We start from the raw sequence: 57,671 nt of genomic DNA, 5'->3' as shown, positions 1-57,671 counted from the left end.
AAATATTTATATAAATCGCCTTCTTTTGGTATCGAGGTAAAAATTTCCCAGACCTCACTTGATTCCTCTTTTTTCATAGGCAAAGATTGATCCCAGCCATTAAAATCTCCTACTAGCCAAATTTCTTGTGCATTAGGCGCCCACACTCTAAAAACAAACCCATTTTGATTTTCCCGAACAATTGGGTGAGAGCCAAAATATTGTTGACTATAAAAATTTTCACCTTTTTTGAACTGTTCTAACTTATTTTTTTCATTAGACATCTGTTTGCTCCTCTCTTTGGTCATCCATTTAAAATAGATAAAAAAGTTTCAGAAAGCAGCTTTTTCTTTCCTAATTTTCAAAAGAAAGCACAATAAAGTTTCTGAAACTAACGCTAAATTTAGGATTTTACATTTAAAAAAAGAGCTATTCTTCTAACTATTACACATTAAAAGGGAGTGAGTAATGATACATTAAATCTAACAACAATCTGAAAAAAAAGAAAGAAATATCCCTCTGATAAACAAGAATATAGAAACCCTCCTTCTTTATTTCAATGCGAATAGGCAGAGGAAGAAAGCCGTTCTTAACTTTTTAGATACTATTTTCAATTTTTATAGTATTCGATCGTAGTTTTTTACATTCGTTCCTTTTAGTGATATATTCATATCAATAAGATACAATAATAAAAAAGGAGGATTAACTATGAATATTTCGTTTGAAGGTAAAGTCGTTATCGTAACTGGATCAACATCAGGAATCGGTGCAGCAACGGCCGAAGCATTTGCTAAAGCTGGCGCAGACGTTATCGTTTGTGGCCGTAGAGAAGATAAAGGAACAGTAGTAGTAGAAAAAATCAAAGAAAATGGTGGAAAAGCAGTCTTTATTCAAACAGATGTAAGTGATGATTCTAGTATGGATCATTTAGTTGAGGAAGTTGTCAAAAAATATGGAAAAATTGATGTGCTTGTTAATAATGCTGGTGTTTATAAATCTTTTGCTTTTGAGCAGATCGACATGGAAAAAGAATATGAAGAAGTATTTACAATAAATGTAAGAAGTTATATTTATTTATCCAAATTAGTCTTAAAATACATGTTGAAGCAAAAATCAGGGAATATAATCAATATCTCTTCGGTTGGAGCGTTAAATGGCGGTCCAGGTATTGCTACCTATTGTGCATCAAAAGGAGCAATTTTGCAATTGACCCGTTCAATGGCCAAAGAATTCGGTAGCCGTGGCATTCGGGTAAATAGTATTTTACCTGGTTTGATTCATACAGAGATGATGCCAGAAGGTGGGCCGATGGATCAAATCATTGACAATATGATTCCATTAAAACGAGCTGGTGAAAGTCAAGAAATTGCTCATCCGATCCTTTTTATTTGCAGTCAATATGCTTCTTTTATCAACGGTGCATCGATTGTGATTGATGGCGGTCAGAGTGCTTAATATGTAAATAAAGAGAAGAACAATACCACGGAGGACTTGTTCTTCTCTTTTTCAATTTTATAATTAGTTGGCTAACCAGTTCCCTACTTCATTCAACGCATCAAGGATGCCCGCTGGATTTTTACCGCCAGCTTGCGCCATATCTGGACGACCGCCACCACCACCGCCAACTTTCGGTGCGATTGTTTTGATTAAGTCACCGGCTTTTAGACCTTTTTCGTTTGCTGCCTTAGACATCGCTGCTAACAAGCTGACTTTGTCCTCTTGCGCTGTTGCTAAAACTAAGACATCTGACAATTCTTTTTGCTTCCATTGATCTGCTAATTGACGTAATTGATTCATATCTTTTACGTTAACTTGTGCTGCAATGTATGTTGTGCCATTGACTTCTTTAATGTCTTTGAAAATGTCTCCTGCTTGTTGGTTTGCTAATTTTCCAGCAAGTTGTTCATTTTCTTTCTGTAGATCACGTAATTGTTGTTGTAATTGTTCTGTTTTTGACACAACTTCTTTCAATTGAGGAGATTTAACAATTCCTGCAATTGCTTTTAATTGTTTTTCCTCTTCATTCATAAGCTCATACGCTTCTTTACTTGTAACAGCTTCGATCCGGCGTACCCCCGCACCGATTCCTGATTCAGAAACGATTTTGAAAATACCGATATCTTCTGTATTTGTTACATGGGTTCCACCACAAAGTTCAATCGAGTAACCGCCGATATTGACAACACGGACTTCTTTACCGTATTTTTCACCAAATAGAGCCATAGCACCCATATTTTTTGCTGTATTGATATCTGTTTCAACTGTTTCAACTGGAATAGCTTCCCAGATTTTTTCATTGACGATTGCTTCCATTTGAACTAACTCTTCTGGTGTAACTTGACCAAAATGAGTGAAGTCAAAACGTAAGTGTCCTGGAGCAACTAACGAACCTGCTTGATTCGCATGATCCCCTAAAATATCTTTCAATGCACGATGTAATAAATGAGTTGCTGTATGATTTTTCAAGATACGATTGCGCATTTTTTCATCGACATGTAGTTCGTATGTTGCACCTTCAACAAGTTTTCCTGTCACTTGAACCGTGTGTAAAAATTGGCCATTTGGTGCTTTTAAGACATTTTCTACATGGGCTACGATTGTCCCATTTTGATCTTTGATCGTTCCCTGATCGGCAACTTGTCCACCCATTTCTGCATAAAAAGGAGTTTCAGCAAAAATCAATTGTGCTGTACCTTCTGAAAGTTCACTAAGGATTTCTTCGTCTTTTAAAATGATTAGAAGCTTGCTTGTAGCTTCTAAGTTACTATAACCGACAAATGTACTTTCAACTTTAATATCTGTCAAAACAGCTGATTGAACACCCATAGATGTGGCTTTACTTCGAGCTGAACGAGCACGTTCTCTTTGGGCTTCCATTTCTTTTTCAAAACCTGCATGATCGACTTTTAAGCCTGAATCTTCTGCGACTTCTTCTGTTAATTCAACAGGGAAACCATACGTATCATATAATTTGAAGATCTCTTTCCCATCCAAAATAGCTTCATTGGCCGCTTTTACTTTCGCGATCAATTCATTTAAAATATCTAGGCCTTCATTGATTGTTTCATGGAAACGTTCTTCTTCCGTACGGACTACTTTTTCGATAAATTCTTTTTGTTGTAGGACTTCTGGATAATAACTAACCATCACTTCTCCAACAACTGGAACTAGTTTGTATAAGAAAGCTTCGTTGATTCCTAATTTTTTCCCATGCATAACCGCACGACGTAATAAACGACGCAACACATAACCACGGCCTTCATTTGAAGGTAACGCGCCATCACCGATTGCAAATGATAATGCACGAATATGGTCTGCAATGACTTTAAATGAAATATCTGTTTGCGCTGATTGGCCATATGTTACTTGTCCACTTAATTTTTCTACTGCATGAATGATTGGCATAAATAAATCTGTTTCAAAGTTGGTCGGTGCATTTTGAACGATGGAAACCATACGCTCTAAGCCCATGCCCGTATCAATATTTTTATGTGGTAGTGGCTCGTAGGTATCATCGGCTTGGTGGTTAAACTCAGAAAATACTAAGTTCCAAATTTCTAAATAACGTTCATTTTCGCCACCAGGATAATTTTCTGGATCATCTTCTGCAACATCGTTAAATGACTCACCACGATCATAGAAAATTTCTGAATCTGGACCACAAGGACCCGCACCAATATCCCAGAAGTTGTCTTCGATATCAATAATATGATCCATTGATAAACCAACTTCTTCGTGCCAGATGCGTTTTGCTTCCGTATCTTTTGGGTAAACTGTTACATATAATTTTTCAGGGTCAAAGGCCATCCATTCAGGAGACGTTAAAAACTCCCACGCCCAGTGGATCGCTTCATTTTTAAAGTAATCACCAATCGAAAAGTTTCCTAACATTTCAAACATCGTATGGTGACGAGCTGTTTTCCCAACGTTTTCAATATCATTGGTACGGATTGATTTTTGAGCATTTGTGATTCTTGGATTTTCCGGCACTACTGAACCGTCAAAATATTTTTTTAATGTGGCAACACCTGAGTTGATCCACAATAAGGTTGGGTCATTCACAGGAACTAAAGAAGCACTTGGCTCCACAGAATGTCCTTTTGATTTAAAAAAGTCTAAATACATTTGACGAACTTGACTACTTGAGAGTTGTTTCATTGTTCGATTCCTACTTTCTAAAATAATTTATTGATCGATGATTTTGTGCAACAAAAAAAGCGGCATTCATTGCACACAAGGACGACAAATCGCGGTACCACCTTGTTTGCAATGAAGTCGCTTGACATACATTCATTACCTCTTAAACTCTATAACGCAGAGTCGCGTTGATATTTCTATCAAAAATTAAATTAAAGGGAGCAATTACGTTTTTGCGTTATTCTTCTTTCAGCAATAAAGAACTTTCTGTAAACACTCTAAAACGAATCATATCCTTTAGTTTCCCTACAAATTATAAGGAAAGATCGAAAAAAAGTCAATGCTTTCAGTTAACTTTCAATTTTAATGACTTTTCTATAGAGATACTCTTTGGGGCTTAATTTTTTATCTGCTGATATCATATGATTTGAACGGAAGTAGGTTGATAGTGGCAACATCTTTTCAATTACTGTCTCTTTTTCTGCTAATTGATTGATCAACTTGCTTTTCGTCGAATCATTAGTCAATTCAAAATGATTTTGTTGTGTATCAATCACTAGCCCAAACATATTCGCGCCGTCCATTTTGCTTTTAATTTGACGTCCCGATTGATTATCTTGAATCAACAATTCATTTCCCCAGCGAAATAAACGCCGAGTTCCCCCGCCTACAGCAAACTCCCACTGATCTTCAGACAACAAATCAAATCCTTGCCTTTTAACTGCATGTTTTAATTCTTCATGCGTAAAATGATTATGGCTATATACAAAATAGTAATCTGATTCAGGTAAAAATTCTAAATAACATTCATTTTCCACTAATAACGATTTTGGAAAAGTCCACGCAAAACTTTGTTCAGCGGATAATTTAGGAAAGAGCTGTTCACAGATGATCTCTTCATATTGGGAAAATTGTTCTACTTCTCCTTCGAATGTCCCAGTTATCGTATCGAATATTCCTAAAAACTCAGTTCCTGCAGGTAATGCATATTTTTGAACGAACATTGCAGGAATTGCTACTTTTCTTAAATCCGTCGTATGGTCGTTTATGTATCCAGAAATTCCTTCTAATGAAGTTAAATCATATTGACTCTCTTCTTCTAGCCATTTAGATACAGGTAAAATGGTTTCATTTGTTAAGGTTGTTTTGAATGTATTCTTCTCCAAATCTGCTACATCAAATCCTAATAGTTCATGTGAACGTAATCCTTCTGTCCCTAAATCCCAACCCAAGATTGCTTCGCTATTTCCTGGAATAAACACAAATAATTCGCCATCAAACTCCAATTCAAACGTACGACACTTGATTCCATAAAGTTCAAAATTCACTAAGTGAATCGTACCGACTTCAACAGTCGGCGGAACAAAATACATCAGCAATTGATGCACAAGCTCTTCCTTTTCTGGATCTTTCAACTTCTTCCAATTTGCCCATTCAACTTGTTCAAATAGGTCCACAACATAGCCTCCTCGTGTGTTTCAAACATATCTGTTATCATTAAGTATACCATTGAATGATTCATTCATTAAGAAAATTATCTGGAGGTTCAAAATGCACATACATTTTGGAAATGAACGTTGGAATCAAGCTGCAGCATTTGCTTTACGTTATGATGTTTTTGTTATAGAACAAGGTATTTCATTGCAAGACGAATTTGATGAATTGGATACTTTAACTCGCGATTACTTTGTAGTGTATGAAGGAACACTTGCTGTTGCAACTATTCGCTATCAAAAGAAAGATCATATTACGATTCAACCCGATCGCTTCTGTGTTCGAAAGAATTATCGTGGTAAAGGTATCGGGAAAAACTTACTTTTACACTTAGAAGATAAAGCATTGAAAGATGGGTATAAATTTAGTCTTTTATCCGCAGAAAAAACGGCTCTATCTTTTTACAAATCCTTAAAATACTCTATAAATTCTGAAGAATACTTAGAAGATGGCATTATTTGCGTAGAAATGATCAAAAAATTAAGCAGCTAAGATGAATTTTTTCATCTTGCTGCTTCATTTTATTTATAACTATTCTTTTTAGACTTCTTAGCTGTTCGAGTTTGTTGACGACGTTCAACTTTACGTTTTTGCTTGTTACTAGCTGAAATTGCCCACTCGATTTTTTTCTTATAACCTGGCTTGATTTTTTTCTTTTTCTTTTTCACCAAACCAATCAATGTCGGATCTTCCAACGCATCTTTTGTTTTTTCACGTTTAGTCCGACGATTACGATCGTAAGTATCGATCAACTCACCGTTTTTGATTTCTTTTGGTTGAAACTTAATACCTAGCTGTTCAACTTCAGAAATTGCTTCTTCATCAGCTGGCGAATACAACGTGATCGCTGTTCCATCTAGACCATTTCTTCCAGTTCTTCCCACACGATGAATGAAGAAATCCAAATCACTTGGCACTTCTGCATTGATAACATGAGAAACACCTTCAATGTCGATTCCTCGTGCAGCTAAGTCCGTTGCAACCACATATTGAAATTCAAGATCTTGCACTTGGCGCATCACACGTTTGCGTTCTCTAGGAGAAATATCCCCATGGATTTTGGCGACTTTCAATCCTTGGTCTTTTAAATAATCAGTAATTTCATCCACACGTTGTTTTGTATTGGCAAAAACAATCACTAGATAAGGATGACCAATTGTCAACAATTGGTAAATCAGACGATTTTTATCTTTTCCCTTAGTAGAAATCAACCAATTATCAATCGTTTCTGAAATAATATTTTTTGGTTGGATATGCTCAATAATTGGATTTTCCATATATTTCTTCAGGAAAGGTTTTAATTTTTCTGGAATCGTTGCTGAGAAAACTAACATTTGTAGTTTATCAGGCAACCGTCCAGCAATCTGATCTACCTCTTCTAAGAATCCCATGTCCAATGTCATATCCGCTTCATCGACTACAAATGCAAAAGCGGTATGTGCTTTTAATGCTTGTTCATTCATCAAATCTAAAATTCGACCTGGTGTTCCAATAACCACATGAGGTTGTTGATGTTTTAATTTTGCGATTTGACGTTGTTTGTCCGTACCACCAACGAAATTCGTTACACGAATTTCAGGTTGACTGAATTTTGCGATCTGAATCGCTTCTTGATAAATTTGATTCGCTAATTCACGACTAGGTGCCGTAATCAAGATTTGTACCTCATCTAATTGAGGGTTAACTTTATTCATCAATGGTAATAAAAATGTATGGGTCTTGCCGCTTCCTGTTTGGGATTGACCGATGACACTTTTGCCTTTTTTAATCACTGGGATCAATTTTTCTTGTACTTCTGTTGGTTGTTCAAACCCTTTATCTGCTAGTGCTTCCATGATAAAATCGTTGAACTGAAATTGTTTAAATGAACTCATTTACCTCACCTCTTTCAAACTTGTTGTGTAAGTCCTCATGCATTATACCACAAAAACTGCAAATCCTTATTGATTTTCTGTATTTTTCTCTCTTTTTATCGTACTGATCGTATAGGTATGGCTTGCTTTTTCGTAAAATAATCGACGTTTTTTCCTAATCAACACATAGAAAACATTGATGAAAAACAGTAATAATAAAAATGAACACAATAGAAATAGCATAAAACTCACAAGTTGCAACATACGATTATTAGAATTTATCAAATCAGCAGAGCTAGTCATATACAAACTAATCAAACCATAAACAAAATACAAATAACCATAGCGAATGAACAACGCTCTAAATCGAATTTTTTCATGCCCTTTTTCCACAACTTGAATACGCACAATTTTCTTGCCAATTGTTTCACCATTCGTCATTTTTGGCAGCAACATAAACACTAAGAATACCATAATAAAGAACCATAGACGTTCTTCCAGCACTGGATATCCTGCAAACCATTGTTTATACTCTGGAATTAAATTTAGAAGAAACATCACAATTGTTTGAACGATCGAAATCACAAACCAATCGATCAAAAAAGCAACGAACCGCCTAAACAAACTAACCGACTGTCCTTTTTCATAAGCAGCTTCATCCAACTCGTCTCTTGTTGGAAATAAAAAGGTCAACATCGGTGTAATCGCATAACCGACAATTCCACCAAACGTATTATTGATCAAATCATTTACATCTGCTAAACGATAAGGCCTAGGATAAATAAAATACAAGCCGCTCAACTGTGTCAGCTCAAAAAATAATGACAATAAAAAACTAGCTAGAACAACTTTTTTAAATGAAAGCTTATAATAATAGCGTAAATACACCCCAAATGGCACTAGCAATAGAATATTGAATACGGGTTCCAGAACAACTCCCTGTCTAAGAGCTGGAACAAAGGTACTTGGATCATGAATATTCAATACTGTATCCTGTAAAAAACGACTGATAAAATAAAAGGGCCGCAATTCTAAATATTGACTGGTATATTGCGCTACCTCAGCGCGTGGAGGTAATGGTAAAATAACCAAAAAATAAGCACAGAGTAAATAGAAAACAAATGAATATAAAATAAGCGCCCGTCTAAATAAAAAAGTACCGTATTTCCGATATTCACGAATAACAAGAATAAATGAAATGGCAAAAGCTAAAAATGGAAATACAATCAAGGCTGTTTTGATTGGTGCAGCGTATACTGACATAAAACAATCCCCCTTCTACTTTAGTTTAGTAAAAAATAGGCACTTTGTCATTTAAGATAGTCACTCCTTTAGCAAAAAATATATTTTGCAAATCAGAAAAATTGCAGTATGATTGAATTGTAGAGCTTCAACAACAGATTTCTTAATGATTAGACAGCAACTTTTAAATACGGAGGTTTTATTATGTTAAATCCATACTTTGCTTTTGGTGTTCCCATTTTTCTACTCTTTTTATATATCGTATTTGCGCTTATTCGAAGAAAAAGCAGTCTTCATTATATTGGTTTCGTCCTTTTATTGATTGCTACATTTATGATGACCTTTAGTTTCCAAGTATTACAAGGTTTATGGACTTTGGAAGAGAGTCATGCTACTGAACAACTAGAAAAATTGGGCTATTCACCAGAAATACTGTGGATTCCACTTATTTTAGGTACAGTGTTGGCAATTCTTAATCTTTGGAGAGGTGTAAAGAGAGTGAAGTCTTTTCGGGATGAATCCAATTAAAGAACAAATGGAGAACATTGGATAAAAGCGTTTATTCGATTTTTGAGTGCAAGTCAAAAGTAGTTTTTACTTTTGACTTGCACTCATTTTTTATTATAACCCTTCATTGCCTTTTACAGTAGCCACTTGCTATAATTAAGACTATCACTAGGTAACGGAGGTAATTTTATGGATATCTGGGAAACCTTGTATGAAAAAGCGAAAAAAAACTATTATCCCACAGAAGTCACGCCATTTATTTATGCGCACCATGTAGTTAGTGCTTTAGAAAGTGAAAACGGCGAAATTTACACTGGTTTTTGTATTGAAAGTTGCAGTGGCGTGATGGATTTATGTGCTGAACGATCAGCTGCTTTAAATATGTATATGAATAGTGGTCAAACCGTTATAAAACGTATCATCACCTTTCGCAGTGAAGCACCTGAAGGTCTGGGCGGAATGCCCTGTGGCGCTTGTAGAGAACTATTGCTACAGTTTTCACCTAAAAATAAAGATACAGAAATCATGGTTGATTATCAGAAACGAGAAACGATTACCCTTGAAGAGCTAGTTCCGAATTGGTGGGGTTGGTCGAGGTATGAAAATCAATAGGTTCTAACATTTGCTAAAAATGGGTAAAAAAACGAGAAATGACACGCTCTCACTTTCTCCTATTAATTACGCACTATTTAGGTTTTTTCATGAAAATAAAGTTTAAAAAATTTCTTCTGTTCCCGTTGAGCCGACGTATTCAATTCGGTATACTTAAGTTGTAGAATAGAAATGAAACGAAGGTAACTTTTCCTAGTTTAAACGATAATTAAATAATCATTGGCACTTTTTCAATGGACCGCCAATCCAATGAAAAAGAACATTGTAATGACAGCCCAAACTGCCGGAACAACTTGCCAATATTGCGAGAAACAAACTCTCTTGTTTTGTTGTATCTGACTTTTTTTTGATGCAAAAAACAGGTTTATTTGTTGGACTATTGTCAACGGTATTGGTGGAAACTGATATCGTTTTTTTCTATTCTGCTACTTTTACATGGGAGGTGAATAGTTTACACGTTGTACAAGCATAAAACAGAAAAAAATAGGCACTTTATCAATTGGCGCCAACCGATTGATAAAGCCCTGCATAGACAGCCCAAACTATCTATACAAGTTGCCCATTGCTAGTTCCGAAGTTCTAGCTTCTTTATTGTACCGAACTTTTGTCTGAATTTCTAGACATGATTGTTATTTTTCGGTCGTTTAGCTAAACTTCTCTCGCATTGGAAACGATATTGGTAGTTGTGCACTGCTTGTATCGTTTTTTTGTATCGTTTCACACATTATTTTAAACGAAAGAAAGGAAGATTTTTTATGAAAAAACCAGTAAAATGTGTTAAAGCAATTCCTTATCAAGATATTTTAGTTTTAAAAGAGGTCTTAGAAAGAATGCAATCCTGGGAAAAACCGTTGTTATTATTGAATGATTTTTTCAGTGACCAAAATATACCTGTGAACAAAAAGAAAATCATTCGCGAATATTATGCTTGCAGAAAAATTTATCACAGCTATTTTAAAGAAGTGGAAAGCATGCTGCAAATTTTAGATAAGCAGATTTGTGTCCTTACTGAGAAACAGTCGGTTTCAATATAAAAAAATACTGACAAAAAGAATAAAATAAACATATGTTCTTACTATTTATTATGATAGAATAAAAGAACAGAGAAGTTATGACGGTGGCTACTTCTGAAAGGTGATGGTGCTTATGAATGTAAGTACTGAAATTACGGAAGAGGCAACGCTCCTAAAAGTCGCCTTGTACTGTTCAACATCAGTTCATAAAACCATTCACTGTGTTTCTCAGCAAAAGGAGAATGCCTTTTGTCCGCATTGGAAACAATTCAGCTGATTTTAAGCTTCGGTATGTTCACCATCGCTTTGATCAAACTGATGGGGAGTTGCTTAAAGGCAAAAAATAACCGTCAGCTTTAGTCAGGCAACGGTTATTCTTAAAAAGATAATCTAATCTAGTTATCGTCTTAAACGGCTCTGTCGAAGAGGGTATGTTAGTGCATATCCTCTTTAGGAGTTTATTATGAATAGAAATGAATACATTTGTAGTTAGATTATTTCTATTTGTTATTATCCTACAATATCAAGAACAGATAGTGAATTACTCATTATTTGCTATTTGATACCATTCTTTTTTTACATTAAACATTTTTACCGTTAGTCCATTTTTTATAAATTTATATGCAATATAATTTTTCTTATCTTCTTCATGTGTCGACAAAAAGATTTGTTTATCAGAAAATTCTTTTCTAAGTACATCTATAAAAGAAGATAGGTTAATGTCGTCCATTGTTTGAACTGGATCATCTATAAATATAAATTTGGGTGCTACTGAACTATCGACATATATTTTATTCATGACAAGAAGAAATGTTAAAACAAATGCTGATAGTTGGCCTGAACTAAACCTATTTATAATATCTTGTTGTCCTTTACTAGAAACAAATCTTAAAGCATTCTCATCACAATACACACCCAGTCCGCCTTGATAATTTTGTAATAATTTTGCCGTATATACTAAAAGCGGAATCTTTATATTTGAAATGATTGATTTTTTCAAACGCGTTTCCTTCTCTTTAATTACCTTCCTGATAGATAAAATAGACTCAATAATTTTTTCTTGTTGCTTTTTAGTTTTTAACAGCACCTTCAACTTCTTAACTAGTTCATTATACTTTTCATCTTTAAATTGTCCATATTGGTAGTTTATATACTCTATTTTTTTAGATATTTGTGATGTAGATAGATTTTCTGATTTTTCTAATACTCCTTCCAAATCATTACAATTAAAGAATCTAAAAAATGAGTCTTCTATACTTTCAAAAGCTGGTTCCGATATAAATTCAGAAGAGTAGTCTGTAATTCTAACTTCTAATTGCCGAGTTATTTGCTCTGAATTTAGTTCTGTAAATTTTATATCTTCTTCTCTAATGTAATTAGCTAAATTCAAAATTTGATTATTTAGAATTTGATCTTGTTTTATCTTTATATATAGTCCTTTTTGCTTCAAAACATTCTTATCTGGGATATTTAATTCCGTTAGTAAATTATCTATTTTAACTATCAAATCAGAAATAGTGATTCTTTTTTCTTCTATTTCCTTTTCAATTGAGGAACTAAGAGAATCAATAATTTTATCTAACTGACTAATTTGATTTTGTAACATCTCTAAATCTTCGTACTCCTTATTACAAAGAGGACAATGTACAGAAGTTTTATTAATTATATTAGTAAATGAAGAAATTTGCTCTTTCAGTGCCTTTCGATGTTCTATCAAATCATCTTTGATTTTTTCTTCTTTTGAAAGATTTTTATATAATCTATCTATTTTTTCTATTTCTGATATCAAATTTTCATTAGACTTTATTAGAGAAAACAAGTTATCACTTGAATTAAAATATTTTTCTTTTGAATGTAAAAAATCATTCATTTCTTGAATTTGTTCTTTTAATTCAGTAAACTCATTAACTCTTTTGATAATATCTTTATTTTCAATAATCATTTTGAACTCTGAAAATTTTTCCATTATAGAAATATTTTCTAATCCGCTACTAACAAAAGAGTCAATTTCAGAGCTATTTAATAATTTTTCAGAAGGTAGTTTAGTATAGCTCTGAATTGCTAGCTTGTTATTTATTAATGCAAGTATCCTGTCGTTCTCTCTTTTTTTTATTAAATCAACCTTAAAATAAATGACTTTTCTTAATAACTTAAGGTTTTGTTCTAATTTGTTAATAGCTGTTGATGATGATAAAAATTGTTCTATTTTTTTTTGATCCCATTCAAACTCCTCTTGAGAAAAAAGTTTTTCAAAATCAACTTCATTGACTTTATTCACAATAAAATACTTTTTTATATCTTCTATCGTGTCATCAATCTTTTCTTTCAAAATTTCTTTTTCATTAGCCAGACTAAATTCATTAATTTTACTAAACTTCTTTTCAAACTCCTCTTGCCCGATCAATGGGGACAAAATTTCTTCTCTTGTATTTATCCTTTCTTTCAGTAGATGCGTCGAATTTTCTTGTGATACATAATAACAAATATTAAAATGATTTATAAATGGTTTCTTTATACTTTCAATCTCTCTCTCAATTTCCGAAATAGATTGTTCAATTTCGGAAGGTTTCATCAGAAAATTTCTCACTTCTTGATCATCAATCTTATAGTAACTAATAGAATCTTCAATAGTACCATTAGATTTTCGATTTATCACAGCTTGAATTATTGCAATATAACTACTTACTTGCTTATTATTATCTATTGTTTGAATAATAACTAAGCCTGGCTTATTAGAATCATTCAATAGAAGATGTGTTTCAAATGTTTTATTACCATTTTCTGGAACCTCTAGCCTAGTAATTTCCTGAGAAAAAACTAATTCAATAGCATCAAACACAGTAGTTTTTCCAAACCCATTAGGACCAGAAAGGATATTTAAATGTTTATCAAAATCTTGAATATACAATTTATCCGGTGGAAAACATTTAAAATTGAATAAACCAACACTTTCTATAATAATGTTATTATTCATCTAAAACTCCCTCCTTAACTCTTTCAAGCATATTTTCAGCTTCATAGTTTATTTCATCGTCTGAAATTAGAATATCATTCTGTATATTTAATATATTATCTACAGACCAGTCTCTCTCAACAAAAAGTTTAAATAACTCTTTTTCTAAGTCTGTTCCTTTTTCACTAATTTTAGTTTCTATCTCTTCAATAATTTCATCTAGTTTTTGGTTCGGTTTAAAATTATAACTAGTGACAGGAATTTTAGCATATAATTTCAACACAAAGGAATATAAATCCTCTTCATTTGCTTGTTTAAATGCTGATAAATAAGCTTTTTTATCTTCAATAATCTCCTTCATTCTTAAAACAACTGACGCTTCACTCACCTCATCAATGTTATCACTAAATAATTGAACTTGATTTTTGGTGTATGGAAAGACATATTTTTTTAAATAATACGGGGATTCTTCGATATCATAAATATCATTTTCTTTTGTTCTTAAAAATGCTGGATAATCACTAACTTCAACTAAATAGATAACGGATGAATTTTTCATTACGGCACTTTTATCTTTTAAATTTTTAAATATGTTTCTTTCAACAAATTCACTTTCTATTTGAGCGTTTAATGTAACTAGATTATCATCTTCCGTACAAGAAACAATTAAAAAGTAATCATCTTTATCGGGTTGCGTATTATAAATTTCTATTCTTTCTTGATTTTCTTCAAGTACCGTATAATTACTGTGAAAAAAAATATTTTTTACTATATCAACTATCATGCCCTATCTTCTCCAATCCTTCTTCACTTATAATTTCTATTATTTTTGTTGCATTGATTCTATTTTCTAGGTCTTTTTCAATTTCCTTTTCTAGAAATTTGATATTTTTTATATCTTCTTCTCCAACTTGAGTGAAGTATTCTTTCTTATTCCCGATTTCATTTCCAGATAAATCACTAGAAATATGAAATAAAAAATCACTCTCAAATAATTGGACAATAAATTTAGGATCTTTATCGGAAAATTCTGAAATAGCTTCAGTTAAAGTATTCATATTACGTGCATTATTAATATCTAATAGCACTTCTTTTCCATCACTTTTTGTTAGTAAATAGAAATTCTCTTTATTTACAAAATTAGGGTATTTTTTCATAACATAATATAATCCATCTCTTATATCTATATCTGATGGAAAATTGTTTAATTCATTATGATTCTCAACATAGGTAATCGCCAAACGTGTTAATACTTCAAATAAATCTGTATATTCCATAGAAGTTAAAATTTTAAAATCAATAAGAAATTTACAGGTATCATTTTTATCACAGCTCAGACAGGATTCATTTTGATCGGAACACTCTTCAAATTTTTCATTCTCAAAATAGGCTGGAAGTTTCTTGTTAAATGCTCTATACAACATATCCTTGGTTTGATATATTATCATGTCTTTTGAAATCATCTTTTCATCAAGTGATTTAAAAGTTTCTTGCAAGAAACTCCCAAGTGTTTTTTGGTACGGTTTTATCACATTGGGATTGAACATATCTTCATCAAGATAATTGACTAAAGACCAAAAAATATACTCTTCTTTTTTTTCAAGAAAATGCTCAAATTCTTTTTCTTTTGCTTCTTTGGGTAACTTATCTTTAATACTCTGTATTACCTTTATTGACTCATCGATAATTAGTTTATCTGATGAAAAATCAAAATCCTCGTAGACCGAAACATTTAATGAATCCAAAGAATCATAAATTTCTTTTAAAGGTACTATCAGTTTATTTTTAATAGTTGTAGGGTCTAATTCAGAATCTTTAGTGTAACCATCTTCTTTTAAAACCCTTTTTAACAATGATTTAAATGTAGCTTTCGACTCTTGACCACTTGAAATTAAGTCTCCATAAATTTTAGGATATTTTTCGTCTGGATAGTTTGGATAGTTGATTAAATATTCAAAATGTTTTTTTGCTAATTCAGATATATTTTCATTTTTTTGAAGCTTCTCACTAGAAACTAACTGTACTTTAGGCAACTCATATTTTTTCCCATTATATTTATCCTTATTTTGATAAGCTGCTACAAACATATTAAAACTATCTTTTTTATCTACCTTAGTTGTTTTACCTGCTTTTACTTGATAAATTTCTATATATTTTTTTTCTTTATTGAGAAAGGCTATATCTTCCGTATACTCCAATTCAACAAATAGTGTATTAGCTGCAATGATAAATTCTTCAGCTGTTAGATAACGATTTTTTAAAAGTAATTTTTCCAGTTTTTTTAACACTAAAAAAATAGCTAATTTCCCTTGATATGAATACCCGTGCCATGAAGCACTAGCATCAAAAAAATAATAAAAATCTGACAAATCTATCCCTCCAAGCATCTTAAGATTCTTTTGTGTGACCACTTTCAACATACTTACTCAAAAATCCCCTAATCCTCTCCTCTTCATTACTTTCAATCGTCGACAATCTCAACAAATCAACTCCAGCTTTTTCCAAAATACTGTTCTTTTTCCGATCTCTATCCTTATCTTTCGGTTTAGAATGATACGCATAACCATCCACTTCAATAACAGCAATCGAATCTTTGCCAACTTTATAAGAAAAAACAAAATCACAACTAGAGTTTTTCTGAATAAAGTCTCTTTCTTCTTTTGTATATTCTAAACTTGGCGAAACAACTTCTTTCAATCGCACTTGTTTATGAACTGCCAGTTGCGCAAATTCGTTTTCTGCTAAAATTTCATCAATAATACTTGCAATGATTTGCTCTGTCAGATGCGGTGAATCCTTTTTATTCAATTTTTTTCTTCTTTTTTCAAGAAGTTCATCATATTCTGCGTATAATATATCGAAGGAAGAAATAACATTACTTTCAACTAAATCACGTTCATCACCGTAATAACGAATATAGCGCTCCAATGCTGCAATACTACCATTGTTTTTCTGAAAAACACCTTGTCCAGTAACTAAACTAAATTTATCCTTCGCACGTGAAACTGCTACATTTACAAGATGAGGGTCATCAACAAAATCAATATGAGATTTTGACTGGCATCTAGCTTTTTTATCTAGTACAGTTGAAAAGATAATCTCATCACATTCTCTCCCTTGAAAACTATGAATAGTTGCAGCTTGACAAGAATCAGGAAGTTTCTTTTTTGCCTCCTTGCATTGAGCGTTGTAGGGTGCAATAAATCCAATTGATTCACTATTACCAACACCTTCAGCAATAACTGATTCTATTTCTCTTAAATTAAAATAGTCTCTAAAATGATTGCCTTTTGCTGTTGTAATCAATCGTAACGAACGCTCATCTTCTGCGTCTGTCATTGTAATCAATTTACTGTCATAGAATTGAATATTACAGAAATGAATAATTTTGGGATGACAACGATAATGTTCCTGTAATAGGGTAATTGGTACTTGATTCTTAAATAGTTGAACAAATGAATCTAATAAATTATATTTTTCACAATCATACAATTCTTCTGCTGGTTCTAAATCTGTTTTAGCTGGAATGTGGGGTAATTGTTTTCTATCTCCAACAACTACAACATTTTTAGCACAAGCCAATCCCAGAATCCCAGGAATCACATCTAATTGAGAAGCCTCATCAATAATTAAATAATCAACTAAATTACCACCAATTGCATGAGCTATTGAATGAGCCGTACTTCCGATAATCGGAAACCTTTGGCTAAATTCGTCAAATTTTCTCTTATAGTTTTTTTCACTACAATCATTAGTTGTTTTTATTATTTTAGTTATTTCTTGCTGATAATGTATTAAAGAATCTTCTGATAGCTCTTTTAAAAGTGAATCATAGTTTTTTCTATTTAACTGAAGTTCCAAGTATCTAATTTCTTTTTCTACTCTTTCAATTTCTTCTCTATAATATTGCTCTTGAATAATCGTTATAATTTCTTCTCTTGTATAATTATTTTTTATTGGTTTAGTTTTTAACATCTGAAACTTAAATAATAATGTTAAACGATCAAAAAACGAAAATTTTTCTTGCTCTATATTCTTTAGAAAAGATAGAAAGTCTAGTTTTTTCTTAAAGTTTATTTTTAAGTTAGGAATTTCATTCAGATGTTCGCCAAAAACTTCCCGGTACTTTCTCATCCATTTGATAAAATATTCTTGTTCAATCTTCAACTCTGAAAGTAATGTCTTTTTCGTTGCTAGCTCATTTTTAGCCTGTAAGGATTCTTTTAATTTTTCTAGTACTTCTTGAATTTTTTCTAGCTCAACCGACCTACTACTCTTGATCTTAGGAATAGCTGGTAATTTTTCAAAAAATGCCTCAACTTTTTCTTTACTTCCTAGTTTAGCTATCAAATAATCCATGTTCACTTTTTCCATTTTTTCATAGACATTTGTAACTGCTGAATTATTATTAGATATCACAGCAACCGTCTTATTTTGAAGTAATATATTCGCTATAATATTTAGTATAGTTTGCGTTTTTCCTGTTCCTGGCGGTCCTTCTATAATACTAATCTGCGATTTAAATACATTCTCTACCGCATCTAACTGACTTGGATTTATTCCAAATGGAAAGATTAATGATTTTGCATCTTCTCGTTTGGCTAGCGATTTTTTTAAATATGAATACAAAACTGTTTCTTTTGTGCAAGTGATATTTTTCATTTGAAATTGAATAAATTCACTGATTTTTTTAGCCTTTTCTTTTTCCTGATCATTCTTTCCTTCTGGAAAATCAACTCTGTATTGGATTACTTTATTAAAATAATTGAAGGTATCATTAATTTTTAAATTTTCACCTTCAATCAATTCAATATTCTCAATTAGGTAACAACCTTTTTTGCCAGAACTTTTATATGTAAACAGTAAATATTTATTTCCAAATTCAATAACATTTTCAACTAATATCTCATCCTTCGTCCTGTTATCCAATATTAAAACCACATCTTTTTTGTAGATAATCGGAGTAATTTGACATCTAGATAACGACGCTGTATATTTTTTCTCTGATTTATATGTAACTGTGACTGTGTCTTTTTCAAGCATATAACACCAATCGGTAATCTTGTTTGTAATATCTTTCCCATCAAGTATGATTGAAAACATTTTTTCCCCAACCTTTTAAATAAAGTCATTTACTTCTTATAAAGAAATAAATTATTTACATTTTAGCTTTATTTTACTAAAATCTAATTCAAAAGTACATACCAATTGTATTTAATAACTAACTAAATATAAAATAATACTTAACATACTGTATTACTCTGAAAAGATATAACAATTTTTTTTATTAATATGCAAAAAAACCGAGTATTAGATTTTACATCTAACTACTCGGTAAAAATCAATAACATAAAACAACTCTTTTATCCTTTAATTCTTCTTCACAAACTCAGATTTCAATTTCATCGGACCAAAGCCCTCAACTTTACAATCAATATTATGACCATCTGCGGCATCAACCACTAAACGAATGCCTTTAACTTTCGTTCCTTGTTTGATTGCACCACTTGCCCCTTTGACTTTTAGATCTTTGATAACTGTCACATTATCACCATCAGCTAACTCATTGCCATTTGAATCTTTGATAACAGCCGCTGTGTCTTCTGCTGCATCTGTTGGTGACCATTCATGTGCACATTCAGGACAAATTATCATGCCACGATCCTCGTAAGTGTATGTTGAGCCACATTCAGGGCAACTTGGTAAATTTTCCATTTAACTTAAACTCTCCTTCATTGTATCGTTCTCTTTTAAAGTGTTATACTTCATTCTATCGCACTTCTAAATGAAATAAAAGAACTATTATCTTTACAAATAGTAAATAAAATCGGTTTATTTACTTTCTTTCCCTTTTTCTACATAAGAAAGATCATTTACACTATCGATCGTATACTTACCGTCTTTATATGTTACTTTTGATACACTGGCATTTTTCAATCCACCATCTGGCAAGTCCGCATTTGCATCTAATTCACCTAACAAAGTAATAATACTCATTCCATGAGATACGACTAATACATTGTTTGCACCTTCTTTTTCAGCATCTTTCACAATATCATCTAATCCAGCTGTTAAACGGGCAACAATTGTTTTGCTGTCTTCTGCAGGCCAATTTACGCCTTCTTCAACATTTTTCTTATCTAGCTCAGATAATACATCAGCAAACTCGATGATTCCTTTATAAAAACCGACTTCTTTCATCCATTCATTGTATTCTTCATACGTTTTGCCTTGTTCTTTTGCTACTGCTGTCAGCATTTCTTCATTCATCAAGCCTTCATACGTACCAAAATTATATTCTCTTAAACGTTTATCTTTCGTCATTTCTTTTGTTAATTTTTCTTGCCCATTATTTTTTAAGACTAATTCAGCAGTTTCGATTGCTCGTCCACTGTCACTTGTCACTACTTTATCAAATGTAACATCAGATAGTCCTTTACCTAATTGTTCCGCTACTTCAACGCCTGCTGGAGTTAATGGTGCATCGATCCAACCTTGAGAACGATCGACAGTGTTCAACATCGTTTTACCATGACGAGCCAGATAAATCACGACTTCTGAATTATCTTTTGCTTTCGTGTCAGCTTTTTTTTCTTCTTTGGCATCTCCATTCCCACACCCAACTAAAACCATTGATAATAACGCCATACCAACAAACATTTTTTTTAATTTCATAACATTTTCTCCTCCGTGCTATTCCTTATTTTTTGTTAAACAGTCGCTAGATATTTTTGTTTTTAAAAAAGGAAAAAACCTAATTACACCAAATAAAATTATTTGGTACAATCAGGTTTAGCTTGTCTTAAACAATCACTATCCGCTATTTAACTAGTTTTAGTATAACGGATGTCCTTGCGAATGTAAATGCTTTCAGTTGTTATTTTTTATATTCTTTGCATAACTGCTGAATCTCACTATAAATTTCATTGATTTCTTTTTGATTCTTAGCATTAGCTCCACTAGCTAACGGATGACCACCACCATGATGTTTTTTTGCCAGCTCGTTGATCACTGGTCCTTTTGAGCGCAACCGTACGCGATAATACCCTTCCGGCTGTTCCACAAAAATTCCCCATGCTAAAACTTCATCGATCACACCAGGTAAAGAAACGATTGCAGCCGTCTCTGAATCAACGATCCCGTATTCATTAAGTAACGATTGAGGTAACATAATCTTAGCCGCCCCATGAGCATCTACTTCAATATTTTGATAAACATAGCCAGCTAATTTAGCAACACTCATGGGAATTTGTTCTAATTCACGATTTAGTTCTGCAGCGTTAAAATCATACGTCATTAACTCCGCTGCTACTTCTAGCGTATGAGACGTTGTTGATGGATATAAAAATCGACCTGTATCACCAATGATTCCAGCATAAAGTAAACGAGCGGCATTGTTACTCATGATCAGTTCATCTTGATTAAGATGATAGAAATCAGCAATAATTTCACTACAACTGCTCGCTTTTGGATTGACCCAGACTATGTCGCCATATGGATCATCATTAGGATGATGATCGATTTTGATCAACTCAGCTCCTAAATTGTAATCATCCCCGCTTATTCTAGGAGAATTAGCTGTGTCAGTGACAATCACTAAAGCATTTTGATACGTCTCATCAGACACTTCATCCATCTCTGCTAAAAATTCCAAGCCTTCGACAGAACCGCCTGCCTGAAAAATTTTCTTTTCTGGAAAACTCGCTCTCAAAATTTCTGCTAACCCAACTTGTGAACCGATTGCATCTGGATCTGGTCGCTGATGACGATGAATAATGATTGTTTGATATGCTTTAATTTTTGTTAAAATATCTTTTGCAACATCCATGTTTTTCTTCCTCCTAGGTCCGCTCCATTACTTGACAAACAACGATTGCTTTTGCCACAAGCGCATTCTCTAAATAAACTTCAATATCCAATTTAGCAGAACGTCGCCCGATTTCTAAGATTCTTGGTCGGATATCTAGTTCGCTTTCCAATTGAATCAAACGCAGATAGTGCAAACTCATTTGTTCGATCAGCACATTTCTTCTTTGATTTGTAATCATTGTACGTTGTGTTACATTTGCAATAATCTCGCTTAATACACCAAAAGAGATTGTTCCTACACTGTTGACCATTTGTGGTGCAACCGAAAACTTGAATTGAGGTTCATTCGCCTTACTACTCCCTTCAACAGGCATTACTTCACCAGAAATTTGGTCTGAAATCGTATCAGCAATTTGCGGTTGCCGTTGAACCAACTGCATCGCTTTCATCACATCTTGTCTAGAAACAAAACCAACTAAAGACAAATCATCTTCAACAACTGGCATTACTTCCAAACCATCCCAAATCATTTGGTGACTAACACTGGCCACACTCATCATTTTTTTCACAACAATCGGATCTTTTGTCATGACTTTGTCCATCGTTAACGTTTCCGTTTTACCTAAGACATCTTTCGCTGTGACGATCCCCACTAGACGCAAGCTTTTATTTACTACAGGAAAACGTGAATGATGGGTTTTCTCAGAAAGTTTTTGGTAGTCCGCAATTGTATTTGTTGAAAATAGATAATTTGTTTTTTCTAAAGTCGTGTAAATATCACTGACCAACATAATATCTTTTTTAATCAATTGATCGCTCAATGCTCGATTGATCATCGTTGCAACTGTAAACGTATCATACGTTGTTCTTAATACAGGCATATCTAATTCATCTGCTAACTCAGCGATTTCGACTTCCGTATCAAATCCACCAGTGATCAAAACAGCTGCTCCATTTTCTAAGGCCAATTTCTGAACACCTTGCCGATTCCCTACAATCATCAGCGAACCTGGTGTGATATATCTTGTCATTGCGTTTTCAGTCATCGCACCAATCACAAATTTGTTTAAGACCTTATCTAACCCAGCTGCCCCTCCTAAAACATCGCCTTCGATGATCCGAACTACTTCGCCAAATGTTAGTTTTTCAATATGTTTTTTTAATTTTCGTTCGATCCGAATCGTTCCGACCCGCTGAATCGTTGAAACTAGACCAATATTTTCAGCGTCTTTAATCGCCCGATAAGCTGTCCCTTCACTGACACCCAGATTTTTGGCGATACTTCTAACAGAAATACGATCACCAATCGGCAATCCTTCAATATATTTTAATATTTGATCATGTTTCGTAGCCATAATATCCTCCTTATTTAAAAAGCGTATTGGGTTCATTAAGCTCTGACAGAAAAATAGGTAAAAATGATTGAGGTGTTTTTGCCTTATTTATTTTTTATTTTTCTTACAAAGAGCTATCCCGCGAAGCTGGAATTAGAAATCTATAATATTATTCTATTTTCAGTCAGCATTAATTATTCCTAGTTACTTATAAAAATCAGACCAATTTTTAGTACTCGATCTGTCTCAATTCACTATCATCCGCTATTAGAACAGATATAACTTCTATAAAGATTGACCTTACTTAAAAAGTATAACAAAAAAAATCATATTTTAGTACAGTTATTCATTTTTTATTGTAACAGAAGTTAAAAATAAACGAACAGAATATCATTTCCCATTATGAAAGCTTCCACAAAGTTCTGGAAATTGACTAAACAATTGATCCTTGCAACCAAAAATAAATTCTTTCCCACTAATTTTATTATTATTTTACTGACATTTTTTTTAAAAATGGAGTATCATAGAAAACGAATTGTTTACATATTTTAAGGAGATGGATAGATGGAATCTGTTAATAGTTTTCAAGAAAATACAGAAGTACAAAAAAATCGCTGGTGGATTTTGGTTTCGGTAGCTATGTTTACTTTCATGTCCACATTAGATGCCAGCATCGTTAATATAGCGTTGCCCACAATTTCTAAAGATATGAATGTCCCGATGAACCAATCAGAATGGATCGTTTCGATTTATTTAATGATTGTCTGCGCTTGTTTATTGCTTTTTGGTAAAATAGGGGATAGTTTTGGTAAAATCAAAGTTTATCGAATCGGTACTGTGATCTTTACAATAGGTTCATTGTTATGTGGTTTTAATCAGTCTTTAGCATTTCTTTTATTTGCACGGGTCGTACAAGGTATTGGCTCAAGCATGACAATGGCAACAAACTCTGGAATCATCACTGAAGTGTTTCCGTTTAAAGAGCGAGGTCGAGCATTGGGGTCCATCGGAGCTTTTGTTTCTTTAGGCTCAATTGCGGGACCAGGAATTGGCGGATTGATTCTTTCTCAATTCTCATGGCCTTATATTTTTTGGATCAACGTTCCAGTTGGAATCATCACGATTTTGATTGGTGAGAAATTCTTACCAAAAGATATTATTAAAAGTGGTAAAAAAGTGGATTTGCTCGGCTTTGGTTTATTCGCCTTATTCATTATGACATTCTTTGGCGGTATCTTTATTGGGCAAGAAGTCGGGTTTGATGCTGTCTTATCGTTAGTATTGTTTGCATTAGCATTGCTTTCTTTCATTATTTTTATTAGAGTAGAAAAACGTGTGAGTCAACCATTGATTACTTTTTCGATTTTTAAAAACAAGGTCTTTACGATGAGCTTGATCACAGCAGTCTTAATTTTTTCATCTAACTTTTTTGTGAATGTTGTGATTCCGTTTTATTTGCAGAATGCCCGTGGTTTACCAGCAAGTAAAGCTGGACTTTTAATGATGGTCTTTCCTTTATTGATGGTAGTAGGTTCTCCAATAAGTGGATTTTTAACAGATAAAATCGGTACAAAACTTTTAACCTTATCTGGATTGATTTTGCTTTCGGTCACGTCTTTGATGTATATGTTTTTGAATCAAGGCACTCCTCTTTGGTATTATATTTTAGCGACTGGTATCATGGGATTGGGTAATGCGCTTTTTCAATCCCCCAATAATACAACTGTTATGAGTAGTGTCGCTAAAGAAGATTTAGGTGTAGCTGGAAGTATGAACTCCTTTGCTCGTAATGTAGGGATGGTTCTGGGAATTGCATTAGCTACAACGATTTTATATAACGCAATGAGTGCTGTTTACGGTCAGCGTGTGACGACATTTATAACTGAACGACCTGATATTTTTATTTTTGGGATGAGAATAACTTTCTTAGGCTCGTTTATTTTATGTTTAACAGCTTTAGGTTTAACTCTATTTCGTTCATTCCAATCTAGAGGAAAATAAATACACTAAAAAAATGAAACTGCGGCAGAAAAACCTGCGCTCAGTTTCATTTTTTTAATTAGGCAACATGAATAGCTAGCATTATTCATCTTCTTTTCCATTTTTGATATTCTTGATAAAATTTTCAAATAATTCAGTTCCAATCCCCATCTTTTTATAATTTTCAAGAATTGATTTCAATTCCATTAGTAGATAGCCGACATACAACACATAAATCAGTCCTACCCCTGCTCCACCTGGAATCAATGGTGCTAAGGGAATAAAAAACATTAGCAGCACCATACTTGCTACTTTTCGCAATATCCCATTAATACCTACTTTACTTAAAAAATTAATGTTAGGATTGATTTTTGCGGCTAAGCTGCCACTTAAAAAATCAATGATCATCGCAACGCAAATCAATGTTAAAACGTAAATTGCTTTATGATCTGCATCTACTAAAAAACGATCTAAATACTCAAACATTTTCATAACTACCACCTTTTTTATTTTTTCATTATTTACTTTTCAACTTTGTCCGTCAGTTCAAACTAAATGTCTTTTCTTCTCTTATGTTGAACACTTTTTAACTAACGGCATAACTGTAGTTTACTAGAATTATGGTTGTTTAAACTTGCGAATTCCTCCCATAATTGTGTCACTTTTCTATCAATAGTTTCCCACTCTCATAAGACTCTGCAAATCGAATCATCGCTTTTTCCAGTTCTCTATAAAATTTACTCTCACTCACGTGATATTTCATATAAATTGCGATGTTTGTTGTAAAATTCCGATCCATGTACTTATCGTATAATAGCTGTCTATCATATGTATCCAGCTGATTCATAGCTTCTGTGATTTTTGCTAATTCAACTTCAGCCAAATATTTCCGATCTACTATCTTCTCTGTTTTACGAGAAAATTCGCTATCGTTATTTTTCATTTCAAATATATAAGCAGTCGTTACCTTTGGTGAATGTTTTTCTCCAGCAATTCGTACTAAAGAACGGTATGAGTTTAATACATCATGAACTTTTTTCTTTGTTTTCTTTCGATCGATTTCGGGAAATAATAGCATCTTTTACCCTCTCCTCTACTTATTAGTATAATCCGCATATTTTTCTATATAAATAACTTGACTCTGATAAAATCTTTATAAACGGTAGGATCAAAAGCATTCCCTTCGAAAATAAATACTTCTGTTACAGCCTCGTTTTAGGACTTTATTTTTTTTGCGCACTTACGTATTACTCATCATTTTTGACTCCTTTCTTTTAATTGTTCCTATATTAGTTAATTCACTAATATGGAATAAAATTGTTGACTAAAATTAGCATTTACGCTATCATTTGAGTATAGTTAAATAAGCTTCATTCTAATTCCGCTGCTTTCCTATTTTAGAAATTGACTGCTAGAATGGCTTTGCCTAACTATTTACTGATAAATTAGCTTATAAGAACATTTTAATAGCTTAAAAGCTAATTGTCAACTAAAAATAGCTTAAAAGCTAATGTTTTTTTCATTAAGCTTATGAAAGGTTGAAAAACATGAGTTTAACGTACAGAATTAAAGAACTTGCAGAGAAGAACAAAGTTACTTTTGCCGAAATAGAACGAAGCACAGGTATTTCAAATGGACAAATTCGTCGCTGGGATACATCTTCTCCTAAGATAGAAAATATCCAAAAAGTAGCTGATTATTTTGATGTTTCTACTGACTATTTATTAGGAAGATCAGAAATACCTTCTATTAATGAAACAGATCAAGAAGAAAATCTTTCTTCTCAAATCATGTTTCGAATGAACACAGAAGGCTTATCTGAAAATGAAGTAGATGAACTGAAAGATGAAGTGGATCGTTTTCTTCGCTTCAGGAGAGCTGAAATTGAACGTGAACGAGAATTAAAACAAGACGACAAGGCGTGATTATTGGATGACAGAGCAAATTGATGAATATCTTAGTTTTTCAGACAGAATAAACGATTATATCTCGGCGTTGATGGTCGCAAATAATATCGGTTATGAAAATTACGACTGTTCTTATCTTTGGGATTTCGTAAAATCTAAGGGAGTTTCAATGCGCAGTTTTCCATTTGATGGTGTCGCAAGAGATCGTATTTCAGGTATGATCGTTAAAGACTCTTTAGAGACAACGATTGGCTATAATCAAAATATGAGTGAAAAAAGAAAGAACTTTACAATCAGTCATGAAATCACTCATTATTTATTTCATATGACTGAAAGTGACACAATTTTTACTGATACAGACCGCAGTCTACACTATTCATATAATGAAGTACTTCAGGAATTTCAAGCAAATATTGGGGCTTCTGCGATTCTTGTGCCTGATGTTGTTTTCTTTCGTTTTTTAAAAGAGGGATGGAATTTATCGCAACTATCAAATCATTTTGGCATATCGGAAAGTGCTCTTTATGTTCGTTTGATTCATACGATGCAGGCTAATTTTGGTGTTTCTTATATTGCTGCTAAAACAAATGCGGATGCTATTCGGTATAAATTTAGTGGTAAGGGCCAACATGCGGCCGTTGAGTTGGGTACAAATTTAGAATCACGGTTATTTAGAACGAATCGGTTTATTGAAGCATTGTGATAACAATAAAAGAGCATGAAACTCATCATCGAAAATAATTGATGTGTGTTTCATGCTTTTTTAGCGTAATTATCTGTGTTTTTAAATAAAAAACCACCACGACCGTCGTCTGTGGTGGAAATGAAGGTTGTTATTTACTCTTGGTAGGAGTAAGTATGAAAAACCAATTCGGGATAATTGGCATGAAGACATATTAGCATCTCTATTTAAAATAAAAATGAATCCCTATTTTGTATTTCATAAAAAAACTATGAGGAATTACTCATAGAATAACTTTTTACGTTTTTCTTTCGTTTACATTCTTCCAAACCATATTAGTTCCAACATTTTTATGCCTGTGCTACACTTTTATTAGTACAAAAGAAATGTTACCGATGTATTATTTAGCTTTATGGGTCAGACTCATTCAGCTTTTAATTATATCTAGCTGCACAAATCACTCCTCAGGAAATATGTACACTGTTAATAAAACAAAAAACGGTTCTATACTAATTTTCTAAAGGATTAACTGATTTGTTCCGCTTTAAAATTTAGGAGGAATGTATTATGTTAGATCAAGAAAAAGACAATTTGACTGTTCTATTCTCTGACGAAGTTCAAGGTCCCTTTGTAACATTTATTCTAAATACCCATGTCGCTCACCAAGATGTCGAAAAAGATTCTTTAGCATTTAAAAATTTTGCTAAAGCTGCTAAAGTCCGCTTCGAGAAAAAATATACCGATTTAACTTGGGCACCCTTCCAAGAAAAAATCGATGCTTTACTAGCTGATTCATCCTTTTGGCGTAATGCAACCAAAAGTGTATCGATCATTATTAGTGAGAAAGACATCTTTATCCATCGTTTAAATGTCTCCGTTGACAATCAATATTATGTTGACGATCGACCTTATCTCCTAGGCATCATCAAAAATAATCAATTTAATTATCGCTATTATTTAATGGCATTGAATCGTGACTCTATGCATCTTTATTTAGTAGAAAATGATCGAGTAAAAGCAGTCGAGCTACCTGCCGACGCCCCAACTGATCTTGTTGGCGCTCTAGGTGATGAGCTAACTGGCGGTAGTATGAACTATTCTATCCAAGGTGGAACTGGCTACAATGGCTCTTCAAAAGAAGGTGTTGCCTATCACGGTGTCAATACCAAAGATGAAGAAGTAAAAATCGACTGGACTAACTACTATCAAGCAATCGATAATTACTTAAAAGACACATTTGTAAACTCTGACAACTTACCAATTCGCTTGTACGCTTTACCAGAAAACCAAACATTATTTAAAAAAATTGCGAAAAATCCCTATTTAGTAGCGGATGCTTCTGTTCCACTTTCTCCTGCACAAGTTTCTTTTAAGGATATTGAAAAAGGAGCCCATAAAATCAACCAAGAATTAGAAACAATCGAAACAACGGCTTATAATCAATTGCTAGACAAAAAATTTGTCGATCAACTTGTTGATATCGTTCCTGCATCTAATGAAGGAAAAGTCTCTCATTTCTTTATTTCTACAGCTAATTTTGTTAATGAAACAACTGACATGTCGACAGAAGAATTTGATCGACGTAAAGTTTTAAATAAAGTAACAGATAATGTGCTTAGAACTGGTGGGAAAGTTTTTGTTTTAGATCAAAAAGCTGCACCTGATGAAAAAACATTATTAGCTGTGCTACGTTATTAAACGCTGAAATGGACAAGAGCCACTCAACAGAAATGTTGAGTGGCTCTTTAATTAAGTTGATTAAATATTTTTTTAGCTATAAAACCATGTAAAAACTATCTATTAGTAAGGATAACCTTATTCTCATCTAAACAATCTGAACCCTTCCTACTTTCAAATCTATGCAGCTCCAAGGCTGCGCCTTCGGAATAGATTTCTACGATATAACTCTATCATTACTTTCATATTTAACGCTCAATACTCCTATACTATAACAGAAATAAGTTTTTTTTGACAATTAATCTTCATTTCTTAACAAATTTTTATTTTTCAAAGAGATATCACTAGCCAAATGGTCCTAAATATGCTATATTAAGAGTGTAGTTTTTGTTCGGTAATATATGTGTAGCTGTTTCAAATAAACATCTTCCACATTTTCACCTTTCAAGTAATTGCAAAATATGTGTATATCACAAGGAGGATTTTTATTATGGAAACAGGTACAGTAAAATGGTTTAACTCAGACAAAGGTTTTGGATTTATCACTGCAGAAAACGGTAACGATGTATTCGTACATTTCTCAGCTATCCAAGGCGACGGATTCAAAACTTTAGAAGAAGGTCAAGCAGTGACTTTCGACGTTGAAGAAGGCCAACGTGGTCCTCAAGCTACTAACGTTAACAAAGCATAATTAACTTAACATTAGTAAATCCAAACCCTGACGATTAGTCGTCAGGGTTTTTTATAACAAAAAATCGAGTTCAGAATAAACTTATTCTGAACTCGATTTTTATTTACTTCCAATAAGCTTAACTAACTCTTCTCCAAATCCCGAACAACTCAATAAAGTGGCGCCTTCCATTTGATCTGCGAAATCTTTTGTCACAGTTTTATTTCCTAAAGCTTCTTCAATGCTTTGCGTAATCAATTGGCTAACTTCATCCCAACCTAAATAATCAAACATTAATACACCAGACAATAGTAATGATGATGGGTTCAATTGATTCAAGCCAGCAAATTCAGGTGCCGTTCCATGAGTTGCCTCGAAAATCCCATGCCCTGTTTCCAAGTTTAAGTTTGCGCCTGGGGCAATTCCAATGCCACCAACTTGGGCAGCTAAGGCATCAGATATATAATCCCCATTTAAATTCAAGGTGGCAATCACATCATAATTTTCTGGATGCAGTAAAATTTCTTGTAAAAAAATGTCTGCAATCCGATCTTTTATAATCAATTTACCCGCTGTTTTGGCTTCCGCTAACCGTTGATCAGCAACCGCTCTTCCGGACTTTTCTTTAATTTCTAAATATGTTTTCCAAGTGAATACTTTGTCTCCGAATTCACTTTCAGCCAAAGCATAGCCCCAGTTTTTGAAACCACCTTCTGTAAATTTCATGATATTTCCTTTATGAACTAACGTAACTGATTTTCGCTTATTTTTTAATGCGTTTTCAATTGCCCCTCGAACTAAACGCTCTGTCCCTTCTTTAGAAACAGGCTTGATCCCGATCGCCGATGATTCCGGGAAACGAATCTTATTGACACCAAACTCTGTTTTTAAATACGTAATCAGTTTTTCTGCTTCAGGACTTTTCGCTGGAAATTCGATTCCTGCATAAATATCTTCTGTATTTTCTCTAAAAATCATCATATCTGTTTTTTCCGGATGCTTTAATGGTGAAGGAACGCCTGGAAAATAACGAACGGGTCGATAACAAACATATAAATCTAATTCTTGCCGCAATGCCACATTCAATGAACGAAAGCCTCCGCCAATTGGGGTGGTCAACGGACCTTTTATCGCTACAAGATGGGTTTTGATCAACTCCAATGTTTTATCTGGTAACCAGCTTCCTGTTTCATTAAACGCTTTCTCTCCAGCTAAAACTTCTTGCCAAATCACTTTTCGTGTTCCTTTATAAGCTTTGTTTACAGCTGCATCAAATACATTCTTAGCTGTCTGCCAAATTTCTGGTCCTATACCGTCACCTTCAATATAAGGAATAATTGGGTAGTCAGGAACAACTAATTTTCCATTATCCAACACAACTTTCTTCCCATCTTTCATGCTTCCATGCCTCCCGAATGTAATGTAGTGTTCAAGTTACTATATTTTAATTGCTTAGGACCAATATAATGTGAGCGAGGTCGAATTAGACAATCTTCTTTCTTTTGTTCGTCAATATGACCTAACCAACCAGAAACCCGACTCATTGCAAAGATCAACGTAAATAAATCACTGTCAATATCCAAACAATGGTACACCGTAGCAGAATAAAAGTCGACGTTTGGGATCAATCCTTTTGTCTCTTTTAAATATCGCTCAACTTGGCAAGATAAAAAATACCATTGTTCTTTTTGAGTGATTGCCGTTAGCTCTTTTGCTAATTTTTTTAGATGTTTTTTTCTCGGATCTTCAGTCTTATATACACGATGACCAAAGCCCATGACTTTTTCTTTACGATCTAATTTTTGATTTAAATAGTCTGCTACATTTAGATGTTCAGAATCTATTTCTTTTAACATATCAAAGACTTTTTCGTTAGCACCGCCATGAAGCGGCCCTTTTAAAGAACCAATTGCAGCAGTAATACATGAATACACGTCTGACAATGTAGAAGCGCAGACTCGAGCCGTAAAAGTGCTTGCATTTAAATCATGATCTGCATGTAAAACTAACGCTTGATTCATTGCCGCTACTTGCACTTGATCCGCTTCAACTCCAGTCAACATATAGAGAAAATTTGCCGCTATTGATAAATCATTTCGCGGAGGAATTGGATCCAGTCCTTTTCTCAAACGTGCATATGCTGCAATGATCGTCGGCATTTTTGCTTGCAAAGAAATACTCTGCTGATAGGCTGATCGTTCATCTGTCGCTTCTGCATTTGGATCAAAAACACCTAATAATGAAATCGTTGACCGCAACACACTCATCGGATGAAGATTTTGGCGTGTTTGTATTTTTAAACATGTAATGATCGTATCAGATATCGGCATTTGTGCAGATAATTCTTGTTTGAATTTTATTAACTGTTGTTTCGTCGGTATCTTTAAATACCATAATAGATAAATCACTTCTTCAAATTGAACATTTTCAGCAACTAAATCATCAATATTAAAGCCTGCAAAAAGCAGTTGATTTTCTACGATCGAACTGATTTTTGTTTCAGAAACGACTACGCCTTCTAAACCTTTGTGAATCTCCATCCAAGTTCCTCCTTAATTTAAAAGCGTAGCGGGCTCATTTAGCCTTGACTGAAAAGTAGGAAATTAGATTTTTGAGACTTTTCATTACAAGCCTATTTTATCTTTTTTTTCAGAAAGGTTAGCCCGCAAAGCTAGAGAGAAGTAAGATAACAACCTTCATGTCGTTTTATCTTCTATTTTTTTCTTAACTCAAATTAACGTTGAAGTTTCTTACGAATCACCATTGGCAAAATGCCTCCATGCTGATAATACGTAATATCAACAGCCGAATCAAAACGAAGGATCGTTTCAAATTGAATTGTTTCTCCGTTCGATTTCGTTGCGGTAACAACCACAGTATCCAAAATTCCTTTTGTTTCGTCGATAGCAATATCAAATAACTCAGTTCCTGTTAGTCCTAAGCTATCTGCATCATCCCCTGATTTAAATTGCAATGGTAAAACACCCATCATCACTAAATTAGAGCGATGGATCCGTTCGTAACTTTTAGCGATCACAGCCTCGACGCCTAAAAGCTGTACACCTTTAGCTGCCCAGTCTCTAGATGAGCCCATCCCATAATCATCGCCCGCTAAAATGATAAGTTTGGTTCCCTGTTTTTGGTAGTTCATCGCAGCATCATAAATCGTCATCTTTTCTTGTGTTGGCGTAAAAATGGTATATCCGCCTTCTACATCTGGAACTAGTTGATTGCGAATCCGAATATTAGCTAGTGTTCCTCTCATCATAACCTCATGGTGACCACGTCTGGCACCATAAGAGTTAAATTCACGAACTGGCACACCTCGCTCTATCAGATAGTGACCTGCTGGACTATTTTTTTGAATGCTTCCTGCTGGTGAAATATGATCGGTTGTAACTGAATCGCCAAATTTTGCCAACACCGCTAATTGTTTTAACGGCTTTCGAGGTTCTCTTTCTTTTGTCATACCAGTGAAGTATGGTGGATTTGCAATATATGTTGACTCCTCTTCCCAACCATATAATGGTTCATCATCTGTTTGAATGCTATTCCATTCTGCATTATCACTAAAAACTCGTGCATATTCTTGTTGGTAAAGTTCTGGTGTAACACATTCATCAATCAATGCTTGAATTTCATCTCTAGAAGGCCATAAATCATTAAAGTAAATGGGAATACCATTTTCACCGATTCCAATTGGCTCATTGAGTACATCAATATCGACCGTTCCAGCTAATGCATATAAAACAACAAGTGGCGGTGAAGCTAAATAATTGGCTTTAACTAAAGGATGAATACGCCCTTCAAAGTTACGGTTTCCACTTAAAACACCTGCGGTTAAGAGATCATTTTCTTTGATAGCTGCTTCGACTTCAGGTTTTAGTGCACCTGAATTACCAATACACGTTGTACAGCCATAGCCAACTAAATGAAAACCTAATTGCTCTAAATAAGGCAATAAGCCCGCTTTTTCTAAATACGCTGTCACAACTTTTGAGCCTGGTGCTAGTGAGGTTTTTACATAGTTTGGTACATTCAACCCAAGTAATGCAGCCTTTTTAGCTACTAATCCTGCACTTAACATAACAAACGGATTCGAGGTATTGGTACATGAAGTAATCGCCGCAATCGTAACTGCTCCGGGCTTTAATTGCTGCTGAACACCTTCTAAATCGAATGTCACGCTCTCTTGCTGTTTTTCGGAAAGTCCAAATCCTTGTAAGCCAACTGGTGCTTGCACAGCTTGTTCAAAAGCTATTTTCATTTTTGATAAAGGAATCAAATCCTGTGGTCTTTTGGGTCCTGCTAAGTTTGCTTCGATCATACTTAGATCGATTTCGATCACTTTTGTATAATTAGGTTCTTGATCGTTTATCGGATCATAAAACAATTGGTTTTCTTTCAAATAGTACTCTGTTACCGCTACTGCTTCATCTTCCCTTCCCGTTAGTCGTAAATAACGAATCGTTTCATCATCTACAGGGAAAAATCCGCATGTAGCACCATATTCTGGTGCCATATTTGCTACAGTCGCTCGATCAGCTAAACTTAGATTAACTAAACCTGCACCAAAAAATTCAACGAATTTTCCAACAACTTTTTGTTGTCTTAAAACCTGCGTAACTTTTAGTGCTAAATCTGTTGCTGTTGCACCTTGCGATAACTCATTGATAAAACGGACACCGACCACTTCTGGAATAGGAAAATAAGATGGCTCGCCAAGCATACTAGCTTCAGCCTCGATTCCACCAACACCCCAGCCTAAAACGCCTAATGCGTTGACCATTGTTGTATGAGAATCGGTCCCAACTAGAGTATCCGGATATACTAATATGGTATCGTCTTTTAATTTTTTTTGCGTTACAACGGATGCTAAATATTCAATATTGACTTGATGAACGATTCCTGTTGCAGGAGGGACGACACGATAATTATCAAAAACTTTTTGTGCCCAACTTAAAAAACGGTAACGTTCTTGATTTCGCTGAAACTCCATTTTCATATTTAACTGTAGCGCTTGTTTCACTCCAGCAACATCGACTTGTACAGAGTGATCAACAACTAAGTCTACGGGTACCTCTGGATTGATTTTAGTAGGATCTCCTCCAAAATCGGCCATTGTTTTTCGTAAAGAGGCTAAATCAACGATTGCTGGAACACCAGTAAAATCTTGAAGGATCACTCGAGCAGGTTTGAATGGAACTTCCCCTACATTTGGCTGATTTGGAGACCATTTAGCTAATTGATCAATATGCTCTTTTGTGATTCCGTTATGATTTATCTGCCTCAACAACGATTCTAATAGCACACGAATACTATATGGCAATTTATTTATGTAGTGCTGCTCAGAACTTTCCAATGATGAAAGTGCATAATAATAATATTTTTGATGATTCATTTCAAAATACGTTTTTGCTGTTTGTGTTTTGGTTGTCAAAATCATCCCTCCTTGATTTAATCATTTTTGATACCGTCAATGCTATATTGCCGCAATTATACCTACATAATTAGGAAATGTAAATATATCGAATTGGAAATCAAGTTACATTAACTAACACGTTTGAGTTATATATATGTAAGGTTATAAACGTCTATATAAAGGGATTTTTTCTGATAAAAAAATTTATCCCCGATTAAAATTAGTTGTTACACATATTTTATACATTTTATTTTAATCTTAATGTAATTGTTTTATTTTTAAAATACAGATAACATTTAACCGGAAATTACTTACTGATTTAAGGGCGTTTTTTTAGTTATTTACCGTTTTCATGTTAGTTGAATTTTTATTTTTCTACGAATAGCTAGTATGCTCTTTGGTATAAAAATATTCGGAAAGAAATTCATCCTGCTGCCCAAAATCTATATGTGATTATAGGCTTTATCAAACTTTAACAGCTCTACTGTTGCTAGATTATAATTTGTACCGCTAGATTCATATCTATCTGCTCATCAATTGCGGTTTTTATTATATAAGTTAAAATTCTTCATCAGTTACTTTTTCACGTTGTTTCTATTTCTGATATTGAACAGTTTTTTTGACTCAACTGCCCTCTTTATAATTTTATAAATCTTTTCTTTTATTTCTATGTTCTTCCTCCAAAAGCCTTTCTATCTGTATTGATTGTCCACTCTGTGATTAAACATTTCATAAAATCCAGCACTGAAAAAGATCCAGGTAAGAGCAAGTAGCGAACACCAAATCTTTTATAAAAGATTTATGTTAGTACAGGACTGTATACTCCATTTAGATAAACTTACATATTGACTAAATCAATCTGATTTTCATTTATTCGTCCTGTATCATCAATAGCTTATATTTTGAAGCTTTTTAATAGAATTAACTATAAAATTATCTAAACTTCTCAATGTGAAATAGTCTTGATTGTAATTAAAAAATGTATTTATTCACTAGTATTAACACAATAAGAAGAGATTAAGTTTACTTATAAGTCATACTAAAAAAGAATGAGCTTATTTCCAAACAATGCCGGAAATAAATTCATTCTTTTTTCTAAATATCTAATGTAACACTCACTTCTTGCAGAGGAACATCATAAAATCGATCTTCTCTTCTACCTAAAAAGTCTTTTCCTTGTTGTGGGAACAATGCATACATTAAAACATCTTCAGTTGATTTTGCATATTCTGCGATTTCTTTTTCATACTGCGGAAGTTCTGGCGTCAGTAAGTCAGCTGGCCTAACCGTGATCACTTCTTCTTCACCAATAATCAATTTCGTCATTTCTTCTGAAATTGCTACAGGCGGTTTTCCATACAAGCCTTTCACATAATCCCTGATTTCTTTCGGTACTATTTTATAACGTTCACCGCTGATAACGTTCATTACTGCTTGGGTTCCTACCATTTGAGATAGTGGTGTGACAAGTGGCGGATAGCCTAGATCTGCACGAACTTTTGGCACTTCTCTTAGGACTTCTTCGTATTTATCTGCTAAACCTTGTTCGGTCAATTGGCTTAACAAATTCGATAACATACCACCTGGAACTTTATAAATCAACGTTTTTGGCTCTGTATCTTTTACTTTAGGATTCAACAAGCCTTCTTCTCTAAATTTATCACGGATCGGATTAAAATAGTCCGCCACTTCTGCAACTTTTTTCATATCTAAATGCGTATTGTACCCTAAGTTTTCCAATGCAAGCGCCATCGATTCTGTGGCTGGTTGACTTGTTCCACCAGAAAATGATGAAATGGCTGTATCAATAATATCTGCACCTGCTTCAACAGCTTTTAGATAGGTCATTTCAGCAATCCCACTAGTTGCATGTGTATGAACTTCTAAAGGCACTTGGATTTTACTCTTGATTTCGGTAACTAAACGATAGGCATCGTCGGGTGTCAGAATCCCTGCCATATCTTTGATGCAGATGGAATCTGCCCCCATTTTTTCAAGTTCTGTGGTCAATCCCACAAAATAATCAATCGTATGAAAATCGCTCGTTGTATAAGAAATAGCCGGCTGACAATGTCCGCCAAATTTCTTTGTTGCTTCGATTGAAGTTTGCAAGTTTCTTGTATCGTTCAGCGCATCAAAAACGCGGATAATATCAATCCCATTTTCAATTGACTTTTGTACAAAGGCTTCTACCACATCATCGGCATAATTTTTATACCCAAGTAAATTTTGTCCGCGTAAAAGCATTTGTAATTTCGTATGTTTAACTGCTTTTCGAATCGTTCTTAAACGTTCCCAAGGATCTTCATTCAAGAAACGAATACAGGCATCAAATGTTGCCCCGCCCCAAACTTCCAAAGCATGATATCCTGCTTCATCCAATGTTTGAATGATCGGTAACATATCGCTCGTTGGCATTCGTGTCGCGATTTGGCTTTGCTGACCGTCCCTCAGCACTGTTTCTGTAAAAAGGATTTCTTTTGTCATTTCATCCTTCCTTTCTCAATAGTTGACTGATTGTTTCTTGCATTTCTTCTACACTATGGCGTCTTTGTCTACCGCAAATTTTTGCTTCTTCTTCACAAATGAAACAGGTTCTTGGTTTGTAATTTAATTCGCTACGACTGACTGAACACAAGGCTTGCTCTTTTAAATAAACGACATCTAAATCCATCAAACGGCCATAGCGATGCGTTTCTTCAACTTTAATTAGCTTTCTTTTTAGCTCTTTTGCTGTTTCATTAAGGACTAGATAATATTCAGAACCTGTTTTTAACTCTCGGTGTTTAAGAGCTGCTATTTTTTCAGGAGGAAAAAGAGAATTGATCTCTTTCATGACAGTTAAAAATGCTTGTCTTAGCTGCTCATTTGTTTTTACAGGCCCTGGAATATTCATCGTAGCGCTTAATAAGACACAGTTAGGATGCTTTTGTAAAAGTTCTTGCTGAATATTCGCTCGTTTTTCTCGTACATTCAGCATCTCTATCAGCGTAATCGTCTCTCCAGTTAAATGGGCTTTAGACATTTTTGACCACATCGATAATTGAACCATCACGATATTCGATCAATGCAACGACTTTATCCCCATACTTGATTGCATCTGGACGAGCTACGATACTGTAAGCTTTTTCTTGAAGTTCTTTCATCGTTAATTGTGGAACATCTAAAGCTTTAAAATGTTCGACTAAGTCTGGTCGTTCTGGATTGATCGCAATCCCAACTTCCGTCACCACAACATCAATGCTGCTGCCTGGTGTTACGACTGTATTGACCTCTTCAACGATCGTTGGAATTCTACCTCTGATCAAGGGGGCAATGACTAAGCTCATCTTACAAGCCGCACTTGTATCTGAATGCCCGCCAGATGCACCACGAATCACGCCATCTGATCCTGTAATCACGTTCACATTAAAATTCGTATCAATTTCTAGCGCAGAAAGAATCGCTGTATCTAATTGATTGATCACAGAACCTTTGCTTAAAGGTGAAGCATACATATTTGCATCGATTTCGTAGTGGTTCTCATTCTCACCTAAAGAAACGGCAGACGGATGATCAAAATCTTGTACGTCAATGATTTTTTCAACAAGTCCTTCTTCCAATAACTCAACCATCGCATTGGTGATCCCGCCTAAAGCAAAACTGGCTGTAATACCATCTTTGATCATCGCTTCTTTCAAAAACCTAGAAACAGCTAAGGCTGCACCACCCGTTCCTGTTTGGAACGAAAAACCACTTTTATAATACGGTGAATGCGTAATTACTTTCGCTGCATATTCTGCAATCAACAGTTCTTTCGGGTTTTTGGTAAATCGAGTAGCCCCTTTGGCTATCCCATCAGGATCACCGATCGCATCAACCTCTACGACAAAATCTACATCCGTTTGTGGAATGCTGATTGGTGTATTTGGATAGGGCATCAAGCTATCTGTGATAATCACTACTTGATCGGCATACTTAGCATCGATCATCGCATAGCCTAATGAGCCACATGTGGCTTTGCCTTTGGTTCCATTTACATTACCATACGCGTCTGAACTTGGTGCTCCAAGAAAGGCCACATCGATATGAATATCGTCTGCAGCAATCGCTCTTGCACGTCCACCATGTGAACGGATCACAACTGGATTTTCCATAATTCCTTCAGAAATCGCAGCGCCGACTTTATCACGTAACCCACTAGAGGTAATATTTGTCACCACACCATTTTTGATATGATTGATCAATGGTTCATGAACATTCGCGATCGAGCTGGGTGCAATCGATAGATTTTTGATCCCTAATGCCGCAATCTCATCTAAAACCATGTTCATAACAAAATCACCTTCACGAAAATGATGATGGAAAGAAATTGTCATACCGTCTTTTAATCCTGTTTTTTCAATCGCTTCTTTTAAACTACCTAATAACTTTGTATCTCTTGGCCTCACAGGATTGATCGTGCGGCTAGCCTCTTTATACTCACGAATATTCGCTAGCTCTCCTTTAAATAAACCGTATTGTTCAGCATAATTATCTGGAATTTCTTTGCCTACATTATTTTTCATCTTAGACTTCCTCCTCAGAAATTAATTTTGCTGCAATAGCCAGTGCAATCACTCGCTCTGCTCGTTCAACAATTGGTTTATCCACCATTTTACCATTCACTGAAATTACACCTGAACCTTTCGCTTCCGCTTCACGAATCCCCCAAATTACTTCTTTCGCATTTTGGATTTCTTTTTCTGTTGGTTCATAGACACTGTTTACTAAAGGGATTTGACGTGGATTAATAACAGACTTACCGTCAAATCCTAATTGTTTGATCAGCTCAACTTCTGCTAGGAACCCTTCTGTATTATCGACATCTGAATAGACTGTATCGATTGCTGCAATTCCTGCTGCTCTAGCTGAGTGTAAAATAAAACTACGTGCGAAAAACAATTCTTGGCCGTCTGGGTATCGGTGTGTTTTCATATTTGTTACATAATCTTCTGCTCCAAGTGCGATACCAATCAAGCGGTCACTTGCTTGTGCAATTTCTCGCGCATTTAAAACACCTTCAGCCGATTCGATTGCAGCCATCATTTTTGTTGTCCCAACGCTTACGCCATATTTTGTTTCCATTTCAGTGATCACAGTTGCCACATCCACAATATCTTGAGCTGTTTCTGTTTTTGGCAATCGGATCACATCAACACCTGCTAAAACCATCGCTTCAACGTCTTGACGCCCCACTGTATCTAAGCCATTGATTCGAACGACCGTTTCGACAGTCGAGTAATCAAATGTTCGTAAAGCATTATAGACAAGTAAACGAGCACTATCTTTTTCTTTTAAAGAAACAGCATCTTCTAAGTCAAACATCAACGAATCAGCGCCGTATAACGTCGCATCTCTTAGCATTGAAGCATTCGCTCCTGGTACAAACATCATCGTTCTTCTTAAACGTTCCATGTATTTAACACCTGCCAGTCTACATTTTCTTCACCAGCAGCACGATAAACAGCTGCCACTGTTCGAGCTTGGATGGTACAATCCAATGCACCTTTATCAATTGCCTGAACCTTCGCGTCAGTGACTGACAAATTAGTTAAAGTCTCTTGTATTTTTTCGCGAATTTGACGTCCAAACTGTTTTTCAACACTACTGTCTAGTTCAATTTGAATTCCTTGTCCACTGTTTTTCCCAATTGTAATCATAATATCGCTTGATTCAGTTGTACCAGCAGATGCGTTTTGTTTGATTTCCAAAATAGACACCTCATTACTTATTTTTTTGTTTGATTATTTCTTCAAAAGTTTTGGGCGGAACAAGTGATTTAATTGCTGCATAATTCTCTTGTTCCATTAAAGCACGAACTTTTGTGGCACTGATTGCTTCTCCATCTATTTTTTTTCTTGGTAAAACAACTAGTTTCAGCTCAGAACCAAACGTCTTTTTCATCGCCTGATTGTAAATCTCTGTTACTGCTGAAAACGGCTCTTCTCCAACAAATCTAGTTGAAATTGACAGAACACAAGCAATCTTTTCTTTAAATAAAGTGGCATCCAAAACAGCCTGGACTTCCGCAATACTAGCCTTGGCCTGATCTTTCAAAAAATAAGATGGAAAGGTTGCACTGGATACCATATATTCTCTTGTTGGTAAAACCACTACATTTGCTAAATGACGAACGCCTTCTCGGACTAGTTCAAAACGTGTTTTAGCATCAAATAGCGATCGTTCCTCGGATAAAACAAACAGATACACTGTTTCCGAACGTTTAGCGGCTTCTGTCACTAAATATAAATGACCATTGGTAAATGGATTGGCATTCATTACAATTGCAGCATTTTGTTTTGTCTCTCGTCGATGCTTTTTAAGGTCCACTAAATAGTCTTCAAAATTAGGAAACCCTTGCTCCATGAAAACCAATTCATTCGTTGCAGCAATTTCCGTAAAACCCAAAGAGTGAAACAACTTGCTGGTTTTCGGTTTTGTATACAAAAAATAATGCTGATATCCTATTTCCTGCAGCTCTTCTCGTAAGGCTTGAACAATTTGAGAAAGCAGGTTTTCATTTTGATAGGAGGAATCAATTGCAATACATTTTAGAATATTCCTAAAAACCGATCCTGTTCCAATCAGTTTTTCCTGATCATAGATACCAATCGTATAGTCTAACTGGTCATCCGGTATAAGATCGGCGTTAATCAAAAAATCTGACCACTGCTGTTTTCCTGTCAAATCTCGATCAAGCCAAATTCTTCTGATGTTCATTGTTTAACACTTCCTAGCTTTTCGGTGGGAATAATTTATTTAACATAAACGACGCAAAGTAGATCACGAAAATGACAACAAACACGCCACCCCAACCAAAAACCAATAACTCTAATGATTTCAATAAATCAGCTGACATAAACAAGCTCCTTTCCCTTTCTTCTATTCAAAACGCTACGCAAGCAACGCTAATAATAAGCCGCCCGCAATAACTGAGGCAATCTGTCCAGATACATTTGCACCTGCTGCATGCATTAAAATAAAGTTCTGTGGATCTTCGTCTGTTGCCATTTTTTGAATTACTCGACTAGACATTGGAAATGCTGAAATTCCTGCAGCACCAATCATTGGATTGATTTTTTCTTTTCTAAACAGGTTCAATAATTTGGCAAATAAGACACCCCCAACTGAATCCATTACAAAGGCAACTAATCCCAAACCAATAACCATTAACGTATCAATTTGTAAAAATTCTTCATATTGCATTTTCACTGAAATCGCCAATCCTAGCACAATACTGATGATGTTTACCAGCTCATTTTGTGCTGTTACAGATAAACGATCTAAGACTCCACATTCACGCAGTAAATTCCCAAACATTAAGAATCCAACTAAAGGAAGGGAAACTGGTGCTACCAATCCAGCGACAATTGTAATTACGATTGGGAATAAAATTTTCGCTGTTTGTGATACTTCACCAGCACGATACGTCATACGAATTTTGCGTTCTTTTTTTGTCGTAACTGCTTTGATTGCGACTGGTTGAATAATTGGAACTAAGGCCATATAAGAATAGGCCGCTACCATGATCGCACCCATATATTTCGAATTCAACGTGTTGGCAACAAAGATTGACGTTGGTCCATCTGCTGCTCCGATGATTCCAATAGAAGCTGCATCATTTAAATCAAAACCTAATAAAACGGCCGCAATAATTGTAAAGAAAATCCCGAATTGAGCGGCTGCACCGAACAATAATAAAAATGGATTTTGTAACAATGGACCGAAATCGATCATAGCGCCAATACCGATAAATAGTAACAATGGAAATAATTCCGTCGAAATTCCTATATCAAACAACACTTGAAACGGACCAGCTTCTCCACCAGCACTTAGTACTCCTGAATTGGGAAAGTTAACTAAAATCGTTCCTAATCCCATCGGTACAAGTAAGGTAGGTTCATACTCTTTTTTGATCCCCAAGTACATCAGGACGCCTCCGATGACCATCATTACAATACGTCCCGGTTCCTGTCCCATTCCTACTACACCTTCAATTAATGTCTCCACAAACGTCACTTCCTCTTTTTAAATTAAACTACTTTTTTCTTCTTTAACCAATTGTAATTAATGGTTCTCCAGGATTGACCATATCCCCCTGCTTAACATGTATCCCTGTGACTAGGCCAGATTTACCAGCTACAATTTCATTTTCCATTTTCATCGCTTCAAGAATCATTAACGGTTGATTCTCCTGAACTGTATCGCCAACATTTACCAAAATTTTCAAGATTGTTCCAGGCATAGGTGATGGCATTGCATCGCTTCCAGCAGTTGTGCTTGCTACAGGAGCTGCTGTTTCTACTGGCTCTGGCTCTGGCGTTGGCGCCACTTCTGCCACAGGTGCTACTGGTGCTGCTATTGGCGCTTGTGGCACACCACCAATTTCTTCCATTTCTACTAAATACTCTTTTCCATCGATTGAGATTTTAAACTTACGTAACATTTCTTTTCCTCCTAAAATTTAAAGTGTAATGGGCTCGTCCGGTCTCGACTGAAAAATAGGAAATTATGACTGAGGTGATTTTTGCCTCATTCATCATTTATCTTTTTTCCGAGAGACTAGCCCATGGAACTAGATAACACAAACGCACAATGGGCTCGTCCAGCTCTGACTGAAAAATAGGGAATTACGACTGACGTGCTTTTTGCCTCATTCATCATTTTCCAAACAAACTGACCGATGCTATCAAGTAATTCAAAAACTAACTCGTTCTTTTCTCCTTGATTGACCGAATGACAAACTGACTCTCTGTGTGATCAGCCGATGCAATACTAGTAGCGATCACAGAAACCAGTTGTGCTTCTGGATTTCTTTTTGAAATACGTTTAATCCTAAATTCACTTTCTGGTTGATCTCCAGCAGCGATTGCGGTTGCAATCAGCGAAACAAATTGATATTCTTCACTTTCTACTGGAATGTAGCCAACAACTTCCTGCCATTCATTCTGTTCTTCTATTATAGGAGAAAGTCGTACTTCATCTGATTTTATTTCTGTTTTTTCTTTATTAAACAGCCGTTCAAATAGACCCATGAACTCACATCCTTTCTGTTTATGAATTCATTATAGGTAAAAACGATTACAATAAAATGAAATCATCAACCTCAAATTGTTCTTTCTCTGTTCCTCTTTGTCCAAAAACTTGTAAAAACCTTATAAACCTTGTTATATCAACGTTTCAAAGCATTTAAGGTTTTATTAATATCTTATTAACATCTCTTTAAGAAACCGCTCTCATTTGTGTTTTTTTGGTGTTCTTTTTCCCCCTCCCATCTATTTATCTAAACTTTCTTAGATTAAACTTAGCATTGTTAACGAAACAAGAAAGGGCTTTCTAAATTTGCCTTACTGTTAATTTTCTATAGACCCAACACCACAAAGAGACGCCCGATTGTTTCGGAAAACGAATTTAGTGTTGAAGGAGAGAAAAAAAATGTTATTAACTGTTTTGTCTTATGTGATGATCATCGTCTTCATGTTTGTCATCATGAAAAAGAAAATGTCACCGTTTACAGCTTTGGTTTTGATTCCACTGATTTTTGCCCTGATTGCAATGTTTGCAGGTGTTTCTAAGAAAGGCTCTATCGGAGACTTTGTTATGGAAGGAATCAAAACAACATCCACTACAGGTATCATGTTATTGTTTGCCATTCTTTATTTTTCAATTATGTTGGATGCTGGACTATTTGACCCAATTACGAAAAAAATGATCCACATCGCAAAAGGCGATCCGATGAAAGTGTTAATCGCTACAGCTGTTGTTGCCGCAGCCGTTTCGCTTAATGGAGATGGCACAACGACAACATTGATTTGCTGTTCTGCTTTTATTCCTATCTATAAGAAACTGGATATGAAATTGATGAACTTAGCCGTCATTGTTATTTTGCAAAACACAATCATGAACTTACTCCCTTGGGGCGGTCCAACTGCTCGTGCGATGAGTGTGTTGAATGTTGGTGCTGAAATTTTAGCGTATCTGATTCCTGGTATGATCATTGCATTACTTTATGTAATCTTCATCGTAGCACCTTCTATGGGTAGAAAAGAACGTGCTCGTCTTGGCATCAAGCAACTGACAGATGAAGAAATCGATGCCATGACAACTGTTACAGATGAAGAAACATTGGCGATTCGTCGACCTAAAATTTGGTTATTCAATGCGATTTTAACCATCGGCTTGATCGCTTTATTAGTAACAGACTCATTTGTTGGACTTGGTTTACCACCGTTATTCTTGTTCTTAACTGGTACTGTTGTAGCATTAATGGTCAACTACCCTGTTTTAAAAGATCAATCATCACGTATTGGTGCTAATGGCGGCGATGCTGTTCAAGTAGTCATCTTAGTTTTTGCAGCGGGTGTCTTCATGGGACTTTTCCAAGGGACTGGTATGGCAGATGCATTAGCTCAAAGTTTCACAAAAATCATTCCGAATCAATTAGCCGGTTTCTGGGGCTTAGTGATTGCCTTGATTTCAGCACCTGGTACTTTCTTTATTTCGAATGATGGGTTCTACTTTGGGGTCTTACCTGTTTTAGCCGAAGCTGGTCGTGCTTACGGATTTACAGATATGCAAATGGCATTGGCTTCATTAATGGGACAAGCGTTCCACTTGTTAAGTCCATTGGTTGCTTTCATTTATCTATTACTTCGTTTGACTGGTTTAGATATGGGGCAATGGCAAAAAGAATCCGCTAAATGGGCGTTGGGCATCTTTATTATCTTTGTTGTAACGATCGTCTTGACTGGTCATATGCCGCTTTATATTCCGCAATAACTATTTTTGTTCATTGAAAATCGTACATTTCATAAAAAAATTTGTGCGATTTTCTTATCTTTTTCTTAGCAATATAGAATAAAAATATTCATTTATTTTTCCTACTATTAACCAAAAGAGGAGTAATCAGATGAGTACAATATCAGAAGCAGTTGGAAAAAATTTAGATTTAAGTGTCAATGAACCGTTGAAAGAGCTTGTTTATAAAGCATTTCGCAAAACAATCATTCTGGGTGAAATTCCTGCTGGACAACGGATCAATGAAAAAGAGTTTTCTGAAGTGATGAATATCAGCCGTACACCGATTCGCTATGCCTTACAAAAATTAGTGGAAGAAGGCTTAGTTGATCATGTTCGTGGCGTTGGCATTATCGTGCGAGGGATTTCACTTAATGATGCCAATGAAATTTATGCCATTAGAAAGTCTTTGGATGTTTTAGCTACGATCACAGCGATGAAAGAAATGGATTCTGAAGATTTTGAAGAGCTAAAAACTTTATTAGAAGAAACGGAACGTTTAAATGAAGCAAATGAAATCGATCAGGTTTTACAAAAGTTTTCTGATTTCAATGAATTGATTTATGAAAAAAGTAAGATGCTACGTTTAAAATCAATCGTCATGAAATTGCGTGAATACCTCGTCTACTTTAGAGATATCTCAATTCGTTCTAAAGACCGTCGAGATAAAGCGTTGAATGAGCATTGGTTGATCTATAAATGTATGCTGAACCAAGAAGAAGAACAATTAAAACTACTTATTACAGAACATTTAGATTATTCTCAAACGTTCATCCTTAAAGAAATGGAAAAACATTTAAATGAAACAGCTAAATGAACAGAATGCGCCTAAACTGATCAGTGAATTTGCTTTAGAAGCGCTGTTATATGAAGCTAGTCTTTCTCCTAAACCAGGGCTAGTCGATCCTAAAAGCTGCGGTGCACATGCAGACATGAATTATTCTACTTTTATTGATAGTAGTACCGCACTTGCTCCATTTTTTACAAAATATATTGATTTAGGGATTAATCATGACGGCTCCCCTTCTGTTTTATTTGAAAAGGTTCGTGCCCTTGGTCAGCAAGCTGAAACTGCCATGCTGAGAAAAACCAAAGGTATTAATACCCATAAAGGAGCAAATTTCTCTTTTGCCTTACTTTTAAGTGCAACAGGAAAAATAATGAACGATAAGCACCTCCAGATTCCCTTTGCAAAACAAGATACAGCAGATGTTTTTAACTATGTAAAACGGATGACCAAAGGATTACTTTTAAAAGATTTTGCAGGTTTGGCACAAAAAAAACAATTAAGTTATGGAGAAAGACTTTATTTAGAATATGGTATCATTGGCATTCGCGGTGAAGCAGAGTTAGGTTATCCTGCACTTAAAGACAACGCACTTCCATTTTTAAGAAAATACTATAATTATGATCAACGCACCATGTTTTTAATTTTGTTATTACGTTTAATGGCAACGATCGAAGACTCTAATTTAATCAATCGGGGTGGTATCAATGGTTGGAGCAACGTCCAAAAACAAGCAACTGAACTTTTACAAACTCTCTCCATCAATAGCTCAGAAAAAGAACTAGAAGATGCGTTGATTCTTTTTGATCAACAATTGATTGAAGAAAATCTTAGTCCAGGCGGTTCCGCTGATTTAATCGCATTAAGTTTCTTTTTTGGTCGTTTGGAAGGGCTGTTTTGAGTTTTACATAATAAAAAAATATAAAAACAGGTGAGGAGCATATCTGCTCACCACCTGTTTTTATAAATTTACCCATTCAATCCAGCTTCATGCTTCTTTCCCTTCTGGATTAAATAAATAGCCAATGCCCCAAACTGTCTGTAAGTATTTTGGTTTCTTGGGATCATCTTCAATCTTATTTCTTAAGTAGTTAATGTACACCGTGATCAGATTCTTATCCATATCTCCATCACTCCAGACACTAGCGTAAATCTGTTCCTTACTAAATACTTGATACGGATTTTCCATAAAAAATAAAATCATCATGATTTCTTTAGAAGTCATATTTACGATTTCACCATTTTTACTAAACTGGTATTGATTTTTATCAAACGAAAAGATTCCATCTTTCAATAAGGTTTCTTCACGATTCTGGCTTAGTGTCAGTAACTGCTCTGTTCGGTTCAACGTACTGATGACCTGTGCTCGTAAAACATCTGGCGCAAAAGGTTTAGAGAGATAAACATCCCCTCCCGATTCTAGACCACTGATGATATCTTGCTCGCTTTTTTTCCCACTTACAAAGATAATGGGTGTCAAGGGCTGGCGTTCTCGAATCAATTGAGCCAAATGATAACCGTCATTCTCGTGTTCTAGACTTACATCTAACAGAAATAATTGAAACTCTACTCGGTTCATGATATCTATTGTTTTTTCGATCGTATCACTTTGATAAACCAATAATCCCGTTGACTGAAGCGACTTCCAAATCAATCGGCGAATTGCAGGATCATCATCTACCACTAAAATTTTTTCGTTTCGCAACGTGCACACCTCATTATTTTTTTACATTATCTATACAATAGCGGAATTATCTTTAAATTTCAACATGAACTTGTTATGATATGAACAGACTTTTAAAAGGAGCTAGACCAATGAAACGAACAAATAGAATTGTAAACATCATGATCGCAGCGATGATTGTCTTTATTGTTGTATCCGTTTTCTTTGCAATTCGGGGATTTTCCATTATTCGCAAAACAACAACGGCTAGCGGACAGGACTTTTTGCTGCAGTCAACAGAATATGTTGGTAAAGTGATCCAACTTTCTATGAAAAACCGCCATCAAGCTCTTAATTATCTAGCAATCGACGGTAATTTAAAAAATAGTGATGCCCCGGAGACTTACTTAAAAAACAGCGCTTCATCTCTCAACACCTTTTTTGATTCTTTAAATAATGAGGCTGATGCGCTCTTTTATATTGAACCTGATGGCACACCTTTATACGCCTTTCATTGGGATTCTGAGAAAAAACAAGTCTTGATTACAGATACTGAAACGATTCGTCCCTTTATCAATCATGATTTGTCCCTAAAACAACTACTGGATAAGCCAACTGCTCAAAATGGTGATTCGTATTTTATCGATAAAAAAGCTTATGTTAATTTTTATCAAGAAATTAGAACCTCATCTGGCGCCATTGATGGTTATTTGATTTTACCATTGAATTTAGAAGCCTTTTATAAAAATTTTCTACAAGATTTTGAATTAGACTATAAAGGCTACCCAATGATCAAGGATCGCTCGATGACGGTGGTTATGCATCCTGTCCCACAGCAAGTTGGCTTAGACATTATCAATGGACGAGAAAAACTATATCCTGATTTTGACTATTCTGATTTAAAACGCTTAGAAAAATATCAGCTAAACCACGATTCAGGAAAACTGACTTATAAATCTTATTGGTGGGATGAAGATATTCCAACAGAAGTTTTAAAAATAAGTGCTTTTGAATGGATCGATGTTGGTCTTGCTCATTGGGTTGTTGCAATCAATGCGGATTATAATGAACGAAATGATGATATCATCAATTTTGTAATCGTTTTGTCTTTCCTTTTAGTTTTATTATTACTTTTAATTATTATTTGCTCGTTGTTTATTCATAATTTCAGAAAAAAAGAAACAATCGAAGCAGAAAACCGCCAACTAATCGAAAAACAAAAACAGCAAAAAATGCAGCATCAGTTAGAATTAGAACTCTATCAACGAAACAAAATGGAAACTGTCGGTCTTCTCACAACTTCCATTGTCCATGATATGAACAATTTCTTAACGCCAATTATCGGCAATACCCAATTATTATTGGAAGAACATAGCGACGATCCTGTATTAGAAGCAGATTTAGAAGAGATCCTCCATTCTGCCCAAAAAGGAAAACAACTATCATCAAATGTCCTACGCTTTTCTAAACCTCAAAAAAGCGTTCAGGAGTGGATAGATATTTCTGCCGCTATTGGCGTTGCGACTCACTTGATTGGAGAAATTATTCCAAAAAAAGTTCAATTATCTCTGTCCATTCAGGAAAATCTTGGCACCACAAAATTAGAAGAAACTGATTTACAGAATTTAATTTATAACCTGATCACAAATGCCTATCAAGCTACAAAAGAAAATTCCAATAAACAGCAAAAAATTACTGTAACTGTCTCACCTGCTTCAAAGGAAATAACTGAACTGTTGCAAAAAAGCAGGCATCAAATGAGTCAGATCAATCGTTTTGTTACCTTGGAAATCTCTGATAATGGTCCAGGAATCCCTACTGAGTTAAAGGAAAAAATATTTGAACCATTTTTTACCACAAAATCTGCCGACGAAGGTACTGGTCTTGGCTTGTTCGCAGTAACCTCGATTGTTGCAAAATATGAATGGCACCTTTCATTAGAGTCAAAAGAAGGTATCGGAACAAGCTTCTTTATCACGTTTCCAGTTCGTTCTTGTGAATAATTAAAAAATAAACATTCTTTATTTTAATAAAAGTGAAGAATGTTTATTTTTTTTCCTCTTTCTAAGCTTAATAAAACAGACTTTATAGTATTTTTTTCCCTCATTTTTCGTTATACTAATATAGAAATCATTTATTGAAGGAGTTCTATTATGGGGAATTATTTTAGTATTATCATTGGTATCATTTATCTTATTGGTGTATTTATTATTCCAAAATGGCGCCAAAAAAAGGTCAATCAAGATTGGAAATTTTTTGAACTACTTTGGTTTTCGATTTGCTTTATCATTTATGTTATTTTTTTAGAAGTACAGCTTCATACTTATTATTTTTTGATCCCATCAAGTTTTCTCCTGATTTTTCTTTTTAGTTATTTTAAAGAGAAACGTAGGTTAGCCAACGGATTATTGTTTAATTTATTTCTCATCGTAGGTATGACTTACTTGGGCTCTTTGCTTGTTAGAACAATGAATCCTTTATTGATCGTTTTAGCAGGAATTACAGGCGTTTTTTTGTTGCTGCTACTATTAATTGGACTTTACGCTTTGCTTGTTTTCTTGTATTGGAATGCAATTGTCGTGATGCGCAAAGAAGGACACTCTTTAGCAAACTTATTGACATTACTTTTAGCGATTGGTTTGACAGTCTTTCTGATATTTAATTACTATTCAGATAAAGTTTTACCGCAATGGGCTTCTCTACTATTTGGAATCTTACCGTTATCTATGTTTTATTTTTCTATTGTTTTCTATAATTTTTTAACGATTTCGATCATTTATCAATTCAACCAACCTAAATATAATAAAGATTTTATTATTGTTCTAGGTTCTGGTTTGATCGATGGAAAAACGGTTCCGCCTCTTTTAGGCAAACGGATCGAAAAAGCGATTCAATTTTATAAAGCGCAGTCCAATGCTACTTTGAATCCGCCAAAAATTCTGATGTCTGGCGGTAAAGGCGATGACGAACATATCGCAGAAAGCCTTGCAATGAAAAATTATGCCCTTGAAAAAGGGATTCCCGAAGAAGATATTTTAGTTGAAACAAATTCTAAAAATACGCTAGAGAATATGAAATTTTCAAAAGAAATCATGGAACAAGATTTTGGTGGCACAGATTTCCGAGCACTTTTCACAACCAATAATTTTCATTTATTCCGTGCTGGTCTTTTTGCAAAAATGGCGAACCTAAAAGCCGATGGTATCGGAGCTCGAACAGCCTTCTACTTTCTGCCGAATGCCTTTTTAAGAGAATTTATTGCTATCGTGATGATGCATAAGCGCCGTCATTTGATTGTTTGTGGTCTAATTGCAGTAATGATGATTCTATTCGCGTTAGCCGAATTCTTTCTTGTCACTAGCCGTTAAAAACTGAAAAACCATCTAACTTTAGCACCGTATATAAAGTTAGATGGTTTTCTTTAGTATAACTGAACATGGCGAATTTCATCGTAACCGATCTTATGCCCTCCAACATAAATGCCCAATTCATCATGACCTTGAATCATGCCAATAATATCTGCTCCATAATTTCCTTCACAATCTAGTTCTTCTTTTTGAATCATCACTTCAACTTGATTTTGAAAAGCCTGAGCTAATACTTCATCGATTTCTGACCAGCTCATTTGTATTTTCTTTTTAGCTGGCTGTATTTTTTTCTCTTGTTCAATAATTGCGGTATGTTCAGATAAATAAAATCCTGCCCACTTTTTCATTTTTCGATCTTGATACTGTTCAAAATAATAATCTCGCTCTTTACTCATTGCAAGCCCTCCATTCCCCCTGCATGCCCGCCGACTAGTGATGCTCTTGAAATTGCTGTACCGCCAGATGAGACTGAACTGGCGTGAACCAACGAAACATAGCCAAAACGTTGCCGAATTTCGTCGATCAACTGGTCTAATTTCAGTTCTTTCATTTGCTCATCTGGTTCATGAAATAAATCCAATTGTACATAAGTATTGTAATTCAGTTTGGAATACGTAATCCCAATATGTCGTACTTCTTCTCCGTGCCAATGTTGTCTAAAGATCGTCAAACAGTATTCAATCAACAACTTGCTACTGTTTGTTAATGGCACTTTCATTTGTCTTGAAAAACCAGAACCGCCCGACTTACCTGCTTTAGAAAATCCCACAGACAAATGAACACATTCTGTCTGACAATTGGCTTTTCTAAGGCGCGCTGCTACTTGTTCCGCCATTTCTCTGATTACAACTTCGATCTCATCTTGTCTCAGATAATCCCGCATCAATATCTGAGAATTGTTATAGGAGCGTTCTTCTGGTATGTATTTTTCAGATAAACGGCTGCGGTCAATACCATGCGCATGTGCATATAGCTGTTCACCAATGATTCCTAAATTTCTTTTAAGAGTATTTAAATCTGCATGGGCTAAATCATATACAGAACGAATTCCTAGGTTATTTAAACGTTTGGCTAACCGGTGACCAATTCCCCACATCTCCGTCATTGATTCAATTGCCCAGACTTTTTCAGGAACATTTTCATAATGCCACTCAGCTAACCGCTCATTATTGTGTTTTGCTTCGATATCCATCGCTAATTTGGCTAGCAAAGGATTATCACCAATTCCGATCGTGATCGCTAGACCTGTTTCTTTTTTGATTCTTTGTTGAATGATTTTAGCTAACGCTCTGGGTGTTTCTCCGAACAATTTCCAACTGGCAGTTACGTCTAAAAAAGATTCATCGATCGAATAAATATGTAAATCTTCTTCTGCAACATATTCTTTATAGATTGCATTGATTTTCATGTTTTCTTTGATATATTCATTCATCCGAGGCGGCACGATCTCTAACTCTGGATGATCCGGCACATCATATTTTCGTGTCACATTGGTGATTCCCAGCACTTCTTTCGCTTTTGGTGAAGAGGCTAAAACGAGGCCGCCAGTATTTTCAGCGTGACTCATCACAACGAGCATTTTTTCAAGTGGATCGTAGCCTCTAGCCACACATTCAACTGATGCATAAAAGGATTTCACGTCAATACAAAAAAGCACTCTTCTAGGTTCTTTTTCATAATCAAAAATCATAACTATCCTCTCCTTATTCTATTCCATAACCAATTATACGAACGTACGTTCCTTTTGTAAAGGGGAACAACTTTTTAAGTTTTAAAAATAGATAAATAAAAAAGAGCATATGCAATTATCAGTTTTTTTCTGATACTTGCATATGCTCTCTTAGTATTCAATACAGCTTCAACATAATGTCTTCATTACTGCAGCTTCTGATAGTTGTCCTATAAATAGTTCTTTTGAAGAAAAAGTATACATCTTATTGAAGTCCATTTCTTCACAAATAAAATAGCGCCCTTTCTCCTTTGATTTCAATAATCTTAACGATTTTCTTTGTATCCTTATAGTCTTCTCTTTTTTTCCAACTACAAGTTTATTATATAAATAGTTATCATCTGAATACCAATCCAACTCAGAAACCATAACTAGTTTAAGTTTTGTCGTTGCCCAAGTATGATAGTTATTTGTTATCAACGATTTAACTTGTAGTAACTTGATCAAAAAGACTAATGAAAGAAAGATTAGAGTTCCAGTAAAGATATTTGATATTATACCTTTCCATCCAAATACAAAATAATATAGATTGAATAATAATATTGATAACAGTAAGCAACTAGTGAATTTCCAAATCGATTTATTAATAAACAATAATAATTTTCTTTTTACGATTGGTTCATATAGTAATATATCGTCTATTAAAATTTTTCTTTGTGATTCAAAATCCATATACAACATACAACAGCCCCTTTTAATTTAAACTTATACAATCAATATTCCGAACAAGTAACTTCCAACACTAAGTTTAAATACAATTTTTATCTCTTTCATCTTCGTTTCATACATTTGTAAATTCATTTAGTCTACAAAAAGAACAGCCCACTCTCATTTGCAATTTTTTCGTATCTCTTTTTATCTTCTTCATTCTGAAAAACTAACGGTAAACTGATGTCATAATTTGTTTTTATAATTAAAGGAACAGTATTAAAATATAAACTACTCCACAAACATTCTCTTAAAAAACCTTTAAAAAACATAGTTAATAGATTAAGATCATCTATTAAATAAATGGTATTTTTACTAGTCTTTAGAATCTCAATTTGATTTAACAAGATATATTTATCTATTTGATCTAAGTGTTTCTCTTGGTTTATCAGAAACTCCATTAAGGTTTGATTATTTTCAAATGTTCCAAGATCGATGTAGCACTTTTCTTTATTTAATTCAAAAACTTTTTTTATAAAACAAAGAAATTTAGTTTCTTGATTTAGTTTGAAGTAGTCATTTGAAAGCAAATTTAACCGAGGATCTTCATTGCTCATCGGCTTATTAAAAATATCTAGTGCAACTTTTATATACTCTTTTTTCGCTATGCCAAACAGCTGATCATAATTTTCAGATTGAGTATATAGATTCCATAATTTGCTATCAATACTCACAATATCACTATTGATTGGTTTAATTATTGGAATACTACCATCTTCAAGTCTAATCTCTAAATTTATTTCCTTTTTCATCATAAGTGACTTCTCCCTTTTCTTTTTCAAAACCTCTTTTGTTTTTAGGATTTTCTTAGGAACTTCCGTCATGATTTGTTCCATTATTCTGGATTTTCAAACTCTATTTTTCAATTAAAAGTCAGCTAGATTTACTCAAGATTTTTTCTTACTTCAGTAATGGTCTTTTTGTGTATTATATTCTCTGTAGTATCATTTTTTTTGTTTAAAATAAAATAGATACAATCTCTATCTATTACAGCCTTTCTCAATTCCATTTTTTGATTTACAGTATACTTTCCTATTATTTTATCTAGATAAAATAACTCTAAATAAGTTTCATTATATAATATAATGTACCGATTTTTTACATCAATAGATGTAGTTACTTCACTAAAAGAAAGTACTATTCCCATTTCCTTATTCTTATATATAAGAGTTTCTTCGTCTAACTCAATAATATATTCATCCTGATTATTAGCAATAATCTTTTCCTTTTGAAACTTTTTTTCAATTACCTCCCCTGTCAATAAAGAAAATTTATACATATAATCCAAATGTCTTAATAAAAAACTATTTTCTTCAAAATAACAAAACTCTGTATATGGTAAAAACTGGTCTTTTATCACTATTTGTTTTTTATCTCGTAAGCAGATAATATACATCGTTCCACTTTCTGCATCGTGTATTACGATTGTATCAGTATTATAATCTGAATAAACTTGATAAATCATCAAATCTGAACATATCTCATACACATCTATTTTTTCCAAATTTTTATTGAAAATTAAAATTCCTTCATAGGAATTATTTACAATCACAAATTTTTGAGTCACAGCAAGTACATAAATGTCATTATCAATTATTGGTACTGTTATTTCTCCCAACATGTTCTCCTCCTATTTGGGTAGCTTTTTATTTAAATCTGCAGTTCCTGGTTTTAACTCACCTGTTTTTGGATCAGCTTCACCTATATGTTTGCCATGTTTATCATATACTTCTAAATGGCTTCCTTTACCTTTATGAAGGGTGTCACGATGATAGTATTTGCCATCTTTTTCAAATACTTTAGCACCTTTCACTCTTTTTTTAGTTGACGTATAACTTCCACCACCTAAGATAGTCTCATTATCTAAAGAAACTCTATTATCTCTTTCCCAATCAGTTTCTTTCGCTATTTTCTGAATATAATCCCCAATAAACCAACCAACTATCCCATTCGCAAGGTCTTGTGCACTTGGGACTTTTGGTAAAGATGGGAATGAGAAGTTTCCAGTATCTAGATCTGGTTTAGGTATCGTTTCTACAGGTGGAACTACTGGTACTCTTGGTATAGGAATTATAAATTTAATTACTACAAAAAGCCCTAAATTACTTACTGTTTATTTATTGATAAAGACATACTTAGCGTTACTGAATAAATTATGTATATAGCCGGAGTAGGCTGTAATAATACTTAGCTTACTCCAACTTTGATTCCCTTTTCTACTGATGACTCTCGTATTGCGGATTCACCAAATTCGTCAACTGTGGTCGAGGTGACCACTCTGCAGGTTTGTCTGGTTTAAAGTGCCATTGACAACCTCCTAATATCCAATTTTCACGCCATTTTTGTATTCCTTTGTTTTTATTTGGATAATCGTCCAAGCCAAATTGAAAACCACAACATGGACAAATATCATCTGAAGGGTAGCCATATTCTTCATCGTAAGCTGGTTCAAATAATCCATCAAACTCACAGACTGGACAACTATTTTTTATCACATCACTCTTTTTATAAACGACTCCAATCTCTTTTAATTGTTTTTCTACATTCCAATTTTCTGGACAATCAGGAATATACCAAAAAGGACACCCCTTTTCTATCCATGATTCTCTCCATCCATCATGAGAAATTCCTTTATCATCATCTTCACCAAATTGAAAACCGCAACAAGAACAAACTTCTCCTGATGGATAATCTTTTCCATACGATTCTATTTCCAATCCCTTATAACCACAAATAGTACATGTATACATTACTTATCAACCTCCGATTTCAAATTATTTTCCTGGTTGCTTATCCCAATAAGCTTTTCCTTTTACAGGTTTAAATATAGTTCTGCTACTACCATCTCTATTATACGAGCCAAAAAGACCTGTCGTCTCATCATAAACCCTTGTTACTCCCTTATCGTCCGTTTTACTATTGATACTACCTCTTCTATTATATAAATCACGTGCTTTCTTCGCATAATCATCCATATTTTTTGAATTTGTTTCTGCTCCATGTCAATCATAATGATCTTCTAAAATCCTAGAAATCCCCCAATCATTCGCTCTAGCAATATCATCAATATTTTTTTCTTGCACTTTCTGAATATAATCCCCAATAAACCAGCCAACTATCCCATTAGCACGGTCTTGTCACTTGGGACTTTTGGTAAAGATGGGAATGAGAAGTTTCCAGTATCTAGATCTGGTTTAGGTATCGTCGTTACAGGTGGGACTACCGGGACTCTTGGTATTGGAATCACAAATGCGGCTCCTACAACCAGCCCTTTATTCTTACCCGTCCATTTCTTATCCGCCGTATCACAAACTTTCTTGATTCGAA

Annotated in this window: 53 protein-coding genes (2 of these 53 running past the window's edge); 17 read left to right on the top strand and 36 right to left on the bottom strand. The window is 34.5% G+C overall.

All coding sequences use genetic code 11. The features are described from left to right. Positions 1-263, bottom strand: partial view of a 1,4-alpha-glucan branching protein GlgB gene (gene glgB / locus IGJ02_RS05895; protein ID WP_430603605.1) — the start only. It extends 1,615 nt beyond the left edge of the window; only the first 263 of its 1,878 coding nucleotides appear in the window; its start codon is at positions 261-263; the stop codon falls past the left edge of the window. A 424-nt stretch (positions 264-687) separates the two neighbouring features. Here glgB and IGJ02_RS05890 point away from each other — a divergent pair, with 424 nt between their 5' ends. Next, positions 688-1,434, top strand: a complete 747-nt coding sequence (locus IGJ02_RS05890; RefSeq protein ID WP_010760896.1) for an SDR family NAD(P)-dependent oxidoreductase — start codon at positions 688-690, stop codon at positions 1,432-1,434. A gap of 63 nt (positions 1,435-1,497) precedes the next feature. Here the strand turns inward: IGJ02_RS05890 and alaS are convergent, their stop codons facing one another. Then, positions 1,498-4,137 (bottom strand): alanine--tRNA ligase, encoded by a 2,640-nt coding sequence (gene alaS, locus IGJ02_RS05885; protein ID WP_010760895.1) that lies wholly within the window; start codon positions 4,135-4,137, stop codon positions 1,498-1,500. A gap of 329 nt (positions 4,138-4,466) precedes the next feature. After that, complete coding sequence (locus tag IGJ02_RS05880) at positions 4,467-5,573, bottom strand: DUF7278 family profilin-like fold-containing protein (protein WP_430603604.1); 1,107 nt, start codon at positions 5,571-5,573, stop codon at positions 4,467-4,469. 94 nt (positions 5,574-5,667) lie between these two features. Between IGJ02_RS05880 and IGJ02_RS05875 the strand changes: the two genes are divergently transcribed. Then, a complete protein-coding gene (locus IGJ02_RS05875) occupies positions 5,668-6,102 on the top strand; it encodes a GNAT family N-acetyltransferase (protein WP_010760893.1) in 435 nt (144 codons plus the stop codon). A 29-nt stretch (positions 6,103-6,131) separates the two neighbouring features. On the opposite strand, the gene IGJ02_RS05870 is transcribed toward IGJ02_RS05875, so the two are convergent. Together IGJ02_RS05870 and IGJ02_RS05865 are read right to left on the bottom strand one after the other, a co-directional pair. Next, complete coding sequence (locus IGJ02_RS05870) at positions 6,132-7,484, bottom strand: DEAD/DEAH box helicase (protein WP_010760892.1); 1,353 nt, start codon at positions 7,482-7,484, stop codon at positions 6,132-6,134. Positions 7,485-7,550: 66 nt separating this feature from the next. Continuing rightward, positions 7,551-8,726 (bottom strand): VanZ family protein, encoded by a 1,176-nt coding sequence (locus IGJ02_RS05865; RefSeq protein ID WP_010760891.1) that lies wholly within the window; start codon positions 8,724-8,726, stop codon positions 7,551-7,553. A 183-nt stretch (positions 8,727-8,909) separates the two neighbouring features. On the opposite strand from IGJ02_RS05865, the gene IGJ02_RS05860 reads away from it, so the two are divergent. The 4 genes from IGJ02_RS05860 to IGJ02_RS05845 all read left to right on the top strand — a co-directional run bounded on the left by IGJ02_RS05860 (position 8,910) and on the right by IGJ02_RS05845 (position 11,197). Beyond that, positions 8,910-9,233, top strand: a complete 324-nt coding sequence (locus tag IGJ02_RS05860) for a hypothetical protein (RefSeq protein ID WP_430603603.1) — start codon at positions 8,910-8,912, stop codon at positions 9,231-9,233. A gap of 168 nt (positions 9,234-9,401) precedes the next feature. After that, complete coding sequence (locus tag IGJ02_RS05855) at positions 9,402-9,824, top strand: cytidine deaminase family protein (protein WP_430603600.1); 423 nt, start codon at positions 9,402-9,404, stop codon at positions 9,822-9,824. A 755-nt stretch (positions 9,825-10,579) separates the two neighbouring features. Next, positions 10,580-10,858, top strand: a complete 279-nt coding sequence (locus IGJ02_RS05850) for a hypothetical protein (protein ID WP_430603599.1) — start codon at positions 10,580-10,582, stop codon at positions 10,856-10,858. A gap of 198 nt (positions 10,859-11,056) precedes the next feature. After that, a complete protein-coding gene (locus IGJ02_RS05845) occupies positions 11,057-11,197 on the top strand; it encodes a putative holin-like toxin (protein WP_430604070.1) in 141 nt (46 codons plus the stop codon). Positions 11,198-11,378: 181 nt separating this feature from the next. Here IGJ02_RS05845 and IGJ02_RS05840 read toward each other — a convergent pair whose 3' ends face one another. From IGJ02_RS05840 to IGJ02_RS05805, 8 genes are all read right to left on the bottom strand, one after another. Then, complete coding sequence (locus tag IGJ02_RS05840) at positions 11,379-13,811, bottom strand: AAA family ATPase (protein WP_430603597.1); 2,433 nt, start codon at positions 13,809-13,811, stop codon at positions 11,379-11,381. Then, the gene (locus tag IGJ02_RS05835) at positions 13,804-14,574 is read right to left on the bottom strand and encodes an ABC-three component system middle component 1 (protein WP_430603595.1); all 771 of its coding nucleotides are present in this window, start codon (positions 14,572-14,574) and stop codon (positions 13,804-13,806) included. The genes IGJ02_RS05840 and IGJ02_RS05835 overlap by 8 nt, the downstream gene beginning before the upstream one ends. After that, on the bottom strand, positions 14,564-16,159 hold the full coding sequence (locus IGJ02_RS05830; protein ID WP_430603594.1) for a hypothetical protein: 1,596 nt from the start codon (positions 16,157-16,159) through the stop codon (positions 14,564-14,566). The genes IGJ02_RS05835 and IGJ02_RS05830 overlap by 11 nt, the downstream gene beginning before the upstream one ends. Positions 16,160-16,178: 19 nt before the next feature. Beyond that, positions 16,179-18,893 carry an AAA domain-containing protein gene (locus IGJ02_RS05825; RefSeq protein WP_430603593.1) on the bottom strand — a complete coding sequence of 905 codons (2,715 nt, stop codon included), beginning with the start codon at positions 18,891-18,893 and terminating at the stop codon, positions 16,179-16,181. A 267-nt stretch (positions 18,894-19,160) separates the two neighbouring features. Further along, a complete protein-coding gene (locus tag IGJ02_RS05820; protein ID WP_430603592.1) occupies positions 19,161-19,505 on the bottom strand; it encodes a zinc ribbon domain-containing protein YjdM in 345 nt (114 codons plus the stop codon). A 117-nt stretch (positions 19,506-19,622) separates the two neighbouring features. Beyond that, positions 19,623-20,465 (bottom strand): histidine phosphatase family protein, encoded by an 843-nt coding sequence (locus IGJ02_RS05815; protein ID WP_430603590.1) that lies wholly within the window; start codon positions 20,463-20,465, stop codon positions 19,623-19,625. Positions 20,466-20,667: 202 nt separating this feature from the next. Next, positions 20,668-21,618, bottom strand: coding sequence for a DHH family phosphoesterase (locus tag IGJ02_RS05810; RefSeq protein ID WP_430603589.1), 951 nt, complete (start codon positions 21,616-21,618; stop codon positions 20,668-20,670). Positions 21,619-21,631: 13 nt separating this feature from the next. Beyond that, entirely contained in the window at positions 21,632-22,954 is a 1,323-nt protein-coding gene (locus IGJ02_RS05805; RefSeq protein WP_010760885.1) for a DRTGG domain-containing protein, read from the bottom strand. Between the two features lie 543 nt (positions 22,955-23,497). On the opposite strand from IGJ02_RS05805, the gene IGJ02_RS05800 reads away from it, so the two are divergent. Next, positions 23,498-24,934 (top strand): MFS transporter, encoded by a 1,437-nt coding sequence (locus tag IGJ02_RS05800; protein ID WP_430603587.1) that lies wholly within the window; start codon positions 23,498-23,500, stop codon positions 24,932-24,934. A gap of 81 nt (positions 24,935-25,015) precedes the next feature. On the opposite strand, the gene IGJ02_RS05795 is transcribed toward IGJ02_RS05800, so the two are convergent. Next, positions 25,016-25,399 (bottom strand): phage holin family protein, encoded by a 384-nt coding sequence (locus tag IGJ02_RS05795; RefSeq protein WP_430604069.1) that lies wholly within the window; start codon positions 25,397-25,399, stop codon positions 25,016-25,018. Positions 25,400-25,571: 172 nt separating this feature from the next. Next, a complete protein-coding gene (locus IGJ02_RS05790; protein WP_010760882.1) occupies positions 25,572-25,991 on the bottom strand; it encodes an ArpU family phage packaging/lysis transcriptional regulator in 420 nt (139 codons plus the stop codon). A 469-nt stretch (positions 25,992-26,460) separates the two neighbouring features. On the opposite strand from IGJ02_RS05790, the gene IGJ02_RS05785 reads away from it, so the two are divergent. The 4 genes from IGJ02_RS05785 (at position 26,461) to IGJ02_RS05770 (ending at position 29,870) form a co-directional block, all read left to right on the top strand. Further along, a complete protein-coding gene (locus IGJ02_RS05785; protein WP_430603585.1) occupies positions 26,461-26,838 on the top strand; it encodes a helix-turn-helix domain-containing protein in 378 nt (125 codons plus the stop codon). Between the two features lie 7 nt (positions 26,839-26,845). Continuing rightward, positions 26,846-27,523, top strand: a complete 678-nt coding sequence (locus IGJ02_RS05780) for an ImmA/IrrE family metallo-endopeptidase (protein WP_430603584.1) — start codon at positions 26,846-26,848, stop codon at positions 27,521-27,523. A gap of 546 nt (positions 27,524-28,069) precedes the next feature. Further along, positions 28,070-29,200 carry a hypothetical protein gene (locus IGJ02_RS05775; protein ID WP_430603582.1) on the top strand — a complete coding sequence of 377 codons (1,131 nt, stop codon included), beginning with the start codon at positions 28,070-28,072 and terminating at the stop codon, positions 29,198-29,200. 469 nt (positions 29,201-29,669) lie between these two features. Beyond that, the gene (locus IGJ02_RS05770) at positions 29,670-29,870 is read left to right on the top strand and encodes a cold-shock protein (RefSeq protein WP_010760878.1); all 201 of its coding nucleotides are present in this window, start codon (positions 29,670-29,672) and stop codon (positions 29,868-29,870) included. A 99-nt stretch (positions 29,871-29,969) separates the two neighbouring features. On the opposite strand, the gene icd is transcribed toward IGJ02_RS05770, so the two are convergent. The 13 genes from icd to IGJ02_RS05705 form a co-directional block, all read right to left on the bottom strand. After that, a complete protein-coding gene (gene icd / locus IGJ02_RS05765; protein ID WP_430603580.1) occupies positions 29,970-31,247 on the bottom strand; it encodes an NADP-dependent isocitrate dehydrogenase in 1,278 nt (425 codons plus the stop codon). Beyond that, positions 31,244-32,389, bottom strand: a complete 1,146-nt coding sequence (locus tag IGJ02_RS05760; RefSeq protein WP_010760876.1) for a citrate synthase — start codon at positions 32,387-32,389, stop codon at positions 31,244-31,246. Before IGJ02_RS05760 ends, icd begins: the two co-directional genes overlap by 4 nt. 194 nt (positions 32,390-32,583) lie before the next feature. Continuing rightward, positions 32,584-35,295, bottom strand: coding sequence for an aconitate hydratase AcnA (gene acnA, locus IGJ02_RS05755; protein ID WP_430603578.1), 2,712 nt, complete (start codon positions 35,293-35,295; stop codon positions 32,584-32,586). A 1,071-nt stretch (positions 35,296-36,366) separates the two neighbouring features. After that, the gene (locus IGJ02_RS05750; protein ID WP_430603577.1) at positions 36,367-37,758 is read right to left on the bottom strand and encodes an oxaloacetate decarboxylase subunit alpha; all 1,392 of its coding nucleotides are present in this window, start codon (positions 37,756-37,758) and stop codon (positions 36,367-36,369) included. Between the two features lies 1 nt (position 37,759). Beyond that, positions 37,760-38,296, bottom strand: a complete 537-nt coding sequence (gene citX, locus IGJ02_RS05745) for a citrate lyase holo-[acyl-carrier protein] synthase (protein WP_430603575.1) — start codon at positions 38,294-38,296, stop codon at positions 37,760-37,762. Continuing rightward, the gene (citF, locus tag IGJ02_RS05740) at positions 38,289-39,818 is read right to left on the bottom strand and encodes a citrate lyase subunit alpha (RefSeq protein ID WP_430603573.1); all 1,530 of its coding nucleotides are present in this window, start codon (positions 39,816-39,818) and stop codon (positions 38,289-38,291) included. Before citF ends, citX begins: the two co-directional genes overlap by 8 nt. 1 nt (position 39,819) lies before the next feature. Continuing rightward, the gene (citE, locus tag IGJ02_RS05735) at positions 39,820-40,707 is read right to left on the bottom strand and encodes a citrate (pro-3S)-lyase subunit beta (protein ID WP_430603572.1); all 888 of its coding nucleotides are present in this window, start codon (positions 40,705-40,707) and stop codon (positions 39,820-39,822) included. Beyond that, a complete protein-coding gene (gene citD / locus IGJ02_RS05730; protein WP_010760870.1) occupies positions 40,695-41,003 on the bottom strand; it encodes a citrate lyase acyl carrier protein in 309 nt (102 codons plus the stop codon). The genes citE and citD overlap by 13 nt, the downstream gene beginning before the upstream one ends. Before the next feature lie 13 nt (positions 41,004-41,016). Then, positions 41,017-42,012: a [citrate (pro-3S)-lyase] ligase gene (gene citC / locus IGJ02_RS05725; protein WP_430603570.1), complete on the bottom strand. Its 996-nt coding sequence runs from the start codon at positions 42,010-42,012 to the stop codon at positions 41,017-41,019. Between the two features lie 13 nt (positions 42,013-42,025). Beyond that, positions 42,026-42,151: an OadG-related small transporter subunit gene (locus IGJ02_RS05720; protein ID WP_010760868.1), complete on the bottom strand. Its 126-nt coding sequence runs from the start codon at positions 42,149-42,151 to the stop codon at positions 42,026-42,028. Between the two features lie 35 nt (positions 42,152-42,186). Beyond that, a complete protein-coding gene (locus tag IGJ02_RS05715; protein WP_430603569.1) occupies positions 42,187-43,302 on the bottom strand; it encodes a sodium ion-translocating decarboxylase subunit beta in 1,116 nt (371 codons plus the stop codon). Positions 43,303-43,345: 43 nt separating this feature from the next. After that, a complete protein-coding gene (locus tag IGJ02_RS05710) occupies positions 43,346-43,738 on the bottom strand; it encodes an acetyl-CoA carboxylase biotin carboxyl carrier protein subunit (protein ID WP_430603567.1) in 393 nt (130 codons plus the stop codon). A gap of 259 nt (positions 43,739-43,997) precedes the next feature. Continuing rightward, positions 43,998-44,327 (bottom strand): hypothetical protein, encoded by a 330-nt coding sequence (locus IGJ02_RS05705; RefSeq protein WP_430603565.1) that lies wholly within the window; start codon positions 44,325-44,327, stop codon positions 43,998-44,000. A 400-nt stretch (positions 44,328-44,727) separates the two neighbouring features. Between IGJ02_RS05705 and IGJ02_RS05700 the strand changes: the two genes are divergently transcribed. From IGJ02_RS05700 to citG, 3 genes are all read left to right on the top strand, one after another. Continuing rightward, a complete protein-coding gene (locus IGJ02_RS05700) occupies positions 44,728-46,071 on the top strand; it encodes a CitMHS family transporter (protein WP_010760864.1) in 1,344 nt (447 codons plus the stop codon). A gap of 130 nt (positions 46,072-46,201) precedes the next feature. Then, positions 46,202-46,906: a GntR family transcriptional regulator gene (locus tag IGJ02_RS05695; RefSeq protein ID WP_010760863.1), complete on the top strand. Its 705-nt coding sequence runs from the start codon at positions 46,202-46,204 to the stop codon at positions 46,904-46,906. Next, a complete protein-coding gene (gene citG / locus IGJ02_RS05690) occupies positions 46,890-47,777 on the top strand; it encodes a triphosphoribosyl-dephospho-CoA synthase CitG (protein ID WP_430603563.1) in 888 nt (295 codons plus the stop codon). The genes IGJ02_RS05695 and citG overlap by 17 nt, the downstream gene beginning before the upstream one ends. An 87-nt stretch (positions 47,778-47,864) precedes the next feature. On the opposite strand, the gene IGJ02_RS05685 is transcribed toward citG, so the two are convergent. Continuing rightward, complete coding sequence (locus tag IGJ02_RS05685; protein WP_010760861.1) at positions 47,865-48,581, bottom strand: response regulator transcription factor; 717 nt, start codon at positions 48,579-48,581, stop codon at positions 47,865-47,867. A 110-nt stretch (positions 48,582-48,691) separates the two neighbouring features. Between IGJ02_RS05685 and IGJ02_RS05680 the strand changes: the two genes are divergently transcribed. Beyond that, positions 48,692-50,542: an ATP-binding protein gene (locus tag IGJ02_RS05680; RefSeq protein ID WP_430603561.1), complete on the top strand. Its 1,851-nt coding sequence runs from the start codon at positions 48,692-48,694 to the stop codon at positions 50,540-50,542. A 150-nt stretch (positions 50,543-50,692) separates the two neighbouring features. Continuing rightward, entirely contained in the window at positions 50,693-51,907 is a 1,215-nt protein-coding gene (locus IGJ02_RS05675; RefSeq protein WP_430603559.1) for a YdcF family protein, read from the top strand. A 53-nt stretch (positions 51,908-51,960) separates the two neighbouring features. Here the strand turns inward: IGJ02_RS05675 and IGJ02_RS05670 are convergent, their stop codons facing one another. From IGJ02_RS05670 to IGJ02_RS05640, 7 genes are all read right to left on the bottom strand, one after another. Continuing rightward, the gene (locus IGJ02_RS05670) at positions 51,961-52,302 is read right to left on the bottom strand and encodes a hypothetical protein (protein ID WP_010760858.1); all 342 of its coding nucleotides are present in this window, start codon (positions 52,300-52,302) and stop codon (positions 51,961-51,963) included. After that, on the bottom strand, positions 52,299-53,597 hold the full coding sequence (locus tag IGJ02_RS05665) for a Y-family DNA polymerase (protein WP_010760857.1): 1,299 nt from the start codon (positions 53,595-53,597) through the stop codon (positions 52,299-52,301). Before IGJ02_RS05665 ends, IGJ02_RS05670 begins: the two co-directional genes overlap by 4 nt. A gap of 168 nt (positions 53,598-53,765) precedes the next feature. Next, a complete protein-coding gene (locus IGJ02_RS05660) occupies positions 53,766-54,317 on the bottom strand; it encodes a hypothetical protein (RefSeq protein ID WP_430603557.1) in 552 nt (183 codons plus the stop codon). A 125-nt stretch (positions 54,318-54,442) separates the two neighbouring features. Continuing rightward, positions 54,443-55,180 (bottom strand): hypothetical protein, encoded by a 738-nt coding sequence (locus IGJ02_RS05655; protein WP_430603556.1) that lies wholly within the window; start codon positions 55,178-55,180, stop codon positions 54,443-54,445. Positions 55,181-55,227: 47 nt separating this feature from the next. Next, entirely contained in the window at positions 55,228-55,965 is a 738-nt protein-coding gene (locus IGJ02_RS05650) for a hypothetical protein (protein ID WP_430603555.1), read from the bottom strand. A gap of 9 nt (positions 55,966-55,974) precedes the next feature. After that, positions 55,975-56,157, bottom strand: coding sequence for a colicin E3/pyocin S6 family cytotoxin (locus IGJ02_RS05645; RefSeq protein WP_430603553.1), 183 nt, complete (start codon positions 56,155-56,157; stop codon positions 55,975-55,977). Positions 56,158-56,560: 403 nt separating this feature from the next. Continuing rightward, positions 56,561-57,094, bottom strand: a complete 534-nt coding sequence (locus IGJ02_RS05640) for a hypothetical protein (RefSeq protein ID WP_430603551.1) — start codon at positions 57,092-57,094, stop codon at positions 56,561-56,563. A gap of 384 nt (positions 57,095-57,478) precedes the next feature. Here IGJ02_RS05640 and IGJ02_RS05635 point away from each other — a divergent pair, with 384 nt between their 5' ends. Then, positions 57,479-57,671, top strand: the 5' portion of a protein-coding gene (locus IGJ02_RS05635) for a hypothetical protein (protein WP_430603550.1). 92 nt of this gene lie beyond the right edge of the window; only the first 193 of its 285 coding nucleotides appear in the window; the start codon lies at positions 57,479-57,481; the stop codon falls past the right edge of the window.

The sequence above is a fragment of the Enterococcus sp. DIV0724b genome, from assembly GCF_050531475.1.
GTDB classification, from domain to species: Bacteria; Bacillota; Bacilli; order Lactobacillales; family Enterococcaceae; genus Enterococcus_L; species Enterococcus_L haemoperoxidus.
The sequence above is the reverse complement of the archived record's forward strand: the minus strand, read 5'-3'. Positions and strand labels throughout refer to the sequence as shown.

Excerpts from the sequence above, each read along its gene's own strand:
- IGJ02_RS05650 (WP_430603555.1), bottom strand. The coding sequence starts at position 55,965 with ATGTTGGGAGAAATAACAGTACCAATAATTGATAATGACATTTATGTA.
- IGJ02_RS05675 (WP_430603559.1), top strand. The coding sequence starts at position 50,693 with ATGGGGAATTATTTTAGTATTATCATTGGTATCATTTATCTTATTGGT.
- IGJ02_RS05840 (WP_430603597.1), bottom strand. The coding sequence starts at position 13,811 with ATGAATAATAACATTATTATAGAAAGTGTTGGTTTATTCAATTTTAAA.
- IGJ02_RS05820 (WP_430603592.1), bottom strand. The coding sequence starts at position 19,505 with ATGGAAAATTTACCAAGTTGCCCTGAATGTGGCTCAACATACACTTAC.
- IGJ02_RS05795 (WP_430604069.1), bottom strand. The coding sequence starts at position 25,399 with ATGTTTGAGTATTTAGATCGTTTTTTAGTAGATGCAGATCATAAAGCA.
- IGJ02_RS05785 (WP_430603585.1), top strand. The coding sequence starts at position 26,461 with ATGAGTTTAACGTACAGAATTAAAGAACTTGCAGAGAAGAACAAAGTT.
- citF (WP_430603573.1), bottom strand. The coding sequence starts at position 39,818 with ATGAAAAATAATGTAGGCAAAGAAATTCCAGATAATTATGCTGAACAA.
- IGJ02_RS05875 (WP_010760893.1), top strand. The coding sequence starts at position 5,668 with ATGCACATACATTTTGGAAATGAACGTTGGAATCAAGCTGCAGCATTT.
- IGJ02_RS05790 (WP_010760882.1), bottom strand. The coding sequence starts at position 25,991 with ATGCTATTATTTCCCGAAATCGATCGAAAGAAAACAAAGAAAAAAGTT.
- IGJ02_RS05770 (WP_010760878.1), top strand. The coding sequence starts at position 29,670 with ATGGAAACAGGTACAGTAAAATGGTTTAACTCAGACAAAGGTTTTGGA.
- acnA (WP_430603578.1), bottom strand. The coding sequence starts at position 35,295 with ATGATTTTGACAACCAAAACACAAACAGCAAAAACGTATTTTGAAATG.
- IGJ02_RS05860 (WP_430603603.1), top strand. The coding sequence starts at position 8,910 with ATGTTAAATCCATACTTTGCTTTTGGTGTTCCCATTTTTCTACTCTTT.
- IGJ02_RS05660 (WP_430603557.1), bottom strand. The coding sequence starts at position 54,317 with ATGTTGTATATGGATTTTGAATCACAAAGAAAAATTTTAATAGACGAT.
- IGJ02_RS05815 (WP_430603590.1), bottom strand. The coding sequence starts at position 20,465 with ATGAAATTAAAAAAAATGTTTGTTGGTATGGCGTTATTATCAATGGTT.
- IGJ02_RS05800 (WP_430603587.1), top strand. The coding sequence starts at position 23,498 with ATGGAATCTGTTAATAGTTTTCAAGAAAATACAGAAGTACAAAAAAAT.
- citE (WP_430603572.1), bottom strand. The coding sequence starts at position 40,707 with ATGGAACGTTTAAGAAGAACGATGATGTTTGTACCAGGAGCGAATGCT.
- IGJ02_RS05665 (WP_010760857.1), bottom strand. The coding sequence starts at position 53,597 with ATGATTTTTGATTATGAAAAAGAACCTAGAAGAGTGCTTTTTTGTATT.
- citG (WP_430603563.1), top strand. The coding sequence starts at position 46,890 with ATGAAACAGCTAAATGAACAGAATGCGCCTAAACTGATCAGTGAATTT.
- IGJ02_RS05640 (WP_430603551.1), bottom strand. The coding sequence starts at position 57,094 with ATGTATACATGTACTATTTGTGGTTATAAGGGATTGGAAATAGAATCG.
- alaS (WP_010760895.1), bottom strand. The coding sequence starts at position 4,137 with ATGAAACAACTCTCAAGTAGTCAAGTTCGTCAAATGTATTTAGACTTT.
- IGJ02_RS05890 (WP_010760896.1), top strand. The coding sequence starts at position 688 with ATGAATATTTCGTTTGAAGGTAAAGTCGTTATCGTAACTGGATCAACA.
- IGJ02_RS05810 (WP_430603589.1), bottom strand. The coding sequence starts at position 21,618 with ATGGATGTTGCAAAAGATATTTTAACAAAAATTAAAGCATATCAAACA.
- icd (WP_430603580.1), bottom strand. The coding sequence starts at position 31,247 with ATGAAAGATGGGAAGAAAGTTGTGTTGGATAATGGAAAATTAGTTGTT.
- IGJ02_RS05700 (WP_010760864.1), top strand. The coding sequence starts at position 44,728 with ATGTTATTAACTGTTTTGTCTTATGTGATGATCATCGTCTTCATGTTT.
- IGJ02_RS05760 (WP_010760876.1), bottom strand. The coding sequence starts at position 32,389 with ATGGAGATTCACAAAGGTTTAGAAGGCGTAGTCGTTTCTGAAACAAAA.
- IGJ02_RS05695 (WP_010760863.1), top strand. The coding sequence starts at position 46,202 with ATGAGTACAATATCAGAAGCAGTTGGAAAAAATTTAGATTTAAGTGTC.
- IGJ02_RS05750 (WP_430603577.1), bottom strand. The coding sequence starts at position 37,758 with ATGACAAAAGAAATCCTTTTTACAGAAACAGTGCTGAGGGACGGTCAG.
- IGJ02_RS05705 (WP_430603565.1), bottom strand. The coding sequence starts at position 44,327 with ATGGGTCTATTTGAACGGCTGTTTAATAAAGAAAAAACAGAAATAAAA.
- IGJ02_RS05775 (WP_430603582.1), top strand. The coding sequence starts at position 28,070 with ATGTTAGATCAAGAAAAAGACAATTTGACTGTTCTATTCTCTGACGAA.
- IGJ02_RS05870 (WP_010760892.1), bottom strand. The coding sequence starts at position 7,484 with ATGAGTTCATTTAAACAATTTCAGTTCAACGATTTTATCATGGAAGCA.
- IGJ02_RS05680 (WP_430603561.1), top strand. The coding sequence starts at position 48,692 with ATGAAACGAACAAATAGAATTGTAAACATCATGATCGCAGCGATGATT.
- IGJ02_RS05780 (WP_430603584.1), top strand. The coding sequence starts at position 26,846 with ATGACAGAGCAAATTGATGAATATCTTAGTTTTTCAGACAGAATAAAC.
- IGJ02_RS05720 (WP_010760868.1), bottom strand. The coding sequence starts at position 42,151 with ATGTCAGCTGATTTATTGAAATCATTAGAGTTATTGGTTTTTGGTTGG.
- IGJ02_RS05825 (WP_430603593.1), bottom strand. The coding sequence starts at position 18,893 with ATGTTTTCAATCATACTTGATGGGAAAGATATTACAAACAAGATTACC.
- IGJ02_RS05670 (WP_010760858.1), bottom strand. The coding sequence starts at position 52,302 with ATGAGTAAAGAGCGAGATTATTATTTTGAACAGTATCAAGATCGAAAA.
- citC (WP_430603570.1), bottom strand. The coding sequence starts at position 42,012 with ATGAACATCAGAAGAATTTGGCTTGATCGAGATTTGACAGGAAAACAG.
- IGJ02_RS05710 (WP_430603567.1), bottom strand. The coding sequence starts at position 43,738 with ATGTTACGTAAGTTTAAAATCTCAATCGATGGAAAAGAGTATTTAGTA.
- IGJ02_RS05850 (WP_430603599.1), top strand. The coding sequence starts at position 10,580 with ATGAAAAAACCAGTAAAATGTGTTAAAGCAATTCCTTATCAAGATATT.
- citX (WP_430603575.1), bottom strand. The coding sequence starts at position 38,296 with ATGTCTAAAGCCCATTTAACTGGAGAGACGATTACGCTGATAGAGATG.
- IGJ02_RS05835 (WP_430603595.1), bottom strand. The coding sequence starts at position 14,574 with ATGATAGTTGATATAGTAAAAAATATTTTTTTTCACAGTAATTATACG.
- IGJ02_RS05655 (WP_430603556.1), bottom strand. The coding sequence starts at position 55,180 with ATGGAACAAATCATGACGGAAGTTCCTAAGAAAATCCTAAAAACAAAA.
- IGJ02_RS05805 (WP_010760885.1), bottom strand. The coding sequence starts at position 22,954 with ATGGCTACGAAACATGATCAAATATTAAAATATATTGAAGGATTGCCG.
- IGJ02_RS05865 (WP_010760891.1), bottom strand. The coding sequence starts at position 8,726 with ATGTCAGTATACGCTGCACCAATCAAAACAGCCTTGATTGTATTTCCA.
- IGJ02_RS05855 (WP_430603600.1), top strand. The coding sequence starts at position 9,402 with ATGGATATCTGGGAAACCTTGTATGAAAAAGCGAAAAAAAACTATTAT.